Raw genomic sequence first — 57,671 nt, forward strand, 5'->3', positions numbered from 1 at the left:
TGGTGGGCGATACCAGATTCGAACTGATGACCCCCTCCTTGTAAGGGAGATGCTCTACCAACTGAGCTAATCGCCCGTCGTGATGGAGTCGCATTATAGGGATAGTTCAAGATGAGTCAACGCTTTTTCTAGGGAAAAATATCGTTCGTCTCAAAATTAAACAAACGTGAAATAATTATCATCACTTAGGGTACGGTTTAAGCAGATATGCTGACTTTTCTCAACAACATCCCGCTAACAGCATTGAGGAATTAAAGTGCAGTGATAAAATACCTCCCCACTTTATCACTTTAAATCACCAATAATGTTCATTGAAAAGTGAAATGTAATTAAGGCAATCCCCAATGCGTAAAATTAAAACCCGTTTTGCACCTAGCCCAACTGGCTATCTCCACGTTGGTGGTGCACGCACCGCACTTTATTCCTGGTTATTCAGCCGCCATAATAAAGGCGAATTTGTGTTGCGTATCGAAGATACTGACCTTGAACGCTCAACTCAGGAAGCCATTGATGCCATTATGGACGGTATGAACTGGTTAAATCTGAATTGGGATGAAGGCCCTTTTTATCAAACAAAACGTTTTGATCGTTACAACCAAGTCATTGATCAAATGTTAGAACAAGGATCTGCTTACTACTGCTATTGTTCTAAAGATCGTTTGGAAGAATTGCGCGAAACTCAGATGGCCAATGGCGAAAAACCCCGTTATGACGGTCATTGCCGTGATAGTCAATGTCAGCATAACCCAGATCAACCCCATGTTGTTCGTTTCCGCAATCCACAGGCAGGCTCTGTTATTTTTAACGATAGTATCCGTGGCCCAATTGAATTCAGTAACCAAGAACTTGATGATCTGATTATCCGCCGAACCGATGGCTCACCAACCTATAATTTCTGTGTGGTTATTGATGATTGGGATATGGAAATTACCCATGTAATTCGCGGTGAAGACCATATCAATAATACACCTCGTCAAATCAATATCCTGAAAGCTCTGGGAGCTCCAGTTCCAGAGTATGCGCACGTTTCAATGATTTTAGGCGATGATGGCAAAAAACTGTCCAAACGCCACGGAGCTGTCAGCGTTATGCAATACCGCGATGATGGCTACCTACCAGAAGCACTGTTGAATTATCTGGTTCGTCTAGGTTGGTCGCACGGAGATCAAGAGATTTTTAGTCTTGAAGAGATGACCGGGTTTTTCAGTCTTGATGCTATCAATAAATCTGCTAGTGCATTCAATACAGAAAAACTGCAATGGTTAAACCATCATTACATTAATACTCTCCCCCCAGAGAAAGTTGCCGTTCATCTGGCATGGCATATTGAGCAGCAAGGTATTGATACCCATAGTGGCCCACAACTGGTTGATCTGATTAAATTATTGGGTGAACGCTGCAAGACTCTGAAAGAAATGGCTGAATCTTGCCGCTACTTTTATGAAGATTTTGCAGAATTTGATGCAGATGCAGCAAAGAAACATTTGCGTCCAGTTGCCCGTCAACCTCTTGAAGTTGCTCATTCAAAGCTGGCTTCAATTACTCACTGGACAGTAGAAAATGTTCATCATGCTATTCAATCTACAGCCGATGAACTGGAAGTTGGTATGGGTAAAGTCGGTATGCCGCTGCGCGTGGCTGCCACCGGTGCCGGACAGTCTCCTGGTTTAGATGTAACTATTCATGCTATCGGGCAAACCCGCACTCTATCTCGCATTAATCAAGCTCTGGAGTTCATTGCTCAGCGTGAAACCCAACAGTAATTAATGCAACAAAGGCATCACTAACTCTATATACCCGTTATCTTTCAAGTTGCCTCTTTGTTGGCTGCACTCACCCCGGTCACATAGTTCTCTATGCTCCCGGGGATTCGCTCCCTTGCCGTCGCGATGCATCTTGAAATCCATAGGGTATAGTGATGTTTTTCTTTCCTAAAAAAGTTTTTATTGAACTGATCACTTTATCCATCGAATCATACTCCCTAAAATACTTTCTCTCTCACTGCAACCCATTGCCTAACCTTTATTTTATCGATGTATCACAAAACTGATGGCTTTTTCAACGCTTGCTCTGAGAATGATAAGTTAGCCGTTGACAGTATTTGCTGGGTTTCATATTATGCGCCCCGTTCCATTAATTTTGATAAGTATACAAAGCTCAGCTGGGAGAGCGCTTGCATGGCATGCAAGAGGTCAGCGGTTCGATCCCGCTTAGCTCCACCAAATTCTTTCATCAAAGTAAAGGATTTGGTACCGAAATTAGGAAAAAACCACAATCGTGGGGCTATAGCTCAGCTGGGAGAGCGCTTGCATGGCATGCAAGAGGTCAGCGGTTCGATCCCGCTTAGCTCCACCAAAATTATCAGGCCCTGAAAGCCATATGCTTTCAGGGCCTTTTGCTTATCACAGTTTATCTCTACCATTAATAACCCCTTACTTTGGCTGACCTTTCTTCAATGGTTTCACCAGTGAATCTAATCCTTCTATTTTTATTGCCAAAGTTATCTCCATCAGTGCACCTAATTTGCCTTGTGGAAATTCACCCTTACGGGAGAACCACAATAAGTACTCTTCTGGTAAGTCAATAAGTGCCCGACCTTTATATTTACCAAATGGCATAGAAGTATTAGCAATTTCTATCAAATTTTCTTTTTCCATAACTTACATGTATATAAGGGGAAATATGTGAAAGGAAAACTGCACCATTATGATGCAATATTCCACGATAAAACGTTATTCTTTTATAGCACCAAACCTGCAATAGCTGCGGATAGAAAACTAACAAGAGTTGAACCAAACAGGAGTTTCAAACCAAAGCGTGAAACCACATTACCCTGTTTCTCATCTAAGCCCTTAATCGCACCTGCAACAATCCCAATTGAAGAGAAATTAGCAAAGGAAACCAGGAATACCGACAAAATCCCCTGTGAACGCGGAGAAAGTTCTGTCACAATTGATTGCAAACTGTGCATAGCCACAAATTCGTTAGAAACCAATTTAGTTGCCATGATACTGCCGACCTGTAATGCTTCATCAGCTGGGATACCAACCACCCAAGCAAATGGATAAAACACATAACCCAACGTTTCCTGGAAATCCTTATCAAAAATCATGCTAAACAACGCGTTAATAGCCGCAATCAGAGCAATGAAACCAATCAACATCGCAGCGACAATCAATGCTACCTTAAAACCAGCTAAAATATATTCACCTAGCATTTCGAAGAAACTTTGACCTTCGTGAAGATTATTCATCTGAATATCTTCTTCACTGTCAACAGCATACGGGTTAATGAGTGACAAAATGATAAAAGTGCTAAACATATTAAGCACCAGTGCCGCCACAACATATTTAGGCTCCAAAATTGTCATGTAAGCACCAACTATCGACATAGAAACCGTTGACATTGCAGTCGCTGCCATTGTGTACATTCGACGCTCAGACATTTTGCCCAGTACATCTTTATAGGCAATAAAATTTTCAGACTGACCCAGTATCAAAGAACTGACCGCATTAAATGATTCTAATTTACCCATGCCGTTGACTTTAGACAGTAGAGTACCGATAACTCGGATGACGATTGGTAACACTTGGATATGCTGCAAAATACCAATCAATGCGGAAATAAAGATAATCGGACACAATACATTCAGAAAAAAGAATGCCAGTTTTGCATCCATCATGCCGCCAAAAATGAATTCAGTCCCTTCACCCGCAAATTTCAGTAATTGCTCAAACAAACCAGCAAATCCCATAACAAATTCCTGACCAACACCAGAATTCAGGAAAAACCACGCCAGAACAAGCTCAATAACAAGCAACTGAATAATATAGCGAGGACGAATCCCTTTACGGTTACTACTCGCCAGAATAGCAAGACCACCAATAACAACCAGAGCTAAAAGAAAATGCAGGATCTGAGACATATCATACTCCAAACATGAGAAAGCTAGTTTATAAATGCATTCTATGTAATAAGAGTCAACAAAATGTGATAAATATCACGCAAAATTGAAATAATTCGTATCTTAAGCCTTTGTTTAGTAGGGTTGATCACATTTTTAGCTGAATCGTATAAACCAGATTTAAAAACACCTCATCGCACATTACGAATTATTGAGAAACCTCACAATAATTCGTATGCAAACAAAAAATTATTCACCCAATAAACGGATCATTTCCTCTTCATCAATGACCGCAATATTTAGCTCATTAGCCTTAGCTAATTTTGAACCCGCAGCTTCACCAGCGATCACCAAATCTGTTTTTTTAGAAACACTACCGGTAACTTTTGCCCCGAGCGCAACAAGTTTATCTTTGGCTTCATCTCTGGATAGCTGATGCAATGAACCAGTAAGTACAATTGTTTTACCTGCAAATGGGCTGTTAATCTTCTCAGCCCTTGTCACGACAACCGGTTCCCAGTTAATTCCTATATTATCAATCAGATCATCAATAACTTTTTGATTATGAGGTTCATTGAAGAAGTGGACTACATGCTTCGCCACCACTTCACCAACATCTTGAACTTCTTTCAACGTTTCTTCATCAGCAATACGTAATTTATTCAGATCACCAAAATAAGCGGCCAGGTTAGCTGCGGTCGCTTCCCCAACTTCACGGATACCCAAAGCATAAAGAAAACGGGCAAATGTAGTTTTCTTTGCTTTTTCCAATGCTTCTACCACATTTTGAGCAGATTTCGGCCCCATGCGATCAAGCCCGGTTAATTTACCCGCCGTAAGCCTGAAAAGATCTGCTGGGGTTTCGACATATTCTTTATCCACCAGTTGGTCAATAATTTTTTCTCCCATACCGTCGACATCCATCGCACGCCGGGAAACAAAGTGTCTAAGCGCTTCTTTACGCTGAGCACCACAGACTAAACCACCAGTACAACGTGCTACAGCTTCCCCTTCAATCTTCTCAATATCTGCCCCACATACTGGACAATGTTCAGGGAACATCACTTCATCACTGTCCTGCAACCTTCTGTCCCCCACAACACCGACAACCTGTGGAATAACATCACCTGCACGACGGATAATAACAGTATCGCCAATACGCAAACCTAAACGTTCAATCTCATCCGCATTATGTAATGTTGCATTACTAACCGTCACTCCAGAAACCTGCACAGGTTCTAAACGCGCTACCGGTGTAATTGCACCAGTACGACCAACTTGAAACTCAATATCGCGAACAATCGTCATTTGTTCCTGAGCCGGAAATTTGAATGCCGTTGCCCAACGTGGCGCACGAGCGACAAAGCCCAGCGTTTCCTGTAATTTCAGCGAATCCACTTTAATAACAACACCATCAATATCAAATCCCAACGTTGAGCGCCGACTTTCAATATTTTTGTAAAAATCAATAACTTGTCTGCTATCAGTACAGATTTTAACTTTATCGCTGACCGGTAATCCCCACTTTTTAAACTGCATTAATCGCTCATAATGACTGGCTGGTAATTCTCCCCCTTCCAAAACACCAACACCATAACAGAGGAAAACCAGTGGGCGTTTAGCGGTAATGCGAGGATCAAGCTGACGTAGAGAGCCAGCCGCAGCATTACGTGGGTTAGCAAATATTTTTGCACCTGTGCGACGGGCCTCTTCATTCAGCTTCTCAAACCCTTTTTGTGGCATAAAAACTTCACCACGGACTTCAATACGAGTAGGAATATTTTCTCCAATCAAACGCAACGGAACCGCGTTAATCGTTCGTACATTCGATGTAATGTTTTCTCCCGTTGTTCCATCGCCACGGGTCGCCGCTCGCACCAGTTCACCATTTTCATACAACAGACTAACAGCCAAACCATCCAGTTTTAGTTCACAGCAAACGACTAAATCCTGAGTATCCTTCAAGCGATCACGAACCCGCTTATCAAACGCCAAATAACTCTCCTCATCGAACACGTTATCCAATGACAGCATAGGAATTTCATGGCGGACTTGCTCAAAAGCAGTCAGAGGAGCGGCACCAATCCGCTGGGTCGGTGAGTCAGATGTAATCAGTTCAGGATGTTGTTCTTCAAGAGCCTTCAGTTCCTGCATTAACCGATCATATTCTGCATCAGGGATCTCTGGCGTATCCATGACGTGATACAGATATTCATGATGGCGCAATGTTTTTCTGAGATTTTCTATTTGTTGAGCAGTTGATTTCATAACTTATAGCCAGCGATAAAAAGCCCCCGGCTGGCGGGGGCTTGAATGTTCGATAAGTTGATTATACCTGAGCATCGAGTGTGCTGCGAATACGAGCCTTATATAATTCGATTTTTTGCGGAGTTAACATTTTACGTTCATCATCAAGCACCACTCCTCCAACATCGGAAGCAATGCGCTGGGCCGCCTGCAACATCAGCTTAAAATTCTGATTCGATTCTCCGTAAGAGGGTACCATCATAAACATAGAAACCCCTGGAGTGGTAAAATCAATCATCGCTTCAGGATTAAATGAACCTGGCTTCACCATATTAGCAAGACTAAATAACACCGGACCACTGCCTGATGGATTTAAGTGACGATGAAAAATCTGCATTTCGCCAAACTGGAAACCAGATTGCAAAATGCTTTGCAACAGGAGTTCACCATTTAATACCTGGCCTTGATGTGCTGACACGTGAAGAACCAAAACAATTTCTTTCAATTTGTTCTGCGCTTCTTCTGTGTTACTTCCCTCTTTTGCCACTTCCTGAGACTTTTCTTCCGCCACAGGGGTATTTTTCTCAAACTCATCCAATTCTTCTGATTCAAACAGTCCAAGCTGCGGTTCCTGCTCTTCTGGTACTGTTTTCCTAGTTGTCGCTTCAGACTGACGCCCAACCAGTAGCGGATCATTACTCTCTTCAGGAACCACAGCATCAATTGACTGACGGCGCTCAATCACCGGTTCAGCTTTATGTTCCTGATAGGGTTTCACTTGCTTATGGGCGTAAGGCTTTTGTTGATTGTCGAACACTTCATCTTCGCTGTCATCGACAAAATTATTCTGACGATCATGTTTATGACGTTTAACTGGGCGATCACGAAAAAGCGAAGAACGCTCTTTACGGCTGGTCCACAACCCATGTAACAGCAAAGCTATTATTGCCATCGCACCAACAATGATTAATATCAGACGCAAATCCTGCATCATTGCTATCTCTGTTGTTTAAATTAATATGCCACCACGGCAGAACATTTTCTGTATTAACTCTATTTGTCAAATAACACAAGTGCAAGCTTATACACACTTTTCTTCTCAGAAACATGCCTGACAAGCATTTTTTGCGTTTTTTTTGTACAGAATTAGGCTAGTCAGTCGAAAATCCTGCCTATATGATAGCGTTTCAATCATATAGAAGAGAATAGGAAGTATGCTTAATTTGACAAAACCGCCCAAAAATTTGAGCGGCTTTCAATATTTGATGAAAGGTTGCAGATTAATTACCCGACGAGGCATCAAAAGATTCGTTCTATTGCCCTTGCTAGCAAATATTTTGTTACTTGGTGGCTCATTCTGGTGGCTCTACCAGAAACTCGGAAACTGGATCCACTGGATATTGGACAAAGTACCAGATTGGATGCAATGGCTGAGTTATATTTTATGGCCGCTGGCAGTGATTTCCATTCTGCTAATTTTTACTTATTTCTTCAGCATGATAGCAAATTTTATCGCCGCACCATTTAATGGCTTACTGGCAGAAAAGCTGGAAGCGGATTTAACCGGGATCCCGGCACCAGATACAGGAGTTATAGACCTGGTAAAAGATGTTCCGCGTACCCTAAAACGGGAATTAGCAAAACTGCTCTATTATATCCCACGCGCTCTGCTATTATTGCTTCTCTATTTTATTCCTGCTATTGGGCAAATTGTCGCACCTGTTATCTGGTTTATTTTCAGTGCCTGGATGTTGTCGATTCAATATTGTGATTATCCATTCGATAACCACAAAGTCAGTTTTCCCACAATGCGTAAGGCCCTCAGCCAAAATAAAGTAGATAATCTGCAATTTGGTGCCATGGTGAGTATTTTAACAATGATCCCTATTGTCAACTTGGTGGTTATGCCAATCGCAGTATGCGCTGCCACTGCGATGTGGGTAGATTGTTACCGCGATAAGCATGCAACTCATATTATGCAAAAATATTAATTTAAAGTTATTCTTTTAGACGATAAGAATATATTTAATCTATATTTCCATAAATTGGTTGCTGTCGTATTATTAACCGGATATCACCAAAGATATCACTAAAGGGAGTTGAAAAACGAGTATGAGTAAAATTTATGAAGATAATTCTTTAACTATTGGTCGTACCCCGTTAGTTCGCTTAAAACACTTTGGTAATGGACGTATTCTGGCAAAAGTGGAATCCCGTAACCCCAGCTTTAGTGTGAAGTGTCGTATCGGTTCTAACATGATTTGGGATGCTGAAAAGCGCGGTATCCTGCAACCAGGAAAAGAGCTGGTAGAACCAACGAGCGGCAATACAGGGATAGCTCTTGCTTACGTTGCTGCCGCTCGCGGCTACAAATTAACCCTGACTATGCCCGAAACCATGAGTATTGAGCGTCGTAAGCTACTGAAAGCACTGGGAGCAAATTTAGTGCTGACTGAAGGCGCTAAAGGTATGAAAGGTGCCATTGAGAAAGCTAATGAAATTCAGGCGAGCGATCCCGATCGCTATATCATTCTGCAACAGTTCAGTAATCCAGCAAACCCAGAAATTCACGAAAAAACCACTGGCCCAGAAATCTGGGAAGATACAGATGGTGAAGTAGACGTATTTGTTACTGGCGTCGGTACTGGTGGTACACTAACAGGTGTCGCCCGTTATCTCAAAAACACCAAAGGTAAAAATATTACCGCGGTTGCAGTAGAACCCGAAGACTCTCCAGTCATTAGTCAAACTTTGGCCGGTGAAGAAATAAAACCAGGCCCACATAAAATTCAAGGTATTGGCGCCGGTTTTATCCCGGACAACCTTGATCTAAAACTGGTTGATCGAGTTTTCAAAATCAGTAACGAAGAAGCTATCAAAACTGCCCGTGAAATCACGAAGAAAGAAGGTATTCTGGCTGGTATTTCTTCTGGTGCGACCGTTGCAGCTGCCGTGAAGCTTTCTCAGGAACCAGAATATCAAGATAAAAATATCGTTGTCGTTCTGGCTTCATCAGGTGAACGTTATTTGAGCAGCGTACTGTTTGCTGACTTATCCGATGAATAAAAGTATCTGAGTAAATTACTTAGTTTTATTGATAAAAAAGCACCTAAATGGTGCTTTTTCTGTGTAGTAGATCAAATTTTTACACTTTGCTAGATGATTTCTTACAATGGGTTTAGTATTTAACCAATAATAATTATTTCGATGCTCGAAATTAATTAACAGAAGTAGTAGTTTCGGTTAAGGAGTTCTACGATCTATCTTTACTTCAAACTACCAATCAGAAGCATCGGAAAAAACAATCTTTTGATAATGAATACCCAAGTTAAGATTTACCTACTACACATAGTCTTAGCTTAACAGCAGAAATCTAAGTTATTGAGGAAACGTTATGTTCCAGCAAGAAGTCACTATTACCGCGCCAAATGGCCTACACACCCGCCCCGCTGCACAGTTTGTTAAAGAAGCAAAAAGCTTCACCTCCGACATTACGCTGACTTCCGGCGGTAAAACTGCCAGTGCAAAGAGCCTGTTTAAACTGCAAACTCTAGGACTGACTCAAGGTACCGTTGTGACCATTTCTGCTGAAGGTGAAGATGAGCAAAAAGCAATTGAACACCTGGTTAAATTGATGGCAGAACTGGAATAACAACCAGCTAACCACAAAGCCAGCCAAGATTCAGACGCTATGAATAAACCGATATTTACTTAGCCGTCTTCCATCCCCGGATAAACCTTTATCTGGGGATATCAGTTTAAATGCATGCCCTAAAACAGCAAACCACTGGCTGGCTCTTCTAAAAAATAATTATTAGTAGTTAGGTAACATTATGATTTCAGGCATTTTAGTATCACCAGGCATCGCTTTCGGTAAGGCTCTATTACTGAAAGAAGACCCCATCATTATTAATCAAACAAAAATCAACCGAGAACAAGTCGAACAAGAAATCTCCCATTTCAAACAAGGTCGTGAAAAAGCCTCATCCCAATTAGAAATAATCAAGAACACAGCAGAAAAAAACCTTGGAGAAGAAAAAGCTGAAATCTTCGAAGGACACATCATGCTGCTGGAAGATGAAGAGCTTGAACAAGAAATTATTTCATTAATCAAAAATGAGTTCAAAACTGCGGATGCTGCGGTTTATTCCGTTATTGAAACGCAGGCTCATGCCCTCGAGGAACTGGATGACGAATACCTGAAAGAACGGGCAACAGATGTGCGAGATATCGGTAAACGCCTCCTGAAAAACATTCTAGGTATGCCTATTGTCGATCTTGGTTCAATTGCAGAAGAAGTCATTCTGGTTGCCAGTGACCTGACTCCCTCTGAAACTGCACAGCTCAATCTGGAAAAAGTGCTTGGTTTCATTACTGATTTTGGTGGCCGCACTTCCCACACATCAATCATGGCTCGCTCTCTCGAACTGCCAGCGATTGTAGGTACCACCCATGCAACAACAGAAATCCAGAATGGCGATTACCTAATCCTGGACGCGGTAAATAACCATATTTATGTTAATCCATCCGATACAGACATTGAACAGCTAAAAAAAACTAAAAATGAATATCTGACGGAAAAAGCTGAGCTTGCAAAACTGAAAGACCTGCCAGCCATTACACTTGATGGCCATCAGGTTGAAGTCTGCGCCAATATCGGCACCGTTCGGGATGTTGCCGGTGCTGAACGTAATGGTGCCGAAGGTGTCGGTTTATACCGCACAGAATTTTTATTTATGGATCGTGATTCACTGCCAACAGAGGAAGAACAATTCCAGGCTTATAAAGCCGTTGCTGAGGCAATGGGCAGTCAAGCAGTTATCATACGCACGATGGATATCGGCGGTGATAAAGATCTCCCCTATATGAACCTACCGAAAGAAGAGAACCCCTTCCTCGGTTGGCGTGCAATTCGCATTTGCCTTGATCGAAAAGAGATCTTACATTCTCAGTTACGTGCTATTTTACGTGCATCTGCTTTCGGTAAATTACGTATTATGTTTCCAATGATTATTTCTGTAGAAGAAGTACAGGAGCTGAAAGCAGAACTTGAATTACTGAAAGGTCAATTACGTGAAGAAGGCAAAAAATTCGATGAAGCAATTGAAGTGGGTGTGATGATAGAAACACCAGCCTCAGCGGTTATTGCTCGTCACCTGGCAAAAGAAGTTGACTTTTTCAGTATTGGGACAAACGATTTAACTCAGTATACTCTCGCTGTAGACCGCGGTAACGAGTTGATTTCTCATCTTTATAACCCGATGCTACCAGCAGTATTGAGCCTGATTAAGCAAACCATTGATGCTTCACACGCTGAAGGTAAATGGACGGGGATGTGTGGTGAGCTTGCAGGTGATGAACGTGCTACACTATTGTTATTAGGTATGGGGCTAGATGAGTTCAGTATGAGTGCGATTTCTATTCCTGGCATCAAAAAAATCATTCGTAATACTCGTTACGAAGATGCAAAGGCACTGGCTGAGCAGGCCCTTTCTCAGCCGACTGCTCGGGGATTGATGGAGTTAGTTGATACCTTCATCAAAGAAAAAACACTTTGCTGATAATATTCGGTTAAGACGCCGCGGTCCAGTATAAACAATTAGGAGAAGATTCATGGGTCTGTTTGATAAACTGAAATCTCTGGTTTCAGATGATAAAAAAAACAGCGGCACTATTGAAATAATCGCGCCTTTGTCTGGTGAGATTGTCAATATTGAAGATGTTCCAGATGTTGTTTTCGCCGAGAAAATTGTCGGTGATGGTATCGCTATAAAACCTGCTGGCAATAAGATAGTTGCACCAGTTGATGGAACTATTGGTAAAATCTTTGAAACCAACCATGCGTTTTCTATCGAATCGGACAGCGGTATTGAGCTATTTGTCCACTTTGGTATAGATACGGTTGAGCTTAAAGGTGAAGGCTTTAAGCGCATTGCTGAAGAAGGCCAGCGTGTGCAGAAAGGAGATTTAGTTTTGGAATTTGATCTTAAACTCCTCGAAGAAAGGGCGAAATCAACTCTAACACCTGTTGTTATTTCCAACATGGATGAAATTAAAGAATTATCCAAACTGAATGGCTCTGTCACTGTTGGAGAAACCCCCATCATGCGGATTAAAAAGTAGCAATACTTTTATTCAATATAAAAATACCATGTTCATCTTAAAAAACAGCCGACAACTGCGGCTGTTTTTTCACCCCGTTATTTAACTTATCCAACCTTCCCATTTGATAATCAGGTAATGTGGGCAGCGTTTACCTTCTTGGAGATATTACTTTTTCCTCTACTTATTCTAATCTTTTGATATCTGCCAACATAACAGAGCTCATGCTGCCTACTGTGTTCTTCTTTTCAGTCCATGATATAAATTCAGAATGACACTGACGGATATTTTAATCAGATTAATTAAATACCCCGGTAGAAAGATATCTGTCACCGCGATCACAGATAATTGTAACAATTACAGCGCCCGGATTCTGTGCTGCTACTTTTAATGCGCCAGCGATAGCACCACCAGAACTAACCCCACAAAAAATTCCTTCTTTCTGAGCTAATAGACACATGGTATCTTCAGCTTCCTTCTGATTAATATCCAGCACCTGATCCACCAGCTCCTTCTGAAAAATACCCGGCAGATAGGCTGGCGACCAACGACGAATACCTGGGATATGGCTATTTTCAGCTGGTTGTAATCCAATAACTTGCACACTATCAGACTGACTTTTCAAATAACGACTAACACCGGTAATGGTCCCCGTTGTTCCCATACTGGAAACAAAATGTGTAATACGCCCTCCTGTCTGTTGCCAAATTTCTGGTCCTGTAGTGGTAAAATGTGCTAACGGATTATCCGGGTTATTGAATTGATCAAGAACCTTACCTTCACCATTGCGCTCCATTTGTTGCGCTAAATCACGTGCACCTTCCATGCCCAATTCTTTACTCACCAAAATCAGCTCTGCGCCATAAGCGCGCATAGAAGCCTGACGTTCAAGACTCATATTGTCAGGCATCAATAATTTAAGCTGATAACCTTTTACCGCCGAGATCATTGCCAACGCAATACCTGTATTTCCACTAGTTGCTTCAATTAATACGTCACCAGGAGAAATTTCACCTCGTAATTCAGCCTGCTGAATCATTGACAGTGCTGCTCTGTCTTTTATTGAACCAGCTGGGTTATTACCTTCAAGTTTTATCCATATTTCCACCCCCAACTGATCGGTCATTCGTTGTAATTTTACCAGCGGGGTATTACCTATAAAGTGTTCCAAGCTTGCCACAGCTATTACCTAATTTTTATTTAATAGAAAATCGAAATAACCATATTCAGAAATATATCACAAGACTTTAAATAAAAAATGCTCATCTCTTGGCAGTAAAGAGATGAGCAAATGGTACCAACCAAAATTTAAATTATTATCAAGCGGTCTGGGCTAAACTAAGGGCTTGCAGTTGTTTATCACCAGCATATAAACGTGCTCCAGTACCACCAATAAAATAACGGCTTCCCCTCGCCGGTACTGAGGCTTCATCAAACCAAATAATAGCAACTGGCTCCTGATGCCAACCCAGAGGCTGAACAGAAAGCTGCCAAAAATGCCCACGAGGGCTGACCTCAGTCACCTGTACAGGCAATGGGCTAGATGGTGTAGGCTGCGGATTCATCATGACTTCCCACGGACGCAGGAAGACATCAACTCCCCCCTGATGGATTGGTGTCACATTGAGGGGCAAGTGTTGCCCACCAATCAAAAGCTGGGAACCTTTAATTTCACCACGAAAATGGTTAACCTCCCCCAAGAACTCCATGACGAAACGACTTGCCGGATAACGCCATACCTCTTGTGGCGTACCTACTTGTTCAATATTACCTTGGCTCATGACGACAACCCGATCAGCTACTTCCATCGCTTCTTCCTGATCATGAGTTACAAAAACGCTGGTAAATTTCAATTCTTCATGGAGCCGACGCAACCAACGACGCAATTCCATTCTTACCTGAGCATCCAATGCACCAAATGGCTCATCCAGTAACAAAATTTGTGGTTCAACAGCCAGTGCCCTTGCCAGTGCTACCCGCTGCTTTTGTCCACCAGAAAGCTGCGACGGATAACGTTCAGCAAGATGAGTCAATTGCACCATTTCCAATAACTTCATCACATTACGACGAATAGAAACCGTATCAGGACGCTTGCGTCGCGGAAGTACTGTCAATCCGAAGGCAACGTTATCAAATACGGTCATATGCCGAAACAACACATAATGCTGAAATACAAATCCAACCTGCCGTTCTTTAGCATGCATTTGGCTAACATCCTGTCCGTGAAAACTCAGTTTTCCCGCAGTCTGTTGCTCCAGACCAGCAATAATCCTTAGCAAAGTTGTTTTACCGGAGCCTGACGGACCAAGCAGAGCAACCATTTCCCCGGAAAAAATATTCAGAGTGATATCGCTCAGAACCTGAGTGCGACCAAAATATTTACTGATATTGTTAATTTCAATACTCATATCCGCTTCTGCCTTAACCATGCTGACGGTCTAACCGCCATTGCAAAGCACTTTTAACAACCAATGTGATGATTGCCATCAACGCCAACAATGCCGCTGCGGTAAATGCCCCGACGGTATTGTAATCTTGATGCAATAATTCAACCTGCAACGGCAATGTGTAAGTTTCACCACGAATAGCACCAGATACCACTGAAACAGCACCAAATTCACCAATCGCCCGGGCATTGGTCAAAACCACACCATATAACAACGCCCAACGGATATTTGGTAACGTTACCCGCCAAAACATTTTCCAACCAGATGCTCCCAGCAATACTGCTGCCTCATCTTCCTGACTCCCTTGACTAAGCATCATTGGCACCAGTTCTCGAACAACAAACGGGCAAGTAACAAATACTGTCACCAACACCATTCCCGGCCAGGAAAACATCAATTGGATATCATAGGTTTCCAGTACACTCCCTGCCCAACCATTCGAACCATAAAATAATAAGTAGAGCAAACCAGCCACCACCGGCGAGACAGCAAATGGAATATCAATTAATGTCAGCAAACATTGCCGTCCAGGAAATTGAAAACGTGTTACCAACCAGGCAATCATTACACCAAAAATCAGGTTTACCGGAACCGTGATTAATGCAATCAATATCGTCAACCAAATGGCATGCAACATATCAGGATCTAAAAGATTCTGAGTGACAACACCAATTCCTTTAGAAAAGGCTGTCATAAAGATCCACATAATTGGTATCACTAACAGTAAGATTGAAAACAACACTCCTGTTGCAATAAGTGCCCATTTTCCCCAATTCACAGGAGGTCGTTGCGCCGCATAAGATTGAGATAATTCGACCATTAATGCCCTCCAATCCGCTTACCAAAGCGGCTTTGTAAGGTATTAATGCTAAACAGTAATATCAAGGATACAGCCAATATGACTGATGCAATGGCACTCGCAGCTGGATAATCAAACTCCTGTAAGCGGATAAAGATCATCAACGATACCACTTCTGTCTGCCATGCGATGTTACCTGCAATAAAGATCACTGCACCAAATTCTCCCAAACTGCGGGTAAAAGAGAGCGCTGCTCCCGCAATTAAAGCTGGAGATAGTTCCGGTAATATTACTCGCCAGAAAGTCTGCCAACGGCTTGCTCCCAACGTCTGAGCAGCTTCTTCATACTCTGGCCCTAACTCTTCAAGTACTGGCTGAATCGTTCGCACCACAAATGGCAAACTTGTGAATGCCATCGCTACTGCAATCCCCAGCCAGGTATTCACTACTTGCACATCAAAATGCCCAAGCAGTGAACCATACCAACCGGTAGCAGAGAACAGAGTTGCTAATGTCAAACCAGCTACCGCAGTAGGTAATGCAAAAGGGAGATCCATCAAGCCATCAAGTAAGCTACGACCGGGGAAACGATAGCGCGTGAGTACCCACGCCATCAGCATACCAAATACCGCATTAAACAAGCTGGCCGCCGCCGCCGCTAATAATGTGACTTTATAAGCTGCCACCACTTGAGGATTAGCTATAACCTGCCAATACTGGCCCCAAGTCATACTGGAAAGCTGCACAATCAATGCACTCAAGGGCAATAATAAGATCAGGCAGGTATAGAACAAACTGCTACCTAAACTCAGCCCAAAACCAGGCAATACCCGCTTACTAGAAACCGTAAACATTACTTATTCCCTTCTGCCAGCAATTGATCCAGGGTACCGCCAGTATTAAAGTGAATTTTCATCGCCTGAGGCCAACCACCGAACTGTTCTTCCAACCGGAACAATTTGGTTTCTGGAAAGAGAGCTTTCTGCCGCTCCATCACTTTCTTATCACTGACACGATAATTAAAACTGGTGATGATTTGTTGTGCCTGTGAGCTATAAAGATAATTCAAATAAGCTTTAGCCACTTCCTCAGTGCCATTTTTCATAACATTCTTATCAACCCAAGCCACAGGAAATTCCGCCAGAATATCTACCGACGGGACGATCACTTCATATTTGTCATCACCATATTGTTTACGGATGTTATTTACTTCAGATTCAAAACTTATCAGCACATCACCCAAATCACGCTCAATAAATGAAGTCGTTGCACCACGACCTCCAATATCAAACACAATGACATTTTTCAGGAAACGCTTCATCCACTCACGGGTTTTCCCCTGATCACCGTGATTCTTTTGTTGCATCGCTCCCCAGGCAGCCAGATAGGTATAACGGCCATTACCGGAAGTTTTAGGGTTTGGGAAAACTAATTTGACATCCTTACGTACTAAGTCGCTCCAATCATGAATATTTTGGGGATTACCTTTACGTACCAAAAACGCCATCGTGGAATAGTAAGGTGAACCGTTATTTGGCAGACGGTTTTGCCAGTCAGCAGGGATTAAACCACCACGATCATGCAAAATTTGTACATCTGTCACTTGATTGTAAGTCACTACATCAGCTCGCAAACCTTGAATAATTGCCAGTGCTTGTTTGGAAGAGCCTGCGTGGGATTGTTTAATTAGCAATTTGTCTTGTGGATGCAGTTCATTCCACTGTTTTTCAAATTCAGGATTAAGTGCAGAAAATAGCTCACGCGCAACGTCATAAGAGCTATTTAATAGCTCTACAGCAAAGACATTACTGCTGCTCAATAAAGTTACTGCTACCAGTCCGTTTAGTATTTTATTTTTTGCTGAATACTTTTTCATTGCTCACCTTAGTGCCTATCCCAGCAGGGGTTATTGGTGCAGGAAAACAAAATAGCCTAATGAAAGGTTCTTAACCTGTTATCTCACTCAAAACACACCAGTGACTAATGTATCCAGTTTATTTATAACAGGGTAGATAACTATCGCTGTTTAATATACCGAATTGCAATTAGAAAGCATGAAACGCAATAAGCTGGCAGAAACAGTAAGGTTTTTAAATGAAAAATGCGGGCCTGCTACGGCTCCGCATAACATAATATGAGGAAATAACGATACTCCAATCAATAATGGCTTTTTATCGCTTCCAGACTATACGTTCCACTTTCCAGTTTTTCAGCACATCATCAGAAGGAATCAAGCCTTCAGGGCCATCCCAGTTACCTGTAAACAGATAACTGACATTTTTGCTCTGCGGAGATTCGCAGATGATCGCTTTCTTCTCTGATTCACTCACCGTATTTCGACAAGCACCAAATGCTTTGTTATAAAGTGCCGAGAACGGAGTACCAACCTTTGTTCCCCAGACGGTTTTAACATCTTCATCTAACACATCAATACGACTAACTTTTCCATCTGTCTGACCAAAAAGCTCTATTTTCAATTGATTGCCGTCCATTGCTTGAAATACCGTCATCAACTGACCATTTTTAGTCGCCATACCACTACGTAAATGGTACTTCCCATGCAGCCCTTTATCTATCGCATCTCTATTAATTACTGTCAGTGCATTTATTTCTCCAACTCCTTGGTCTGAGATTTGTAGCGAATTACCAAACCAACTAAAAGGCGATAAACCCGACCATGAAAAACCAGATGAACCCGCACAACCGGCCAATAACAATGAACTACCTATTATGACAAAACGTAATCCTGACAACATGTTAGCGAAAGAAAACTCCTGCATAACTGACCCCTTTTGACTAAATACAAAGATGGCTACTGAGACATCCCTCCTGATTGTTAGTTTCAGAAAACACAAAAAGTTTATAAATGTTACTAACAATGAGTGAATATTATATTGATTAAATATCACTTCGCGGTATCCTACTTTTCCCAAGAAAAAACCATCTTTATTACAAGGTCAATATGATGAAAAAAACATTTGTAACCACCGCCTTAATTGCTCTATTCAGTACGCCATTAATGGCTCAAACCTCACATATGCAATCTGGTGGTTTTTCTGGCCCAAATGTTGAGCAACTTCAAACCCAGACAGCACCACAAGGTGGTTTTATCGATAACAATGTAAAAATATCGACCACTGAACAAGTGAAAAATATGTGGGATGACAGTTGGGTTGTGCTGGAGGGAAATATCGAATCCCGTATCCGTGGTGATCATTTCATATTCCGTGATAACACAGGAGTCATTGAAGTCGAAATTGATCATAAATACTGGAATGGCCAAACAATAACACCTCAGGATAAAGTCCGCCTTGAAGGTGAAGTCGATAAAGAATGGAGCTCCACGACAGTTGATGTAAAAAAAGTGACTAAATTGCACTAATGATTTGTGGCTGAATGGTACTAATAGTACTCATTCAGCCACATGACTCAACTCAATATTCCTGATCAATAATCAAACGCTTACTGAAAATAACACTTTCCTGATGGCGATCTTCATATTCCAGCTTTTCACACATATAGAGAATGGCATCATTATCCTCAGGAACAATAAACATTATTTTTGGACAACCACGGGCCATCAGCTTCTTTTCCAATCGGGAAACTAATGCATTTGCAATTCCTCGCCCCCGAAATTCAGGATGAACCCCCAAATAATAAGCCGAACCCCGGTGACCATCATAACCACCCATAACAGTCCCAACCACTTCACCAGCCACTTCTGCGACTAAAAACAGGTCAGGATCATGAGTCAATTTACGCTCAATATCCACTTCAGGATCAACACCAGGATTAAGTAAATCGCAGCGTTCCCATAAGGTGATCACTTCTTCAAAATCATCTTGTCGAAATACCCGAATTTCCATCCTTAACCAACCTGTTTTTATTGAAATAACAATTTTCTCATTATCTCCGCTTTAACCCCGGAATCAATACGAAAATGCCTTCTCTGTCACCAATAGATATAATATGGTATGTCATCGCATTACAATGAGAAAAGAGTAATGAACACACCAAACATTAATCAAATTAAATCTTTTTTCCTTTCATTACAGGAAAAAATTTGCCAGCAATTGGAACAAGCAGATGGCACAGCAAAATTTACCGAGCAGAGCTGGCAACGCAGAGAAGGCGGTGGTGGTCGCAGTCGAATTATGCAAGAAGGCACAGTATTCGAGCAAGCAGGCGCTAATTTTTCCCATATATCAGGAACCAGACTTCCCGTATCAGCAACAGCCCATCGCTCTGAATTAGCAGGTCGCAGTTATCAAGCAATGGGGATCTCTGTGGTTATTCATCCTTTAAATCCATATATACCAACCAGCCATGCTAACGTCCGGTTCTTTATTGCAGAAAAAGAAGGTGAATCTCCAGTATGGTGGTTCGGTGGAGGTTTTGATTTAACTCCCTATTATGGTTTTGAAGAAGATGTTATTCACTGGCACACTACCGCCAGAAATATATGCCAACCATATGGCGAAGATATTTACCCAAAATATAAAAAATGGTGTGATGATTATTTCTATATTAAACATCGTAATGAAGCTCGTGGGATTGGCGGTTTATTTTATGATGACTTAAATACCCCTAATTTTGAACATTGTTTTAACTTTACTCAAGATATAGGTAAAGGTTTTCTTCATGCCTATCTACCTATTGTAGAAAAAAGGAAAACCCTATTATGGGGTGAACGTGAACGAAAATTTCAATTATATCGCCGTGGTCGCTACGTAGAATTCAACTTAGTTTGGGACAGAGGAACTCTATTTGGATTACAAAGTGGTGGACGAACAGAATCTATATTAATGTCTATGCCACCCTTGGTACGCTGGGAATATGATTATCACCCTGAACCAGGATCTGCAGAAGCTTCTTTATATACTGACTTTCTACCAGTAAAAAGCTGGATATGATTTTTTATAATGTTAGGAATATTGCATACAATTATTCCTAACTACTTATATTTTTAATACGACCAATACAAAAATCCCTTACGCAAATAACATAACATTTTATTAACAACCCTTTAACATAAAAGAAGCATATAGCTCTGATGACTATCAGCTGGAAACGTGTTTAATATGAAACCGTACTTAAAGAGTACCTCTTATTAAAAATCTAATAATTTATTCCAGGAGATATTTATGCAAATACAAAACAATAACTACAAGGGTTTAATACCACCGTACATTCTTCAAAATATTTATAATAATAATAGCGAGAGTGAAAAACAGAAGGTATTAATGACATTAAATCATACCAATAGTTTAATGTTGAATAGTGTTATTGAAACAATAGAACCATCTGATAAAGATGACAAAGTTGTCCGTACAACTATACATCGCTCTATTTACGATGCAGAAAATAAACGCAAGTTGCCAGGAAAGTTAGTACGAGATGAAGGCGATCCAGACAACGGAGATAAATCAGTTGATAATGCATATAAATATTTAGAAGCAACTCATAGTTTCTATAAAGAAGTTTTTAATCGCAACTCATTAGATGATAAAGGAATGAAATTGATTGCCACTGTGCATTATGGCGAAGAATATATGAATGCATTCTGGGGCAACGGGCAAATGGTATTTGGCGATGGAGATGGAAAACTTTTCAATGACTTCACAACATCTATTGATGTTATCGGCCATGAATTATCTCATGGTGTTATTGAAAAAACAGCAAACTTGGTCTATTTCTTCCAGTCTGGATCATTGAATGAATCAATAGCGGATGTTTTTGGCACATTAGTAAAACAACATTACTTGAAACAAAAAGTTGACGAAGCAGATTGGATTATAGGCAGTGGGTTACTGGGCAAAGATGTTAAAGGTGTAGGGATTCGCTCAATGAAAAACCCCGGCAGTGCATATGATGATAAGGATCTCGGTAAAGATCCACAGCCTGGTCATATGGATGATTATAAAGACCTGCCGATTTTTAGAGACAATGGTGGTGTTCATATCAATTCAGGTATTCCTAATAAAGCCTTCTATAATCTGGCAATAAAATTAGGTGGATATGCCTGGGAGAAAGCAGGAAAAATATGGTACAACACATTGTTGGATAAAGATCTTGCACGTGATGCTAACTTCTCATCCTTCGCTAAATTAACAATTAAACATGCTCGTGAGTTATTTGATGAGGATGTTGAAAAAGCAACGATTGATAGCTGGAAAGAAGTGGGTGTTAAAGTAGAAGAAGATAAGGGCGACAAGGACAAAACTAAAGATAAAACCAAGGATAAAACTGAAGATTAATCTATAACATATCGCTGGTTAACGCCAGCGATATTTTATTATTTGTAATACCTGACTAGTAAAAAATATATCTAATAGAAGATGCCAAAATTGTTAACGACAAATTTCACGCTATACTAAAGAAATGTGAAAAATAACCGTAAAAAACTGGTATATCATGAATAATAAAACTCTCAAACTCACAACTGATAGTAAAATCACAATTTCCCTACAAGGAGGATTTGCCTCTGCACCTGGCCTTAACCAAGATAAGATTGTGAATTTAAATTCATTGTCTCCGCACCAACAGCAATTATTTCGTCAAGCCATAGAACAAGATTTTTCTGATTCCATGCCGCCATCACCATATCCTGATCAACATTATTATCTGATCAGTATCGCCAATGGAAATGAAGAATACCACTTCACTCTTCCAGAGTTAGATGCACCAGAAATAATTACCCAGATATGGGATGCTCACAAAAAGGGTGGTTAATACCACCCTTTCCTTTTTGAATTAACGTTTTTTTAGGTGAGCCATCAGACGCTTACGTTTACGCATCTGATTTGGTGTCAACGTATTACGTTTGTCTGCATACGGGTTTGCCCCTTCTTTAAACTGAATTCGAATAGGCGTCCCCATCACGTTCAGGGAACGACGGAAATAGTTCATCAGATAACGCTTATAAGAATCAGACAAATCAGTGACCTGATTACCATGGATCACTACGATTGGAGGATTATAACCACCAGCATGCGCATATTTCATTTTTACCCTGCGGCCACGGATCATTGGCGGCTGATGATCTTCTTCAGCCATACGCATAATGCGGGTTAATAATGAGGTATTTACACGGCGAGTCGCGCAGTCATAAGCCTCAAGAATCGAGTCAAACAAGTTCCCCACACCGCTGCCATGCAAAGCAGAGATAAAATGTACTCTAGCGAAATCAACAAAACCAAGACGATAATCAAGCATCTCTTTCACTTGCTCTTTATCTTCTTGTGACATGCCATCCCATTTATTGACCGCAATAACTAACGAGCGCCCGCTGTTAAGTATGAAACCCAGCAACGATAAATCCTGATCAGAGATGCCTTCACGCGCATCAATCACCAGTAACACAACGTTAGCATCCTCAATCGCCTGAAGCGTTTTGATCACTGAGAATTTTTCAACTGTTGCAGTAACCTTACCCCGCTTACGCACACCCGCGGTATCAATCAAGACATATTCGCGGCCATCGCGTTCCATTGGAATATAAATGCTGTCACGGGTGGTACCCGGCATGTCATAAACCACAACCCTCTCTTCACCTAAGATACGGTTAGTCAACGTAGATTTCCCTACGTTTGGCTTGCCGACAATGGCTAATTTTAATGGCAGAGTGGATGGATCAAAATCATCTTCCTCTTCTTCTACCATCTCCGACTCATTCTGTTCCTGTTCAGCCCAATATGCTGCATTCGCTTGTTCTTCGGTCAGCACAACCTCTTCTTCCTCACCCTTACCGGAAAAAGGCAACAACACTCGTTCGATAAGCTGGGTAACACCACGACCATGAGAAGCAGCAATAGAATATATATCACCTAACCCAAGCGAATAAAATTCAGCAATAGATGTATCAATATCAATACCATCGGTTTTATTTGCAACCAAAAAAGTCGCTTTTTCACGGCTACGCAAATGTTTTGCTATAGCATGGTCTGCTGGCATTAATCCAGCACGGGCATCTACCATAAATAGAACAATATCGGCTTCTTCAATCGCCATCAAAGATTGTGCTGCCATATGTGTTTCAACACCATCTTCGGTACCATCGATACCTCCGGTATCAATTATGATAAATTCCTGCCCTTCGACCTCAGCTCGACCATATTTGCGGTCGCGGGTCAGACCTGGAAAATCCGCTACCAGCGCATCTCTTGTACGGGTTAAACGGTTAAATAATGTGGATTTACCCACATTTGGGCGCCCTACCAGAGCGACGACAGGTATCATTTGTTGATGCCTCATGACTTAAATTTGAAATCAGTATTTTGCTGCTTATAGTTAACGCAACAAAATACTAAAAAGACGAAACGGCCCCTGTTCTTTCCAGGAGCCGTGGAACAATAACAACTCTTTATCTTATTTTCGATAAATAGATAGTAAAAATACTCAACGGGTAAACAGATAAACTGAGCCGTTTTTCGCCTGTACCATCAGTTTATCGCTGGCAACAACCGGACGACTCATTAAGCCTGAGCTATCAACTTTATGCTGGGCAACAAACTTACCATCATCCATATTCAACCAGTGCAAATAACCATCACTATCACCAACAACTAAATAGCCATTATACATTTCAGGCGCAGTCAGATTACGGTGCTGTAATTTTGTCTGAGTCCACAGCGTCACACCATCACTTTGACGCAGACTCATAACACGATCGTTTTGATCAACCATGTAAAGCTTATCACCAGAAACAACTATTTCGTTCACTGAACCCAAATCGCGTTTCCAGAGAATTTGACCTGAACGCATATCAAGCGCCACCAGATTACCATTATATGCTACTGCATATATCACACCCTCAGAAATAACGGGCGTCATATCAACATCATTAAGACGGCCAATTTCTGTAGAGCTGGTTACCTGAGAAATACGTTGTTGCCAAATTAATTGCCCCTGAGCAATCAGGACAGCACTGATACGGCCATTATCTCCCCCCACAATTGCCGCACCATAAGCCACAGCAGGAGCCGATTCACCACGCAATGATAATGATGGCGTGTCCATATTAACGGACCACTGAATTTTACCATCTGACTCATTCAATGCCTGCAACATACCGTTGCTGGTATGAATCAGCACCAAGCCATCACTTACAACCGGGCGCGATAATGCCTCACCGGCAACTTCAGACTCCCAGGCAACCTGGCCATCTGCCGCATTTAGTGCAATCACTTTCGCACGTTCAGTACCTACATATAAATAATCCCCGGAAACCGTCAGACCACCAGAGAGCAACGCAGGTATACGCGAAGAGAGAAAACCTGCTTTTTCAGCTAGATTTACCGACCATATCTCTTTGCCACTATCAATATTCAGTGCCTTAACGATACCATTACGATCAGCAACATAGACAACAGAACCTTGCCAGGTTGGTGTCAAATGAGAGTAATAACGACCTACACCATCACCTACGGATTTATCCCAGACAACACGTGGGTTAAATTGATTTTCAACCTGTGGTAACGGTGACATCGTTACCGTATCCTGCTCACTTGAACAACCTGCTAACAGAATGGAAGTAACCAGACCAACCAAGAGTGTTTTACGCAGCTGCATTGAAAGAATCCCCTTAGCTGGATAAGTTATTCAATTTAAGATTTAACATCGATTTGATCGCCTGAGGTGAATTCGCTACCAAACCTTTGGTATAGGCGGCACGAGCACCAGCAATATCACCTTTTTTCAACAGTGCATCACCACGGATATCCTCTGCTACTGCAACCCATCCAGAACCTTTCACCTGTTCTAGTGTTTTCAGTGCAACATCCGCTTTATCTTCTGCTAATTGAACCCTAGCTAAACGAATGTTAACCAAAGCCTGCAAATCTTCACTTTTTGCCTGCCCAACCGCTGTAGACAAAAACTGCTCCGCTTTAGCTAACTCATTCTTTTCAACAGCAAGCTTAGCCAGTTGCATATAAGCCATTACGCCATAGCTGTTATTTGTTTCACTGGCAAATTTCTCAACAGCGGTATTGTTCTCTTTTTTACCAGACAATAATCCACTATTTACCTGTTCAAAAGCTTCCGCACTTGCTTGCAACTGATTTGTCTGATGGGATTGCCAGTAACGCCAACCGATCAGCGCGCCAGCCCCCAATACCAACCCGAAAACCAACGCCTTACCATTATTGGCAAAAAAGCGGCGGATCGCGTCAACTTGTTCATTTTCATTAGTATAGACTTCCACAGAGTCTCTCCTTAGCCTAACAGTTCAGCCAAACGAGCTGCAATTTCGCCTTGCGACAACGTTTGTTGTTCGCCTGTACGTAAATCTTTAATGGCTACTTGACCAGAGCGTACTTCATCCTCACCAAGGATCAACGCAATTTTAGCGCCGTGTTTATCTGCACGCCCTAGTTGCTTCTTAAAATTACCTCCGCCGTGGTTCATCATCAGGCGCAATTGAGGCAACATATCACGTACCTGTTCAGCCAAAATCAATGCAGCCTGTTGACTTCCTTCACCAAAAGAAGCCAGATAAACATCAGCAACTGACAGCTCCGCCATAAATTCCGGGTTAATTTCCTGTACCAACAGAACTAAACGCTCCATTCCCATGGCAAAACCCACTGCCGGAGTTGAACGACCCCCCAACTGCTCAACCAGCCCATCGTACCGGCCACCAGCACAGACAGTCCCCTGGGCCCCAAGAGCCGTTGTCACCCATTCAAATACCGTGCGGTTATAATAATCCAGGCCGCGAACTAAACGCTGATTAATCCGGTACTTGATACCAACCGCATCAAGAAGTGCGCACAGGCTATTAAAATGTTCTTTTGATTCGGCATCAAGATAATCAAACAGTTCCGGTGCATCATTAAGAAGTTGCTGAACTTCAGAATTTTTCGAATCCAAAACACGCAATGGATTGCTGTACATACGGCGCTGGCAATCTTCATCCAGCTTATCTTTATGTTGCTCAAGAAAAGCAACCAGTGCTTCGCGGTAGCTGGCACGCGCCTCCAATGAACCAATAGAGTTCAGCTCAAGCGTTACATGCTCAGAAATACCAAGCTCACGCCACCAGCGGGCGGTCATTAAAATCAGTTCGGCATCAATATCAGGCCCCTGAAGACCAAATACTTCAGCACCTAATTGGTAAAATTGACGATAACGGCCTTTTTGGGGGCGCTCATAGCGAAACATTGGCCCGATATACCATACACGCTGTTCCTGATTGTACAGCAGACCATGTTCAATACCCGCACGCACGCAGCCCGCGGTATTTTCAGGACGTAGGGTCAAACTTTCACCATTGCGATCATCAAAGGTATACATTTCCTTTTCAACCACATCAGTCACTTCCCCGATAGCACGTTTAAATAACGGGGTCTGCTCTACAATCGGTGTACGGATCTCACTATAACCATAGCCCGCAAGCACTCGTTTCAAAGTGCTTTCAATACGCTGCCAGATAGCAGTATCTGCTGGCAAGTAGTCATTCATACCACGGATAGCTTGGATATTTTTTGCCACGTTTTATCTCTGTTAATAATTCAAAAATGATGTTGATTATAAAAGCGAATACTGACGAGGTTCAATTGGCAAACCAAACAGCACTAGCTCACGATAACTATGCGCTAGTGTCAGGTTTATTATTTATCTAATTGACTTATGTCAATACGCTTATTTTCATCCAGCATTGATGCCTTAGCACGGATCTTAGCCTCAAGCTGATCGATCATATCAGCATTATTGAGGCGCTCTTTCTGCCGAACCCCATCTTCATAAAAACCGCTTTTCGTCTTAGCACCGGTAACGCCCAAAGTGGAAACTTCCGCCTCACCCGGCCCATTAACGACACAACCAATGATTGAAACATCCATTGGTGTCAATAAATCTTCCAGACGCTGTTCCAAAGCATTAACTGTACCGATAACATCGAATTCCTGACGAGAACAGGTTGGACAAGCAATAAAATTAATGCCACGGGAACGAATACGCAGCGCCTTCAGAATGTCAAAACCGACTTTAACTTCCTCCACCGGATCGGCGGCTAGTGAAATACGCAGGGTATCACCGATACCTTCTGACAGCAGAATCCCCAAACCAATGGCTGATTTTACAGAACCCGCACGAGCGCCACCCGCTTCTGTAATACCAAGATGTAATGGCTGATCGATCTTCTGAGCCAGCAAACGATAAGCCCCAACCGCCAGAAATACATCCGACGCTTTTACGCTGATTTTGAACTGTTCAAAATTAAGTCTGTCGAGAATATCTACATGACGCATAGCCGATTCCACCAAGGCTTCTGGTGTTGGCTCACCATATTTTTCCTGAATATCCTTTTCCAATGATCCGCCATTCACACCAATACGGATTGGGATACTTTTATCACGGGCAGAAGCCACAACCTCACGGATACGTGCCTCATTACCAATATTACCCGGATTAATACGCAGACAATCAACACCATACTCAGCAACTTTAAGTGCAATACGGTAATCAAAATGAATATCTGCAACCAAAGGAACATTAACTTGCTGCTTAATCAGCTTAAATGCTTCTGCAGCATCCATCGTTGGTACTGATACTCGGACAATATCAACCCCAACACGTTCCAGCGACTTAATCTGTTTAACCGTTGCTTCCACATCTGTAGTACGTGTGTTTGTCATTGACTGCACCGCAATTGGTGCATCATCCCCGACTGGCACATTCCCTACATAAATACGCGTAGATTTGCGTCTTTTTATCGGCGATTCATTATGCATACTAGTGTTTCTCCCATACTTCCATGTGCTTACTTATGAAATAACAATTAATGCTGTACCACCAAGGCATTTACTGTGTTTCTGGTACTTTAAAACGCGCAATACGACCTGCTTTAATAAAGCTGCTCAAATCAACAGGCTTCCCTTGGAACTGCACATCCACTGCCGCCGGGGCACCAATAGTTAATTTATAAGGTAGTGAACCAGAAAGATTCAGACTATCGCCCTTCCTTTTAGTTCCGCTAAACAACGTTTTCCCATTAGCATCAACAACCTGCAACCAACAGGATGCTTTAAAATTCATCACCAATTTATCACTACCAGCCGCTACCGCTGATCGATTTTCCACAACATCGGGTATTTGCGCTGTACTCTGATTAATTGGATTGGTTGGTAATGGGACCGTCTGTGGCTGAGTTTCAGTTGTTTCCACTGACTGCTTTTGAGTTGATATTACAGGTTGAGTCGCTTCCCCACTATTATTCGCTTGCGCTGTATTTTCTGTTGAGACAACTGGCACGTGCGGCTCACTGGTCTGCAATTGTGTTGTTTGCTTGTGATTTCCCGCAGATAAATCCACCGCGTTAGTATCCTGCTGAGCAATCTGCACCGTAGACTGATCAGCCATTGAAATTAATTCCTTCTGCTGAGCTGTATGGTTTTGCCACCACCATGCTCCTGTCAAACTGATCACCACTAAAATAATTAGCCACGTAATCCGCATTAACCAATTGTCACGCTTTTTACGTTTCTTACCCAATGAAAAACTCTGCATTGGCGAAACTTTTGCTGTTTTCGCCGGAGTATGCTTATCCAGAATTGCTAACATTTCTTCTTCTGGAATTTGTACCAACTTAGCATAAGAGCGCACATAACCACGTAGAAAAGTCGGTGCCATATTGGCCGGTATATTGTCCTCTTCAATATCGCGAATAGTGGAAAGTTTCAGACACAGGCGATCAGCCACAGTCTGCTGAGTTAGCCCGTGTTGTTCGCGGGCCTGACGCAGGAGATGACCTGCTGTTAAGTGAGCTTGTTCTGGAGTCGTTTCAGTATTCATTAGCAAGAAGATGCAGCACTGTTCAGGTTGTGAAAAACTTCGCGCCGGCTTCTTGCAATAATTTTTACATTATACAACAGCCTGCGCGGCGAAATAGATTTGCTATTTTACTAGCGGCAAATCATTGATAACAAATACGCCTGTCAGCATTACTCCCGGCAAACAAAGTTTTAACTTCTTCATACTGCCCCTGTTCACAGAGAAAAGCGCTGTAATAATGCAATACCGTATCATTTCCTGACGCATACTGCATTGCTATTTTGTAACGCTGACGAGCAGCTTCTGGCTGGCCGGAATATTGCTCATATAACGCCATACCCAATTGGGCCTGATAATGGTCAGGCTCTACCAGTAATACTTTATCAAAGTGATATCTGGCAGCCGATAAGTTACCTTCGGCCAGATAAGCCATTCCCAATTGAATCCGAGTTTCTGCTGCCACTATTCGCGGTTTATTTCCGTTTGCTGGTTGACTGGAACAACCTACCAATAATGCAGCAGCAACAATCATTCCCGATAACATCCTTATCATACTATCCCCATTGTTCAAGGATTCGCAATTGTAACAATCATTTCGGTTACTGTATTTACAAGACCTGCCTGAATTCAGACTGTTCTTAACTGAATAGGTTCACCTGCCTGACGTTTTTTCAATGTACGTTTTGTACGATCAATAACATCACCGGCAAGCTGACCACATGCTGCATCGATATCATCGCCACGGGTCTTACGGACAATCGTTGTGAAGCCATATCCCATCAGTACCTTGGCAAAACGGTCGATGCGGCTGTTAGAACTGCGACCATATGGCGCACCCGGAAATGGGTTCCACGGAATCAAATTGATCTTACTCGGTGTATCTTTTAGGCATTCAGCCAATTGGTGTGCCTGTTCCACGCTGTCATTAATATGATCCAACATGACATATTCCACTGTCACCCGCCCTTGATTGGCATTGGATTTAGCTAAATAACGGCGTACACCAGCAAGGAATTGCTCAATATTATATTTACGATTGATAGGGACAATATCATCACGAACATCATCTGTCGGTGCATGCAGGGAAATTGCCAAAGCAACATCAATCATATCGCCAAGTTTATCCAACGCAGGCACCACTCCTGATGTAGACAGAGTCACGCGGCGTTTAGACAGACCAAAACCAAAATCATCCATCATGATTTCCATTGCAGGAACCACATTATTCAGGTTAAGCAGAGGCTCTCCCATTCCCATCATAACGACATTAGTAATCGGGCGACGACCGCTAGATTTCAATGAGCCAATAATTTTTGCTGCACGCCAAACCTGCCCGATGATTTCAGAAACCCGCAAATTACGGTTAAACCCTTGCTGAGCAGTAGAACAAAATTTACATTCTAATGCACAGCCTACCTGAGAAGAGACACACAACGTCGCCCGGTCATCTTCCGGGATATAAACCGTTTCAACTTGTTGATCGCCAACACTGATAGCCCATTTAATCGTGCCATCGGCTGAACGTTGTTCTTCTGCAACTTCAGGCGCACGAATCTCAGCAACCTGCTGTAATTTTGCCCGCAGGGTTTTGTTAATATCCGTCATCTGCTCAAAGTCGTCATAGCAGTAGTGATATATCCACTTCATCACTTGATCGGCACGGAAGGGTTTTTCCCCCATATCAACAAAGAACTGACGCATTTGCTTGCGATCCAGATCAAGTAAGTTAATTTTATCGTTTTTCTTTTCTGGAGTTTCAGACACGACGGAAGCAGCAACTTGTGCCACAGTATTTGGTTGGGACATTTTTTATATCGCCTCGTTGTTACACTTTCGGCTCTGCGCTGATGAATTCAACGCGAAGTTTCAATTCGGGTATCACTATCAATTTAGTATAGTGACAAATAATAAACGCCCCGTTGAATTAACAACGGGGCGCCGCATTGTACAAACTTTAATGCGATGATGCTACGGGTAACTGTAAATCAGTTAACGCGGGCAAATTTCATCTTCAGTGAAGAAATACGCAATTTCACGGTTGGCAGATTCAACAGCATCGGAACCGTGCACTGCGTTTTCAGTAAAACTGTCTGCATAATCAGCACGCAGAGTACCGGCCAATGCATTATCAGGATTGGTTGCACCCATCAAGTCACGGTGACGTTGTACTGCATTCTCGCCTTCCAATACCTGAACCACAATTGGGCCAGAAGTCATAAATTCCACCAGACCATCAAAGAAAGGACGACCTTTGTGCTCTGCATAGAAACCTTCAGCCTGTTCACGGGTTAAGTGCAACATTTTGGCGGCAATGATTTTAAACCCGGCGCTTTCAAAACGGGCATAAATAGACCCGATAGCATTTTTCTTCACAGCGTTAGGCTTAATAATAGAAAAAGTACGTTCAACCGTCATGGATAACCTCTTGGCTCTTCTTTCAGCAACAGATAATTTTAATTTTTTATTCCCGATAAAAGTTAATCGGTTAATACTCATCCCGCAACTCTAGCAGGGATAAAAGCGGCGTTGATTATAGGGGTACGAAAGACGGTTGCCTACAGAAAACATAACAATCTATTAAATTTTCCTTAGCGAAAATTACCATTTTTTCGTACAAATCACACTTTTAACTGAATCGTTTACTTCAAGGTAAAATTAACAGAATCTATCTGCCCTCCCAAATCCAAAACACTAAGCTGATATTTTCCCGGCTGGGTCAATGTCTGTACCAGCGCCTGATTATTTTCAGTGATCATAATTTGTTCTCCATTCAGGAACCACCATTGCTGACCACTTCCCCCCTGAGTCGTAATACGTAAATCAAGACTGCTAATACCGGGAAGCCGTTTCAATACATCACCGTTATGAATACCAACAATTAACAAGGGCGCCTGATCTAATTTCAGCGGTGGGCATTGCGGATTAATGGGTGGCAAACGTCGCGCTCGACGCTCCTCCTCAGGCAACCATGACTCGAGAGTAATCGGCCATAAAGCGATATTTTTAGGCTCAGCGTTAAAACAATCAGGAGCGACACGCAACCCTTTTTTATCCACCCATACCTGTTCATTAATGCCCGAAATACCTTCCTGCCCCACAGCAGGCAATGTAGGAGGAACCGTATGATCAAGTATCCAACTCAAACGGCGTTGACGGCAATTACTGTCTCCCTGAGGCAGACTCTGCCCACCTGGCCAACAAATTATTGCCTGACTAACACTTGCCGGGCGTGGATCAGAAGGAATCCATTTAGCGCCATTATGCATATTCGCCAACAACAAGTTATTGATCTGAGTCATTATCGGAATCGCAGTGGCATAACCGAATTGCCCCACAACCGGCGTTCCGTCCGGCCTGCCAACCCAAACACCTATGGTATAACGGGCATTTAAACCAATAGCCCAAGCGTCGCGATAGCCATAGCTGGTACCGGTTTTCCAGGCCAATGGCACTTGTGCCGGTAAAACATCGTCAGGTTGTGGGCGTCCTTCTCCGGCCATGATCCGCCTGACTATCCATGCTGCCCCCGGGGAAAAAAGTTGTCTGTCACGCAATTTCTGCTGCGGTGTAAATCTCAAAGGAGAAGCTTTCCCCTGACGGGCAAACGCGGTGTAAGCCGCCACCAATTGATCCATCCGGGTTGCCGTTCCACCCAGAATCAATGATAAATTAGGCTCGCTACCGGGAGGAAAACGTAATACAGTTCCCACATTACGCATATTAGCGGTAAACCGCTTAGCACCATATGCTTCAAGCAGTTGAACCGCAGGTAAATTCAACGAGCGGACCAATGCTTCACTGGCACTGACCGGACCATTAAAACCACTGTCGAAATTTCCTGGACGGTAATAATCAAAGCGACGAGGCACGTCCTGTAAAAGTGACTCCCCATGAATTAGCCCATCATCCAACGCCATGGCATACAAGAATGGTTTCAGGGTTGATCCTGGCGAACGCCATGAACTTATCATATCAACATGACCAAAACGGTTGTCATCCCGGAAATCCAGAGAACCGATATAAGCTTTCACTGCCATATCCGTGTGATCGACCACCAATACCCCGACTGAAGTTTTATCCGGTAATTGATACTTCCAATTTACCGCCATATCCTCAAGCTGACGTTGTAATCCCACATCAATAGTTGTCTTGATGATTTCCTGACGACGACCTTTAGCCATTCGTCTGGCAAAAAGCGGCGCAAGCTGTGGAACCTGTCGAGGTGCTAACCACAATGTTTCTTGCCGAATATCAGCCACTTTCTCAGCCGGCCAAACTTCATACTCGGCCAATCGTTGCAGCACCTTATCTCGGGCAGCCTGTGCTCGTTCTGGATAACGATCTGGTCTTAAACGACTGGGTGCCTGTGGCAATACAGCCAATAAAGCGGCTTCCCCGGAAGAAAGTTCAGATGGCGGTTTTCCCAGATAAGCCCAACTCGCCGCTCCAATTCCTTGCAACGTACCACCAAACGGGGCACGATTCAGATACATTTCAAGAATGTCATCTTTAGAGTAGTGCCACTCAAGCTGTAATGTACGCCCGATTTGTTTCAACTTCCCGCTCAAGGTACGTGAATGCGGATCAATCAACCGGGCAACCTGCATTGACAACGTACTCCCGCCCGACAAAATTTTACCTGCTCGTATATCTTGCCAAGCCGCCCTGACAAGAGAAATCGGGTTAATTCCTGGATGTTGATAGAACCAGCGATCTTCATAAGTCAGTAGTGCCTGAATATATTCCGGTGACACTTGATTCAGTGTTACCGGGTAGCGCCAAACCCCTTCATCATCGGCAAAACGCCAAAGCGGAGTACCATCCTCACTCACGACAATCCGTGCCATTTTGGCTTCACGCAATGGCAAAGGCCAAACTTTATCTGCCAGCCATAGACTCGCCGGGATCAGAAACAACAGCACAATCAGCCAAATAAGGTGATATGTTTTTTTCATCAATTTGGAATACCTGATAAGAAATCAGCCCTTACGCCTAAGCGTAAGGGCTGGATTTAGCGGACAACTTCCAGTTTTTCCGGGGTAGATCCCACTGCTCGCCAGTAAGGGACATACATAGATTCGACCTGAGGTGCCGGAATCGTGTAAACACCCGGTGTCACCGCACGAGCCAAATACAGCAACGTTACTGGCTGATAGGGATCAACGGCGACTGCTGCCACATACCGATCATCACGATATTCAGTATGACGAATAGTCGCCTGTTGCATATCACCAATCAATTCCTGGAGATTAGCGGCACTATCGCTCAAACTGGCACTGCTATTAGCCAGGTTCTGGTTTTCCACTTCTAAACCGGCAGGCAGCAAATCAACAACCAAAGCATCTGGTACTGATTTATCTGAGTTGACCACCAGCTTCACCACCACCATTTCACCACTTCTCAGACGATCAATAGAAACCGGATTACCGTTTAGATCCAGATAACTACGCTGGATGTTCAACACATTAGAATAGGGTTTCGGTGAATGCTGTGGATAACCGACAACATTCAAACGAGAATAGAGCGTATTGTTACCACTGTTACTAACATTAATCCCTTGCAGGATCTGCTCTGCATTCATCATCTGATTCCATGATCTACTGCTGCTTAACGGCGGCACTTGCTGATTAACCATCGCTTCCCATGGTTGTTCCGAAGTATTGATAAAGAAACGCCCTGCCAAATAGAGCGAATTACTCTCCTGAGTTGAAAAATAGTTACGGGATAGCAACTCATCAGACAGCGCCAGCAATTTCTCATCACGATCTTTTGGCAACATATTATTTTCGGTCAACAGAGCGACAATCAGGGCGCTGTCACGGATAGCACTACCGTAATCCCCCAATCCAAGATCATCATTACGGTTTTTATTGATTCCCAAACGAACCGCTTCATCTGCTCTGGTATTATCACCCATCAGCTTCAGTGCAACTCCCAATTGTACTAATGACAAACCATTTCCTGCCTGAAAACGGCGTTCATAAACTTGTCTTAGGGCGCCTAACGGAGCTTTCTGTTGACTAGCAAGCACCAAACCAGCATAAGCCTGAGCTGAGAACCGCATTGCTTCCTGATTCTGACTGTAGCGATAGTTAATGACATTCTTATCCTGTAAATAACGCAACAGACGGTTATTGGCAGAATTTAGTGCATCAGTCGGTACGCTATAGCCTCTCTGACTTGCTCGGAACAGAAAGTCTGTGGCATAAGCCGTTAACCAATATTCTTCATCACCGGCCCTATCCCACAAGGAAAATCCACCGTCGTGGCGCTGCATACTTAACAAGTGGATGATACCCTCATCAATACTCGCCCGGCGTTTATTGTCACTTTCCGTTTTGATACCCAGTTTTTTCAATTCTGCTTCATTTGAATAAAGCGATGGATAAAGCCCACTGATAGTCTGTTCAAGACAACCATACGGATAGGCGTACAGTTCACGGATATAGCGCGAAATCTGTAACGGCGGACGGCTGGTCAGTAACAACTGACCTTCAAGCGTTTCTGGCGCTAAACCCGATATTGCATCTAACGGCAACTGCCAATTTTCTCCCTGATGGATAACATCAGCAAACAACATGGTTTCCGCCGGTTGTGCCGGACGTACACCAATCTTCCAACTATTTTTATACTGTTCCAGATCTTCACCCGGCAAATTAAGGCCATCGACTGTTAGGAAAATTTCCCCCTGACCAAAACCACGATCCGCTGCAACCGGAATTTCAACTGTCACACGTTTACCTTTTTCCAAGGTTATTTCCTTGCTGGCAGCACCTTCTAATTTGATCAGACCATCAGTCGTAAAGTTTAAAGTCAGATCTTGCGTCTGTTCAGTCAAATTAGTTAGATCCAGCGATAGCAATGAATGATCACCACCAGCCATAAAGCGCGGTAATGCCATCTGTGTAATCACCGGTGCCGCAATGGTAATTTTGCTTTCACCATGACCGAACTCATCTTCACTCCACGCTTGAGCCATCAGCCTCAATTCACCATTGAAATCAGGAATTGGCAGAACGATCTCCCCTTCTCCTTTTTCATTCAACATTACGGGCTGTGCCTGTTCAGCGATAATATTGACTTCAGTCAGTGGCTTTCTGCCTCCGCGATCAAGTGCATCCTCATCACCATCACCGCCAAAACGCAGATTTGCCAGACGACCTTCACCTTCAATCAACTGACCATAAACATCATATTGATCAACGCTATAACGTTTACGGCCAAAGAAAGCATCATAGGGATCGGGAGTTTTAAAATTAGTGATATTCAATACGCCAGTATCAACCGCTGAAAGCAACACATTAACCTGTTTAGGCAATGGTTGCCCTGGCTGTGGTGTCGCTTGTATCTTGACTGTCAGATTCTGATTCGGACGCATTTTTTCTGGCGCAGATAACGTTAGATTTAATTTGCGGTTCTCATCTGCCAATGGCAGGTGTAACACACCAATAGCACGCTTTGGTGTCGCCTGACGGGATTTATCACCCGGACGTACAACCACCGCAGTCAAATAAAGATCATGACGACGCCACTCTTTATTGATCGGCACTTCCACATCCAAACCTTGTTCCGGCACATTAATTTCCTGCCACCAGAGCGGACCGTCACTAGATTCCACCAACAGATAACCTTTACCAGCCTGTGGTGCAACCATATGCAATTTTACTTTCTCGCCCACCTGATAGGCCGGTTTATCCAATGATAGTTTTACCTGATCCGGACGAACGGCGCCTGTACCCCCGGTATTATCTTGCCATGAGTAACCTGCCCAGAAATTAACGCTGGTCACCAGTTGATTTTCTGGATTAACAACCTCAATACGATACGAACCCCAATCAACCGGGAAGCTGATTTTTGCCGTCCCATCCTGAGCAATCTGGATATGTTCGTCTGCCATCACCAGATCTTTCTGGTCATAACCTGATTGCCAACCCTCGCCATCCGACCAACGCCAATAATAATCACGACGTTCATAAACCAGACGGGCAGTTAAATCTTTCGCCGCATATTTTTTACCATTGGCATCCGCATAGACCAACTCAAATTCAGCCAATGAATTTTCATCCACGTTATAACGACTTTGATCGCGACCAGTACGATAGTCATAAATTTGTTTCTGACTAAATAATGGACGAATACCAACCAGTTTTTCTGCAGGCCAGACAGCTTGCTCAACGCGACGTGTAACCGGGCGACCACCTGATTCAAGTAAGCTTGCCTGTACAATCACCTTTACCGGTGATGTGACTGAACTCCAATTTTCCGCCTTAACATCCAGTGCAGTTCCACCATCACTATCCAGAGTGAGATCAAACTCATCTAATGTACGGCTGAGATTTTCTTCATTGATAGCACCAAATTCATAGCCAGGTAGTTTTGCTACCGCATCACGGTCAGGACGCAGAAATAATTGCCCTTGCAAGCGATTATTAGCGGCAGGTGCGCCGTACAAGTAACGGCCTTTGATGGCAAAATCTACATTGTGGTTTTTCATCACCGGCCGCAAGTCACGGCTAATTTCCAGCGCCATACGCTCCGGCATAAAATCTTCTACATTAAACTTATAGTAACGAAGCTTGTTATCACCCAAATCAAAACGTAACGACCAGAGTCCGGTAGCCGCTGATTGAGGAATGGTGTAGTGATACTGATACAACCCATTTTCAGGTTGCCAGACAAAACTACGGGCTACCTGACCATCTGTTTTCAGCACATCGACTTTGACTGGCTGGCTTTTAATTGCACGGCCATCACCATCACGCAACAGACCATTTACAATCAATGTTTCACCGGGACGATAAAGATCACGAGGCCCAAAGACAAAAAACTGTTTGCTGTACCCTTGTGAACCAGCGATATCAAATTCAGACAGATCCAGAGCAGGTGACACCAAATCGATCATACTGGTTTGCCCATCACGAGTGGCAAGCAGCAATTTAGCTTTTGCACTTTTCTCCAGACTTGCGTGTCCATCACCGTCTGTCATTGTCTTTGACAATAACTGCCCTTTATCATCCAACAGACGTATTTCTACACCTTTCAAACTACTGCCTTGCTCCAGAGATTGGGTGAACACATCCATCTGATCCAGATAGCTATGCATAGAAACCCCAATGTCGCTTAGCGTGAACATGGTTGCCGGATTGGTATCAGTGTATTTACCCGCTTGTTGCATAACCGCCATATAAACACCATCTTGCTGTAACGCTTTGATGTTACTTAATGGCAATAGCAATTTTTCGCGGGTATTCAGGGTTGGATTGAGATCGAAACGACCGGTATAAACCAATTCCGCATCTTTAAGAATATCTTCAGATTCCCAGTCATTTAAGTTATTGCGATATTGCCACTGGGCAATAAAAGAAGGCAATGCAGTCTCTTTGATCCTGAAGAAATTAACATCAACGTGATTAACATTGAGAGCCAGTACAGGTAAACCTTCTGCGACCTTACTGGGTAGCAGAGACCCCTTACTAGCAAAACCGACAGAAGGAGAAATAGTTTCTGTTGTCAAGGTCTTTTCATAAGCTGCTTCAAGCTGACGCTCATTAATACCTTTAACGCCTTTATCTACGACCAGTTGCAACTTACGGGATGGAGGCAAATGACGTAGACGAAGTTCCATCATGTTATCTGACAGTTCCCAGGCACCATCAAGTTTGCCTTCTTTTACATCGACCAAATGGACATTCTGGGCAAAATTCTGATTTGGATCTAACGGAACCGAAAATGTCACCACCATTGCGCTGGCACCATCAAGCTGAAGCTCAGAAGCATCTAAAATTGTCACCTCTTTACTGGCATAACGTCTTGCCAATTCAGCCAATGATGCCGCATCTTTCTGTTTGACTAATTTAGGTGGGATATTTGATTGAGGAGATGCTTTCTCGCTTTGAAGCTCTGTGGACTGTGATTGCGTGGTTTTACTATTATCAGAATTGCCAGACTGGTCACAACCAGCAAGCACCAGCAAAGAAGCCAAAATCACCGCAAAATAACGCTTTTTTCTTTCTGGCTGTTGCCAGAATTGACCTTGATTCATGACCGTACCCCCTGTCTTATCCCAACCAATCGGTGATAGGATTTAATGAATAACTTTATCTTTATATAGCCTTCATCTTTCAAGTTGCTGCTTTCACTTACCCCGGTCACAGAGTTATCTATGCTCCCGGGGATTTGCTCTCTTACCGTCGCGATGCATCTTGAAATCTATTGGGTATAAATCAACACATAAATTTAACGCAAACAGATTAAGAAATATATGCACTACTTGAATATAGACAATATACAAATATTAAGTTCATATAATAACTTTTTTTTTACAAATTAAATATCGCAGAATGCGATAAATAAGTCTGAATTTATAGCTATAATCTATGATTAAGAACTCTATATATTTTGTAAATGAATAGGATTTCATTTCCATAAGCTGGCGTAAATAACCTTTATTAAGTTATATTTCTTTATAGCTTACGAAAAATAATAAAATATTAAACAAAATATTAACGGGAGTTAGATAATAAATGAATGATAATTACCACACAGTTATCGAAATAAAATAAGCAAATAAGCAAATAAGCAAATAAGCAAATAAGCAAATAAGCAAATAAGCAAATAAGCAAATAAGCAAATAAGCAAATAAGCAAATAAGCAAATAAGCAAATAAGCAAATAAGCAAATAAGAAAATAAGAAAATAAGAAAATAAGAAAATAAGAAAATAAGAAAATAAGAAAATAAGAAAATAAGAAAATAAAGATAGCATATATAATCAATAATAACCAGAATTAACAAAATTACAAAGTTAATATCCAACACAGAAAATATTAATATTCAGTATAATATATAGGTACATCATGCCACTTTATTACTAAAAGTGGCAATGATCACTTATACAAAGCCTTTGTTTTTTTAGTCGTTTTTTAGAAAATGCCGACAAAGCCCTCTATGAGAGAAAATACAATAGTAAATATCAATAAAATCAGTAATAGAAATATTCACTAATCGTTATTTATATACCGAATGAACTTCAAGATACTTGAGCCGCCAGACATAAAAACATTTAAATTCAACAACATAATCGTTTTTCAAACATGCACTTTGAAGTATCTTGGGTATAGACCAAATGATTTAGAAAGACAAAAACGCCAATTCTTAATATTACCCGACCAATAACACTTGTCCTGTTTTCAATCCCTTTGCATTTGGCAACCAAAGCCTTCCCCAACTACCCGTACAATGACACCCATAGACTTCTTTTATATTTTCTTTTATGAAAAACTCTCTAATCTTCAATAACTCTGTCGGTAATGCTCTCCTCAAATGGAACCCGCCTATTACTGCGAATACTTTATCCACACCTGTAATCATTTTAGCGTGATTAATTATTTCGCAAATACCCGAATGACCACAGCCAACAATAATAACCAGTCCGTGATCACTTTTCCAAATTAAAGCACTATCATCAAATATATAGTCATTGGACCAGGAGTTTTTTCTTACTAAGCCATAGGATTTTCGATGATTATTTGCTATTTCTCCTGAAAAAACAAATCGTTCACCTATATTCATATGAGATTTTGTCAAACGAAAAAAAACTTTCTTCTTGATTCTTTTATTAATTTTACCCGACATTTTTTTGAATTTTAAAACACTATTTTTAAACTTAACTCCATAATATCTCTCATTTAATGCATCAGGATGACATATTAATTTAGCATTATGAGGGAAATAATTAACACCACCGATATGGTCAGAATGACCATGAGAGATAACAATCTTAGATATATCATCAATAGATATTCCCATCCGGTTGGCATTCTCGATATAGCTGTCATCCGGGCCGGTGTCAAAAATTATCTTCTCTTCTCCATCCTCAAGTAAAAGGCTTAACCCAGGCTTAGCTATCAAATATGAATCAGATGTTTTATTTTCCAAGAGTACAGTTATTTTTAATGACATAGTATATCCATTAATTTTGTTGAAGTAATGATTCTATAAAACGATACGGGTAACAATAGCATTGATGTACATCAATAAAACAATGAAAAGCATTTATATCGTCATATTATTATAAGCAGATCACAAATTATCACTTATTTTCTATAAGTTAATTTTTCAACATAAAATGACTATCTCTCCATTATATTTATTGCCATGAAATATTAACGTGAAATTATTATACCTTGGTGTAAAACATATATTTACAGATAAAAACCATAATAATTAAAAGAAATAAAATTCATAGAATAATCATGGAAATAATTTAACAGAATAATACCAAATACAATATCCAAATATCTGGTGTTATTGTGCAATCATTAGTTTTAAATAAAACCCTTGGATTCACATAATAAGTACTTATCTGCTTTCCAGTAAGTATATATACTCAAGACACTTCAAAGTGTATGTTTGAAAAACGATTATGTTGTTGAATTTAAATGTTTTTACGTCTGACGGCTCAAGCATCTTGAAGTTCATTCGGTATATACCCGTTATCTTTCAAGTTACCTCTTTGTTGGCTGCACTCACTCACCCCGGTCACATAGTTATATCTATGCTCCCGGGGATTCGCTCCCTTGCCGTCGCGATGCATCTTGAAATCCATAGGGTATACAACAATATCTGTCTTCTTTAATTGTTCAATTAAGTTAGATTTCACATCTTGTAGATAAACACCATAAACCCTCCTTATTTTGCAAACAAAACATAATAAGAAAATAAAAAAATAAGAATAGACAAATTACCATCCAAAAAATAAGTATTTTTTGAATGGTCGTGCTATTACGGTAATATAGTCACTTATTCATTACTGGAATATTCCCTCGTAACCAACTACCTAGTTTACGCTGGTAAAATGGTTGCGTATGCTGAATTAAATAATGGCTAATGCCACGTTCTTTTTCATCAACCAAGCAAAAATCTATAGGTTCCTCCTCGGAAGTGTATTCACAGGCAATACTGCCAGCCTCATGAATTAATTGCTCAATTTCGTCTGCTGAGCCATTCATTTCCAATCCAATTAATAAATTAGGCTTTTCGTCCACATTTTTATCATGAGCCTGAACAATAAAAGCACGGCGGACTGGTTTACGCTGGCTAAATAAACTGACCAGAGCTTCAATGAGCTGTGAAGGATATTCATCCAGCTGGCTGAGTGTTATCGCACTACCACTTGGAACATTAATCTCAACCGAAACCAACTCACTTAATGAACTCATAAAAATCTCCAATCAGTTTTTTATATAAAATCAACTTATTTCGCTTTCGCCAACAACAAACTCGCAATTGAACGAACACCATAACCTGTTGCGCCAGCAGACCAATGTTCTACAGCAGATTTACGGTAAGTTGCCGAGCAATCAATATGAATCCAACCTTTTTGGTACCCTTCAACAAAGTGAGACAGGAAAGCCGCCGCAGTGCTGGCACCAGCCGTATGTGATGGCGCAGCAACATTGTTTAAGTCAGCAAAATTTGATGGCAGTTGACTACGATGGAATTCAGCTAACGGTAAACGCCAGAATAATTCATTCTCAGATTCAGAAGCAGCCAGCAAATCCGCCGCCAATTTATCATCAAAGCTGAATATAGAGTGATAATCATTACCCACAGCCATTTTCGCTGCACCTGTCAGGGTTGCTGCATCAATAATTAATTTGGCTTTCTCTTTGCTGGCATCAATCAAACCGTCAGCTAAAACCAGACGACCTTCCGCATCCGTGTTCATCACTTCAACCGATTTTCCATTACGATAACGGATAATATCACCTAATTTAAAGGCATTACCACTGACCATATTATCCGCAATGCAAAGGAACAATTTAATACGCTGTTTCAGACCACGACTGATTGCCAAAGCCAATGCTCCTGCCAGTGTTGCCGCTCCACCCATATCCGCTTTCATGGAATCCATAAATGAAGATTGTTTTAGGCTGTAGCCACCGGTATCAAATGTGATGCCTTTACCAACCAAACAGGCGAATACTGGCGCTTGCGGGTTGTCAGTTGGATTGTAATCCAACGCCAACAGAATCGGATCACGGGAAGAACCACGACCAACGGTATGAATACCCGCATAACCCTGTTCACGTAAATCTTCGCCTTTAGTAACACGATAACTTACCGCCTCATTCGCAATGCCACACAGCAAGTCAATAGCACGCTTCGCCAATTGTTCTGGCCCAAGTTCTTCCGCTGACATATTGATGGTGTCACGTACCCAATCAATAATTTTAATTCTATTTTCCAATTCTTGCTTTTCAGCTGCCGGCAATTGAGGCCATTCAATAGAGCGTTTACCTTTTGGCGAACGAAATCCCTGCCAGAATGCCCAACTTTTTTCTAAATCCCAGCCTTCACCAACCAAAGCTACATGACGAACTCCCTGTCCATCAATTTTACGCCCGGCCCGTTGAACAGCACCCAGTTTACCTTTACCAACCAGATGAATGGTCATCCCTTGATCACTCGAACTAATCAGTGCTTTTTCACCCCAGCAGGCGGCTGCTGGCTCATAACACAGTGTTATCGGCATAATTTGTTTGGTCATTCTTTTCTCACCTCTTAATTATTCACCGCTTAATAGCAGTGAGGATCTTATTCAGGCTCCCACCCAGATAATATTAATGTGGGTGAATGTGAAGTACATTACATAATTATTCGCCTGCCAGATATTAACCTTATAAAAAAACTGGCCAAAGCCAGTTTTTCATTAAAGTTCAGACTACCTTAAAACGATGACGGATAAATAACAAATTTATGCCATTTGTTATTCAAACTCATCTAACCAGACCAAAAGAATAGCTTCCAGAAGCTTTTCATTAGATTTTTCGGGAGCATCATCAAAATCATCTAATTCACAAATCCACTGATGCATATCAGTAAAGCGAACTGTTTTTGGATCCAGATCAGGAAACTTGTCATACAGTGCTTCTGCGATTTCACGACTGTCAGACCATTTTAGGCTCATTTATATTTCTCCTGCCAATCAGTGCTCACGGGCATGGTTAATCGTGTATTTTGGAATTTCTATTACTAAATCTTCATCAGAGACTCTGGCCTGACAACTCAGACGACTTTCCGGCTCCAGCCCCCACGCTTTATCCAACATGTCATCTTCCAGTTCAGAACTCTCTTCCAGTGAATCGAAACCTTCACGAACGATACAATGGCAAGTTGTGCAAGCACAGGATTTTTCGCAGGCATGCTCAATTTCAATCCCATTGCGCAATGCAACATCCAGAATAGATTCACCTTCTCTGGCTTCCAGTACTGCACCATCAGGGCAAAGATCGTTATGAGGTAAAAATACAATTTTCGGCATAATTAAATCTCATCCACAGAATGGCCCGCCAATGCGCGACGAATAGAGGTATCCATCCGACGCGCTGCGAATTCCTGCGTTTGCTTGTCCAGTTGTTTAATTGCGTTCTCTATAATTTGAGGATCACTTCCCTCAATGCTTTTTATAAGTGTTTCTACAGCAATATCAATCGCCGTCCGTTCTTGTTCATTCAGTAGATCAGCATCTTTTTCTAACGCACCGGTGACACTTTCCAGTACCCGTGCCGCTTCTACTTTTTGTTCTGCCAGTTTGCGCGCATTGATATCCTCCTGAGCATTTGCCATAGAGTCTTTTATCATGCGAGCTATCTCTTCATCAGATAAACCATAAGAAGGTTTCACCTGAATAGCCGCTTCCACACCAGTCGATTTCTCCAACGCGCTGACGCTCAGCAAACCATCAGCATCCACCTGGAAAGTCACCCGGATATGGGCACCACCAGCCGGGAATGGCGGAATACCACGCAGTGTAAAACGCGCCAGTGAACGACAATCGTTCACCAATTCCCTTTCCCCTTGCACCACATGAATACTCATTGCACTCTGACCGTCTTTGAAGGTCGTGAATTCCTGTGCTCTTGCTACTGGAATGGTGGTATTGCGTGGGATGACTTTTTCAACCAAGCCGCCCATGGTTTCTAGTCCAAGTGAAAGCGGGATCACATCCAGTAACAGCATGTCGCTGTCTGGTTTATTACCGACCAAAATATCTGCCTGAATCGAAGCACCGATAGCCACAACTTTATCAGGATCAATTGAAGTCAATGGTTCACGGCCAAAAAGCTCCCCAACCATACGACGAACCAGTGGTACGCGGGTTGAACCACCCACCATAACCACCTGTAAAACCTCATCCGCAGCAACCTCTGCATCTTTTAATGCCCGGCGACTTGCCAGCAAAGTACGTTTTACCAATGGGGTAATCAGCGCTTCAAATTCAGAACGGGTGATTTCTCCCCGCCAACCGGCAACATTTATTTCTGCAATATCAGCATCACTTAAAGTAATTTTTACCTGCGTGGCAGCATCCAATAGCTGACGCTGTAGACTGTGATCATCACGACTGCTGATACCTGCCTGTTCACGAAACCAGTCAACCAGCATTAAATCGAAATCATCCCCGCCAAGCGCAGTATCACCACCGGTTGCCAGCACTTCAAATACGCCACGGCTCAGTCGGAGGACAGAAACGTCAAATGTACCACCACCTAAATCATAAACAGCAATCACACCTTCCTGACCAGAATCCAATCCGTAAGCAATCGCCGCGGCAGTCGGTTCGTTAAGCAAGCGCAGAACATGCAATCCAGCTAAACGCGCTGCGTCTTTTGTGCCCTGACGCTGGGCATCATCAAAATAGGCTGGGACCGTGATCACAACACCATCAAGCTTACCCTCCAGTGTTTCTTCTGCACGTTGTGTCAACAGTTTAAGAATCTCAGAAGAAACCTGAATAGGATCGACTAAACCTATTGCCGTATTGATTAATGGCAGCCCGTTTTCACTTGCCTGAAATTGATAAGGAAGATTGGGATAACGTTGCTGAATATCAGCCAGAGAGCGCCCCATCATGCGCTTCACGGAACTGATGGTATTAGCAGGATCTCGCGCAGCCTGTTGACGAGCTAACCAACCAATTTCAGTCCCATGTTTATGATAGTGAACAACCGAAGGAAGCAGGTAACGATCTTCACTATCCATCAGGGTTTCCGCTTGCCCACTACGAACAGTTGCAACTAATGAATGCGTTGTACCTAAATCAATGCCAGCAGCCAAACGACGTTGATGTGGTACAGCAGATAAACCCGGCTCGCTGATTTGTAATAAAGCCATATACGCCTTCCTTAAAAGTCGTCCAGTAAACGTTCTTCCAGTTGTTCAACTTGCTGCTGTAATTTATCCAGAAAACGCAATTTACGAACGGCATCGGCTGCTTGTTCCCACTGCTGTTCATTCAATTGCTGCTCCATTTGCTGACCACGGGTTTTAATCATCCCGTTCAGACGTGCAGCAAAATCTGCCAATGCCATTTCTGCATCTGCTTTATTTTCAATAAACTCTAACTCTTCCCGCAACATAAGCTGTTCCATCAGGAAAGCGTTGTCATTCATGGTATGTTGCTCGTTGGCTAAATCAAAACCCTGTAGAGAGAGTATATATTCAGCACGTTTCAGTGGGTGTTTAAGCGTTTGATAACCATCATTGATAGTCGCTGCCTGCTGCAACGCCAGCGTTTTTTCGCGCTCTGGTTGACTGGCAAAGCGATCAGGATGAAACTGACGCTGCAATTCCTGATAACAGTTTGTCAGTTGTTCACGGTCAATAGCATAACGAGCCGGCAGCCCGAATAGAGTGAAATAGTCCATAATCTAAACTTATTCTCTGGATTTAGCCGAAAAACGGAATTAAACGTTAAAACTTTCTCCACAACCACATTCGCTGGAAACATTCGGGTTGTTGAATTTAAAGCCTTCATTAAGGCCCTCTTTAACAAAATCCAGTTCTGTACCGTCAAGATAGACCATGCTTTTACCATCCACGATAACTTTGACACCCTTATCTTCAAACACAGTGTCGTCTTCGTTAATCACGTCGGCAAATTCAAGCAAATATGCCATACCTGAGCAGCCTGACGTTCTGACACCAAGGCGTAAGCCAACACCTTTTCCACGGTTACTCAGGAATGACGAAACGCGTTGTGCAGCACTTTCTGTAAGGGAAATTGACATACAACAACCTCACTTTTCAAAACCAGCAAAGGCGGATACTGGATGGTATAAACAGCCAGTATCCACCAAATTCATATTCTATTTTCTTATTCTCAAGGGCAATTATTTGCCCTGGCGTTTACTTTTGTAATCCGCAATGGCTGCTTTAATTGCATCTTCTGCCAGAATAGAACAGTGAATTTTCACTGGTGGCAGCTCTAATTCATCTGCAATTTCAGTATTTCTAATCGCTTCTGCCTGCTCCAGAGATTTGCCCTTCATCCACTCAGTGACTAAAGAGCTGGAAGCAATTGCAGAACCGCAACCATAAGTTTTGAAACGCGCATCTTCAATAATGCCTTCATTATTGACCTTGATTTGTAGTTTCATAACGTCACCACACGCCGGAGCACCGACCATGCCGCTGCCAACCGTTGGATCTTCATTATCGAAGGAACCAACGTTACGTGGGTTTTCATAGTGATCAATTACTTTTTCGCTGTAAGCCATAGTTGTTACCCCCAAAGCCGTCTAATTAGTGATGAGACCATTCGATACTGTTAAGATCTACACCTTGTTTGAACATTTCCCACAGTGGAGAAAGCTCACGCAAGCGGCCAATAGATTTGTGAATCAGTTCAATGGCGTAGTCGATCTCTTCTTCCGTGGTAAAGCGCCCTAAAGAGAAACGGATAGAGCTGTGGGCCAGTTCGTCATTCATACCCAACGCACGCAATACGTAGGAGGGCTCCAAACTTGCAGAAGTACATGCGGAACCCGAAGAAACCGCCAGATCTTTTAATGACATCATCAGTGATTCACCTTCAACATAGTTGAAGCTGACATTCAGAATGTGTGGCGCACCGTGCTCCAAATCACCGTTAAGGAAAACTTCTTCGATATCTTTGATACCATTCCACAGGCGCAAACGCAGACCACGCAGACGTTGAGATTCGCTTTCCATCTCTTGTTTAGCAATGCGATAGGCTTCACCCATACCGACAATTTGGTGAACGGGTAAAGTGCCAGAACGCATACCACGTTCATGACCACCACCATGTTGCTGAGCTTCAATACGAATGCGTGGTTTGCGGCGAACGTACAGTGCACCAATTCCCATCGGCCCATAAATTTTATGCGCCGAGAAAGACATCAGGTCGACTTTCAGTTTAGTTAGATCGATAGGGAGCTTACCTACGCTCTGAGTGGCATCAACATGGAAAATGATGCTGCGGCTGCGACACATTTCGCCAATAGCAGCGATGTCCTGTACCACACCAATTTCATTGTTAACGTGCATGATAGAAATCAAAATAGTGTCATCACGCATCGCAGCTTCCAGATCTTTTAAATCAATCAGCCCATTGCTTTGAGGCGCCAGATAAGTGACTTCAAATCCTTCACGCTCTAGCTGACGGCAAGTATCCAGAACCGCTTTATGTTCAGTTTTGCTGGTGATGATATGCTTGCCTTTTTTCTGATAAAAATTAGCCGCACCTTTAATAGCTAGATTATCTGATTCAGTTGCGCCGGAAGTGAAAACAATTTCACGCGGATCAGCGCCCACTAAATCAGCAATCTGATTACGGGCAATATCAACCGCTTCTTCAGCCTGCCAGCCAAAACGGTGAGAACGGGAAGCCGGGTTACCAAATACCCCGTCCATGGTCAGATATTGCATCATTTTTTCAGCAACACGCGTATCAACCGGTGTCGTTGCTGAGTAGTCTAAATAAATGGGTAATTTCATTGCTTACATGCTCCCTACTTCTAATACTTCAATTCATCACAAGTTCTGCTTATGCGCGCAGATTGACATTAATTGTTTCTTGTGCTCTGCCATTAGGCGTACGGCGTTTATCGTTATCTTGACGATCAGCAACATCTAACACTTCTTGATTATTAACTAATTCTTTTAAACTGATACTACTCAGGAAGCTGGTAATACGATCACTCAAATCGCGCCACAAAGCATGTGTCAAACAACGATCACCACCCTGACACCCTTCTTTACCCTGGCAACGGGTAGCATCTACTGATTCATCAACAGCGAAAATAACTTCGGAAACAACAATTTTACCCGCATCTCTGCCAAGTAAATAACCACCACCCGGACCACGGACGCTTGAAACCAAACCATTTTTACGCAAGCGAGAAAATAATTGTTCAAGGTAGGAGAGGGAAATACCCTGACGTTCAGAAATGTCGGCCAAGGGCACCGGACCTTCTTGTGAGTGTAACGCCACATCAAGCATGGCAGTTACTGCATAACGCCCTTTAGATGTCAATCTCATAAATGAATTACCCCGTGGTGAAATATGAATGAAATTGTGTCATTCCTGAGTATTTTAGTCAACTATTTAACCTAGTAATTCACTCAACTATTTTTCGCCCATTTTTCAACCGAGGTCAGTATGCCACGCAGAATATTCAGCTCTTGCGCCTCAGGCCGAGCACGAGTAAAAAGCCGTCTTAATTTATTCATTATTTGACCAGGATGAGCTTTCCTGATGAAACCAGAATCATGCAATACATGCTCAAGGTGATGATAAAAACGTTCCATATCATCGGCTAATGGATATTCAGTCTCGTCTGCTTCCGGCTCAACTTTATCCTGACGCGCGAGATAGGCCATACGGATTTCATAACTTACGAGCTGAACCGCCATTGCCAGATTTAATGAACTGTATTCTGGATTAGTCGGGATATTCAGATGAAAATGGCACTTCTGCAATTCTTCATTAGTGAGTCCCACACGCTCACGCCCAAAAACAATGGCAACAGGCGCATGTTCAGCTGCTTGAACGCTACGCTCACCACATTCACGAGGTTCAACCATCGGCCATGAAAGGGTTCTTGAACGAGCACTGGTACCAATGACCAGTTCACAACCCGCCAACGCTTTATCCAGACTATCAACAATAGTCGCATTACCAATAACATCGCTGGCACCAGCAGAGAGAGCAATTGCATGAGAATCTGGCTGAACTAGTGGATTAACCAGATAAAGATTGGTTAATCCCATTGTTTTCATTGCCCGGGCAGTTGAACCCATATTCCCTGTATGGGAAGTTTCAACCAGGATAATGCGGATATTTTCTAACATGACAACTTCTGGACTAGTTATAAGAGCCAAATATCTTAACACAGCATTAGTCATTTTTCAGAACTACTGCTATACTGCGCGCCGATTAATTATCCGTTCTTTAACATCCTGGTGGAAAATATCCCATGCATCCGATGCTGACCATCGCCATACGCGCCGCGCGTAAGGCCGGCAACTTGATTGCCAAGAATTATGAAACTCCTGATGCGGTTGAAGCGAGTCAAAAAGGCAATAATGACTTTGTGACCAACGTTGACAAAGCTGCTGAAACGTTAATTATCGACGTTATTCGCAAATCTTATCCTAAGCACACGATTATTACTGAAGAAAGTGGAGAACTGGCAGGCGAAGACGATGATATTCAATGGGTAATTGATCCACTGGATGGCACTACTAACTTTATCAGGCGTCTCCCCCACTTCGCGGTTTCTATTGCAGTGCGCATTAAAGGTCGCACTGAAGTTGCTGTTGTTTATGATCCAATGCGTAATGAGCTGTTCACCGCCACCCGTGGTCAAGGCGCTCAGTTGAATGGTTACCGTCTGCGTGGTACCAATGCCCGCGATTTAGATGGCACTATTTTGGCAACAGGTTTTCCATTCAAAACAAAACAGCATTCCACTGTTTTCATTAATACTTTGGGCAAATTATTTATTCGTTGCGCCGATTTCCGCCGTACAGGTTCAGCCGCGCTGGATCTGGCTTACGTTGCGGCTGGCCGGGTTGATGGTTACTTTGAAATTGGCCTGAAGCCGTGGGATTTTATGGGTGGTGAACTGTTAGTTCGTGAATCTGGCGGTATCATTACTGATTTCGTTGGCGGCCATAATTACATTCATTCCGGTAATCTTGTTGCGGGTAATCCACGCGTTGTCAAAGATATTTTGGCCGAAATGCGTGATGAATTATCAGAAGCATTGAAACGTTAATTCAAAGCCAATATTTAAAGCAGGAATTGCAGGCGATATCCTTTGAGCCTGCAATTCCATTTGACAACAAAAAAGTCATCAATGAACTTTTTTGTTGTCGTTTTAAACCTAAATTACTCCGCTAACCAATAAACGGCTTCATAAGGCTGTAGCTGTCTGTTTTTTGCAGGTAGCTGGTGTTCAGGATAATTCCCCATTAACTTAACCCATGAGCAATGGGATAAAGAAGCATCCAGTGACCACTCCTGCCCCTCCGCGCTGAGATTGGCGATAACCAGCAACGTTTGATTTTCCCAACGACGAATATAACACCAAAGAGAAGGATGAGATGGCAATAAGTCTTCATAGCTGCCATAAGTCAGTACAGGATATTCCTTACGCAACTTTATTAAGCGTGCATAACAATGAAAAACTGAATCATCATCCTGCATAGCGTTTTCAGCATTTACTTCCTGGTAATCACTATTTAGCGCGAGCCACGGTTCCCCCTGAGTAAATCCTGCATTATGAGTTGCATTCCACTGCATCGGCGTTCGCCCATTATCACGAGATTTCTTCGCTAAGACCGATAAGATTTTTTCTTTATCATCGCCCAGCTCAATCTTCTCCTGATAAATATTTAAACTTTCTATATCCCGATAATCTTCAATTTGAGAAAAATTAGGGTTAGTCATCCCCAATTCTTCCCCTTGATAGATGTAAGGAGTTCCTTGCATACCATGCAACACCATTGCCAACATTTTAGCAGATGGAACCCGTAATGCCCCTTCACCACCAAAACGTGAAACAATACGCGGCTGATCGTGATTACACCAGAACAATGCATTCCACGCCCGTTCATACATCCCTTGCTGCCATTTAGCAAAAATTTTCTTCAGCTCAATAAAATCAGGTGGTGCTGTCACCCATTTTTCACCATTGGGGTAATCGACTTTCAGGTGATGAAAAGCAAAAACCATCGATAATTCTTCACCACCTAACGAGGAATAACGCTGACAATTTTCCAGGGAAGTAGAAGACATTTCCCCAACAGTCATCACCCCCGCAGGTTGGAATGCTTCTCTATTTATTTCCTGCAAAAATTCATGAATACGCGGACCATCAGTATAGAATTGGCGCCCATCTCCTTCAGTTGCCTCAGGAAAGTCCTGCTGCTTAGAGACCAAATTGATCACATCCAGACGGAATCCATCAACGCCCAAATCAGCCCAAAATTCACAAATCTTTTTAAGTTCAGCTCGTACTGGTTCATGCTCCCAATTTAGATCCGCCTGCTCAGTGGCAAACAGGTGTAAATAATACTGTTTGCTTTCCGCGTGCCATTCCCAGGCATTCCCTCCAAATTTTGACACCCAATTATTAGGCGGTGTCCCCGGCACCCCATCCCGCCAGATGTAATATTGCCGGTAAGGGCTATTAATATCTTGTGCTTGTTTGAACCAAGGGTGTTGAGTCGATGTATGGTTGAAAACAATATCCACGATAATACGAATATCACGTTGATGTGCTTCATCGACCAAACGCTTAAAATCATCCATTGATCCATAAGCTGGATCAATCGAATAATAATCAGCGACATCATAACCATTATCTACCTGTGGTGAGAGGTAAAAAGGAGTCACCCAAATAGCGTCTACTCCCAGTTTTTTCAAATAATCAAGCCGGTAAGTGATGCCGTTAAGATCGCCAGTTCCACTACCAGTAGTATCCTGGAAACTTTTAGGATATATCTGATAGATGACACCTTGTAACCACCATGGAATTATTTTGTCCATCAAAAACACCTTATCAATATATTTCCTGAATTAAAGTTACTTTTATACCCTTCATCCTTCAAGTTGCCTCTTTGTTGGCTGCACTCACTCACCCCGGTCATAGAGTTATCTATACCCTTCATCTTTCAAGCTGCTGCTTTGTTAGCTGCGTTCACTTACCCCAGTCACATCGTTATCTATGCTCCTGGGGATGCGTTCTCTTGCCGCCGCGGTCCATCTTGAAATCTATTGGGTATATATCTGTTAATCAGGTGAAGATTTAACAGAATTATTCAACAGCTAACACATTACTCATATTCTTCTTCCGATAAACAATCGTCGTCAATACCAGCGGAATAATGACAGCCACGAGTATAGCTAATGCGTAAATTGCCCAGAATTGCGGTTTAATCGAAAGAATACCTGGCAGACCACCGACACCAATACCATTTGCTAATACACCACTCAATCCACAAATTAATCCAGCGAAACCAGAACCAATCATGGCACAAAGCATAGGAAATCGGTATTTGATATTAATACCATACATAGCAGGCTCAGTGACGCCCAAATATGCTGAGATCGCTGCCGGTACAGATAACTCACGTTCATGATGCTTTTTACTGACCAAAATAATGCCAACAACCGCTGAACCTTGAGCAATATTAGATAATGCAATAATAGGCCAAATCGGCGTTCCACCTATACTTTGCACCATCTGCATATCTATCGCTAATGTGGTTTGATGAATACCCGTGATAACCAACGGCGCATAAAAAAATCCGAATAAAGCCGCGCCTATAGGAGCAAAACTTCCTGTCATCAACGTCTTAACAACCCAAGCGACACCGTCTCCAAGTAACCGACCAAACGGCCCAATAAGGCTATGCGCTAAAAAGGTTGCTAAGATCAACGAAACAACAGGAACAATCACCAAATAGAGATAACTAGGAACCACCCGTTTTAACTGAATTTCAATCCACCCTAAAGTAATACCTGCCAATAGTGACGGAATAACTTGTGCTTGATAACCAACTTTATCAATCGTAAACAAGCCAAAATTCCATATATCAGGAATATGTTGCCCTAATTGATAAGCATTCATTAGTTGAGGAGACACCAATGTTATTCCTAATATAATTCCTAATATCGGTGTCCCACCCATTGTCCTGACGGCTGACCAACAAATACCTACTGGCAAATAGAAGAAAATAGCCTCACCTAACAGCCATAAAAAATCATATATTGTTTTCCAGATAGGATATATTTGGGCTAAAGATTTACCTTCACTGAAAGGAATATCACCAATAATATTACGGAAGCCCAAAATAAGCCCACCGCTAATTAATGCCGGTAGCAAAGGAAAAAATATTTCTGCAAACTGAGAAATAATACGCTCTTGCCATTTCATATTTTTTTTCTTAGCCTGCTTTTTCTCAACCTGCTGTATATCTTTTTGACTTAATTCAGATTGACCAAGATAGCTGTTTAAAACCTGATAATAATCACCAACATTAGTACCTATCACTACCTGAAACTGCCCTGCATTGGTAAAACACCCTTTAACCATCGGCAGATTTTTTATTTTATCTGTCATCGCCTTATCGGGTTCAACCAATACAAACCTCAATCGAGTAATACAATGAGTCACATTGGCTATATTTTCACAACCACCGATTAATGTAATTAGTTTTTCTATATCTTTAGAATTTATTTTATTTTTCATCATAGCCAATCATTATAAGTTAGTATCAATCACTAATTAGCATGCTTAGTAAAGTAATTTCATCCTAATATCATTCAGTAATGCTTGTCATGGGAACGTTCCCAAAAATGCGCTAAAGATCACACTGAAACTACAATATTCTTACTTTTAAGCCAATTTACTGGGAATGATTACCTGCTGTTTTGGGTATTGTTGATTTATCTGAGCCATCAATTGATTAGCCGCATACTTACCGGCTTCACTATAGCCCAAATCCACAGAAAGCGTGTTAGGGTATAAAAAATTCAGCAAAGGTGTACTGCCAATACTACCTATCTGTATATCTTCCCGGTTATTTTGCTGCAAATACTTATATGCTCCTAACGCCAGGCTGTCTGTTGCACAGATTAAAGCCGTCGTTTCCTTTATTAGTACTTTGTCTACATGCTGAAATCCACTCTGATAACTTAAATCACATTGAACTGACAGTGGGCGTAACTCTTTCTGTTCACAGCAACTTAAATAGGATTGATGACGACGAAACCCTGTCGTGGTATCACAATCACGTACCCCAAGAAAACTAATATCTCTGTGACCACGCTGGTAAAGCTCATTCATTAGTAAGCGAACAGCACCTGCATCGTCATAACATATGGAAGAAAAATCAGCATATTCACGTGCAAATACCACTATTCTGTCACGCCAGGGAAACAAGAATTCTTCTGATAATCCTGTAAAACCAAACAAAATAACACCATCCGCATTACGTAACGCCAGCTGACGTAGATGTTCCTGTAAAAGCTGCGGATTAAAATTACTTTCCATAATAATAGGATCATAACCATGCTGATAAAATAGGGGTAACATCGTACTTATAGACAGATTTTCCGAAAATGATCCTAACCGTGACACAATTAAGGCGATAATTTTGTCACTTTTCACCCGCATCGCTCTCGCAGATTTAGAGGGAATAAAGTTATTTTGGTGAATAATCGCTTCGACTCTTTCACGTACCTGTGAACTTACGCTATTTTCATTGTTTAATACACGCGATACAGTTGATTTACTCACATTAGCCAGACGTGCGATATCTTTTATTGTTAACTTGTTCGACATGATATCTCATAAAAATATTATTAAAGCTATGCCAGTTTCTTACAAAAAATCCCATAAGAAACTGAACCTATGTTGTTAATAATTATGAGCTTTAACCTGTGGCCGCAAGAAGATGGCAGGAAAAGCAACTAAAGCCATTACCCAGAAAATTCCACTGTGCAGATAATCATACATAAATCCTGCAATTACCGTCATGACAGCAATACCGCCTCCCATTGCTAACGCAGAATAAGTCGCCTGCAATCGAACGATTTCCCCTTCCTTTCTGGCACCGATAAAACGCATTGCCGCCAGATGGCAAACCGTGAATGTGCCACAATGCAGGATTTGCACAACAATCAACACTGGCAATGTAGTGAATGTTCCCATTAATCCCCAGCGAACAACTCCACATATACCGGAAAGCAGCAAAAGGCTACGAGCATTCCAACGGCGAAATAACTTATTACTCAGTGTAAAAATAACAACTTCAGCTATTACTCCTAACGACCAAAGATAACCGACTGTCGAGGCAGAATAACCCGCTTTCTCCCAATAAATTGCACTAAAACTGTAATATCCTGCGTGAGCGCCTTGCAACAAAGCCACACAGAGCAGGAATTGGCGTATCGATTTTTCAGACAACAGCTGTTTAAATGACACCATATCAACTTTGGTTGATTTTATGTTACTAGCAGGCATGATGGAGGGTTTCAGCAATGTTGCCAGTAGCGTTGATGAGGCACTGAACAGAATAGTGATAAGAATAACTTGATGTCCCCATACAGAGATAAATTCTCCGGTCAACGCAGAACTGATAATAAAAGCAATTGAACCCCAAACCCGTATTTTACCGTAATCAAAGGGAAATTGTTTTTGCCAGGTTCCTGCCAGCGCGTCACTTAATGGCATCATTGGCGAAAAAAACAGGTTGAAGCCAATCATGATAAATAAGAGCCATGCCCAGTGATTTCCCAATGTAAAACCGATAAGGAAAACCAAGGTCAATAGTGCCAATATACGCAGTGCAAGAATAAGAGCTGCCGGATTCTTCACCGTAGGGGCGATCAGTAAACTACCCACAAAACGAGAAACTAAACCCGTGCCCAATAAAATCCCTATCATATCAGGTGTTATGCCTTCCCCCTGAAGCCAAACTGCCCAGAAAGGCAAAAATATCCCATAAGAAAAGAAGTACGTGAAATAGTCTAACGCCAACCAACGTGTTGACTGAATAACCATTAATCCTCCTGGTTAATAATGCAAAAAACCTGCTCGACACTAACTTAAGCAAACAAGGTTAGCTGGAGCAGGTTTTAATAATTATTTATTAAAAAATCATAACTTACGCGTAAACCGGATATTTCGCGCAAATAGCCAGAACTTTTTGCTTAGTCGTTTCAATGATCGCTTCATCATTGATGTTGTCTAATACATCGCACATCCAACCTGCTAATTCCTGAGCTTCTACTTGTTTGAAACCACGGCGGGTAATTGCAGGAGTACCAATACGTACACCAGAAGTCACAAACGGACTCTTCGGATCATTGGGTACACTATTTTTGTTTACGGTAATGTTTGCACGACCCAACGCAGCATCAGCGTCTTTACCAGTGATATCTTTATCAACCAGATCCAGCAGGAATAAATGGTTCTCTGTACCACCGGAAACGACTTTATAGCCACGCGCCAGGAAGACCTCAACCATTGCTTTAGCATTATCAGCAACCTGGTGTTGATATGCTTTGAATTCTGGCTC

Annotated in this window: 49 protein-coding genes, 2 tRNA genes and 1 pseudogene (1 of these 52 cut by a window edge); 12 read left to right on the plus strand and 40 right to left on the minus strand. The window is 42.2% G+C overall.

Features of this window, described 5'->3' with window-relative positions:
• A tRNA-Val gene (locus tag BO26_RS20455) sits at positions 1-76 on the minus strand.
• 268 nt (positions 77-344) lie between these two features.
• Between BO26_RS20455 and gltX the strand changes: the two genes are divergently transcribed.
• Together gltX and BO26_RS20465 are read left to right on the plus strand one after the other, a co-directional pair.
• On the plus strand, positions 345-1,763 hold the full coding sequence (gene gltX / locus BO26_RS20460; RefSeq protein WP_036774702.1) for a glutamate--tRNA ligase: 1,419 nt from the start codon (positions 345-347) through the stop codon (positions 1,761-1,763).
• 516 nt (positions 1,764-2,279) lie between these two features.
• A tRNA-Ala gene (locus BO26_RS20465) sits at positions 2,280-2,355 on the plus strand.
• Between the two features lie 77 nt (positions 2,356-2,432).
• Here the strand turns inward: BO26_RS20465 and BO26_RS20470 are convergent.
• From BO26_RS20470 to zipA, 4 genes are all read right to left on the minus strand, one after another.
• A complete protein-coding gene (locus BO26_RS20470) occupies positions 2,433-2,657 on the minus strand; it encodes a DUF3820 family protein (protein ID WP_036774703.1) in 225 nt (74 codons plus the stop codon).
• An 83-nt stretch (positions 2,658-2,740) separates the two neighbouring features.
• Complete coding sequence (locus tag BO26_RS20475) at positions 2,741-3,925, minus strand: NupC/NupG family nucleoside CNT transporter (RefSeq protein WP_036774705.1); 1,185 nt, start codon at positions 3,923-3,925, stop codon at positions 2,741-2,743.
• Between the two features lie 228 nt (positions 3,926-4,153).
• Positions 4,154-6,172, minus strand: a complete 2,019-nt coding sequence (gene ligA, locus BO26_RS20480) for an NAD-dependent DNA ligase LigA (RefSeq protein ID WP_036774706.1) — start codon at positions 6,170-6,172, stop codon at positions 4,154-4,156.
• A gap of 61 nt (positions 6,173-6,233) precedes the next feature.
• Positions 6,234-7,145, minus strand: coding sequence for a cell division protein ZipA (gene zipA, locus BO26_RS20485; RefSeq protein WP_036774708.1), 912 nt, complete (start codon positions 7,143-7,145; stop codon positions 6,234-6,236).
• A 220-nt stretch (positions 7,146-7,365) separates the two neighbouring features.
• Between zipA and cysZ the strand changes: the two genes are divergently transcribed.
• The 5 genes from cysZ to crr all read left to right on the plus strand — a co-directional run bounded on the left by cysZ (position 7,366) and on the right by crr (position 12,274).
• Entirely contained in the window at positions 7,366-8,142 is a 777-nt protein-coding gene (gene cysZ, locus BO26_RS20490; protein WP_036774709.1) for a sulfate transporter CysZ, read from the plus strand.
• A gap of 121 nt (positions 8,143-8,263) precedes the next feature.
• Positions 8,264-9,217: a cysteine synthase A gene (gene cysK, locus BO26_RS20495; RefSeq protein WP_036774711.1), complete on the plus strand. Its 954-nt coding sequence runs from the start codon at positions 8,264-8,266 to the stop codon at positions 9,215-9,217.
• Between the two features lie 328 nt (positions 9,218-9,545).
• Complete coding sequence (ptsH, locus tag BO26_RS20500; protein ID WP_015833549.1) at positions 9,546-9,803, plus strand: phosphocarrier protein Hpr; 258 nt, start codon at positions 9,546-9,548, stop codon at positions 9,801-9,803.
• A gap of 181 nt (positions 9,804-9,984) precedes the next feature.
• Entirely contained in the window at positions 9,985-11,712 is a 1,728-nt protein-coding gene (gene ptsI, locus BO26_RS20505) for a phosphoenolpyruvate-protein phosphotransferase PtsI (RefSeq protein WP_036774712.1), read from the plus strand.
• A gap of 52 nt (positions 11,713-11,764) precedes the next feature.
• On the plus strand, positions 11,765-12,274 hold the full coding sequence (gene crr / locus BO26_RS20510) for a PTS glucose transporter subunit IIA (protein WP_036774714.1): 510 nt from the start codon (positions 11,765-11,767) through the stop codon (positions 12,272-12,274).
• Positions 12,275-12,551: 277 nt separating this feature from the next.
• Here crr and cysM read toward each other — a convergent pair whose 3' ends face one another.
• From cysM to BO26_RS20540, 6 genes are all read right to left on the minus strand, one after another.
• Positions 12,552-13,433 carry a cysteine synthase CysM gene (gene cysM, locus BO26_RS20515; protein WP_036774715.1) on the minus strand — a complete coding sequence of 294 codons (882 nt, stop codon included), beginning with the start codon at positions 13,431-13,433 and terminating at the stop codon, positions 12,552-12,554.
• A 139-nt stretch (positions 13,434-13,572) separates the two neighbouring features.
• Entirely contained in the window at positions 13,573-14,661 is a 1,089-nt protein-coding gene (gene cysA / locus BO26_RS20520; protein ID WP_036774768.1) for a sulfate/thiosulfate ABC transporter ATP-binding protein CysA, read from the minus strand.
• Between the two features lie 13 nt (positions 14,662-14,674).
• Complete coding sequence (cysW, locus tag BO26_RS20525; protein WP_036774716.1) at positions 14,675-15,520, minus strand: sulfate/thiosulfate ABC transporter permease CysW; 846 nt, start codon at positions 15,518-15,520, stop codon at positions 14,675-14,677.
• The gene (gene cysT, locus BO26_RS20530) at positions 15,520-16,353 is read right to left on the minus strand and encodes a sulfate/thiosulfate ABC transporter permease CysT (protein ID WP_036774717.1); all 834 of its coding nucleotides are present in this window, start codon (positions 16,351-16,353) and stop codon (positions 15,520-15,522) included. Before cysT ends, cysW begins: the two co-directional genes overlap by 1 nt.
• The gene (locus tag BO26_RS20535) at positions 16,353-17,375 is read right to left on the minus strand and encodes a sulfate ABC transporter substrate-binding protein (protein ID WP_036774718.1); all 1,023 of its coding nucleotides are present in this window, start codon (positions 17,373-17,375) and stop codon (positions 16,353-16,355) included. Before BO26_RS20535 ends, cysT begins: the two co-directional genes overlap by 1 nt.
• A gap of 295 nt (positions 17,376-17,670) precedes the next feature.
• The gene (locus BO26_RS20540; RefSeq protein WP_036774719.1) at positions 17,671-18,279 is read right to left on the minus strand and encodes an RpoE-regulated lipoprotein; all 609 of its coding nucleotides are present in this window, start codon (positions 18,277-18,279) and stop codon (positions 17,671-17,673) included.
• A 182-nt stretch (positions 18,280-18,461) separates the two neighbouring features.
• On the opposite strand from BO26_RS20540, the gene BO26_RS20545 reads away from it, so the two are divergent.
• Complete coding sequence (locus BO26_RS20545; protein ID WP_420864723.1) at positions 18,462-18,881, plus strand: YgiW/YdeI family stress tolerance OB fold protein; 420 nt, start codon at positions 18,462-18,464, stop codon at positions 18,879-18,881.
• Between the two features lie 52 nt (positions 18,882-18,933).
• Here BO26_RS20545 and BO26_RS20550 read toward each other — a convergent pair whose 3' ends face one another.
• Positions 18,934-19,365, minus strand: a complete 432-nt coding sequence (locus BO26_RS20550) for a GNAT family acetyltransferase (protein WP_036774721.1) — start codon at positions 19,363-19,365, stop codon at positions 18,934-18,936.
• Between the two features lie 138 nt (positions 19,366-19,503).
• Between BO26_RS20550 and hemF the strand changes: the two genes are divergently transcribed.
• The 3 genes from hemF to BO26_RS20565 all read left to right on the plus strand — a co-directional run bounded on the left by hemF (position 19,504) and on the right by BO26_RS20565 (position 22,231).
• A complete protein-coding gene (gene hemF, locus BO26_RS20555; RefSeq protein WP_036774723.1) occupies positions 19,504-20,412 on the plus strand; it encodes an oxygen-dependent coproporphyrinogen oxidase in 909 nt (302 codons plus the stop codon).
• 231 nt (positions 20,413-20,643) lie between these two features.
• Positions 20,644-21,756, plus strand: coding sequence for a metalloprotease PrtS (gene prtS, locus BO26_RS20560; protein ID WP_036774724.1), 1,113 nt, complete (start codon positions 20,644-20,646; stop codon positions 21,754-21,756).
• A gap of 157 nt (positions 21,757-21,913) precedes the next feature.
• Positions 21,914-22,231 (plus strand): protealysin inhibitor emfourin, encoded by a 318-nt coding sequence (locus BO26_RS20565; RefSeq protein ID WP_036774725.1) that lies wholly within the window; start codon positions 21,914-21,916, stop codon positions 22,229-22,231.
• A 21-nt stretch (positions 22,232-22,252) separates the two neighbouring features.
• Here BO26_RS20565 and der read toward each other — a convergent pair whose 3' ends face one another.
• From der to trmJ, 23 genes and pseudogenes are all read right to left on the minus strand, one after another.
• Positions 22,253-23,737, minus strand: a complete 1,485-nt coding sequence (der, locus tag BO26_RS20570) for a ribosome biogenesis GTPase Der (RefSeq protein ID WP_036774726.1) — start codon at positions 23,735-23,737, stop codon at positions 22,253-22,255.
• A 159-nt stretch (positions 23,738-23,896) separates the two neighbouring features.
• On the minus strand, positions 23,897-25,069 hold the full coding sequence (gene bamB, locus BO26_RS20575; RefSeq protein WP_036774727.1) for an outer membrane protein assembly factor BamB: 1,173 nt from the start codon (positions 25,067-25,069) through the stop codon (positions 23,897-23,899).
• 13 nt (positions 25,070-25,082) lie between these two features.
• Positions 25,083-25,703, minus strand: a complete 621-nt coding sequence (locus BO26_RS20580) for a YfgM family protein (RefSeq protein WP_036774729.1) — start codon at positions 25,701-25,703, stop codon at positions 25,083-25,085.
• Between the two features lie 11 nt (positions 25,704-25,714).
• The gene (hisS, locus tag BO26_RS20585; RefSeq protein ID WP_036774731.1) at positions 25,715-26,992 is read right to left on the minus strand and encodes a histidine--tRNA ligase; all 1,278 of its coding nucleotides are present in this window, start codon (positions 26,990-26,992) and stop codon (positions 25,715-25,717) included.
• 119 nt (positions 26,993-27,111) lie between these two features.
• Positions 27,112-28,233 carry a flavodoxin-dependent (E)-4-hydroxy-3-methylbut-2-enyl-diphosphate synthase gene (gene ispG / locus BO26_RS20590; RefSeq protein WP_036774733.1) on the minus strand — a complete coding sequence of 374 codons (1,122 nt, stop codon included), beginning with the start codon at positions 28,231-28,233 and terminating at the stop codon, positions 27,112-27,114.
• Positions 28,234-28,303: 70 nt separating this feature from the next.
• The gene (rodZ, locus tag BO26_RS20595) at positions 28,304-29,293 is read right to left on the minus strand and encodes a cytoskeleton protein RodZ (protein ID WP_036774734.1); all 990 of its coding nucleotides are present in this window, start codon (positions 29,291-29,293) and stop codon (positions 28,304-28,306) included.
• A gap of 121 nt (positions 29,294-29,414) precedes the next feature.
• Positions 29,415-29,825 (minus strand): tetratricopeptide repeat protein, encoded by a 411-nt coding sequence (locus tag BO26_RS20600; RefSeq protein WP_036774735.1) that lies wholly within the window; start codon positions 29,823-29,825, stop codon positions 29,415-29,417.
• A gap of 74 nt (positions 29,826-29,899) precedes the next feature.
• A complete protein-coding gene (rlmN, locus tag BO26_RS20605; RefSeq protein ID WP_036774736.1) occupies positions 29,900-31,078 on the minus strand; it encodes a dual-specificity RNA methyltransferase RlmN in 1,179 nt (392 codons plus the stop codon).
• Positions 31,079-31,261: 183 nt separating this feature from the next.
• Positions 31,262-31,687, minus strand: a complete 426-nt coding sequence (ndk, locus tag BO26_RS20610; protein WP_036774737.1) for a nucleoside-diphosphate kinase — start codon at positions 31,685-31,687, stop codon at positions 31,262-31,264.
• A 224-nt stretch (positions 31,688-31,911) separates the two neighbouring features.
• Positions 31,912-34,227 carry a peptidoglycan glycosyltransferase PbpC gene (gene pbpC / locus BO26_RS20615; RefSeq protein ID WP_036774738.1) on the minus strand — a complete coding sequence of 772 codons (2,316 nt, stop codon included), beginning with the start codon at positions 34,225-34,227 and terminating at the stop codon, positions 31,912-31,914.
• A gap of 56 nt (positions 34,228-34,283) precedes the next feature.
• Positions 34,284-39,314 (minus strand): alpha-2-macroglobulin family protein, encoded by a 5,031-nt coding sequence (locus tag BO26_RS20620; protein ID WP_036774740.1) that lies wholly within the window; start codon positions 39,312-39,314, stop codon positions 34,284-34,286.
• A gap of 1,116 nt (positions 39,315-40,430) precedes the next feature.
• Positions 40,431-41,231 (minus strand): MBL fold metallo-hydrolase, encoded by an 801-nt coding sequence (locus tag BO26_RS20630; protein ID WP_036774742.1) that lies wholly within the window; start codon positions 41,229-41,231, stop codon positions 40,431-40,433.
• 836 nt (positions 41,232-42,067) lie between these two features.
• Positions 42,068-42,460 (minus strand): annotated as a pseudogene (locus BO26_RS20640) (enhanced serine sensitivity protein SseB C-terminal domain-containing protein); the annotation flags it as partial.
• A gap of 65 nt (positions 42,461-42,525) precedes the next feature.
• On the minus strand, positions 42,526-43,821 hold the full coding sequence (pepB, locus tag BO26_RS20645) for an aminopeptidase PepB (protein WP_036774746.1): 1,296 nt from the start codon (positions 43,819-43,821) through the stop codon (positions 42,526-42,528).
• Between the two features lie 219 nt (positions 43,822-44,040).
• Complete coding sequence (gene iscX / locus BO26_RS20650; protein WP_036774747.1) at positions 44,041-44,241, minus strand: Fe-S cluster assembly protein IscX; 201 nt, start codon at positions 44,239-44,241, stop codon at positions 44,041-44,043.
• A gap of 18 nt (positions 44,242-44,259) precedes the next feature.
• Positions 44,260-44,595: an ISC system 2Fe-2S type ferredoxin gene (fdx, locus tag BO26_RS20655; RefSeq protein WP_015833512.1), complete on the minus strand. Its 336-nt coding sequence runs from the start codon at positions 44,593-44,595 to the stop codon at positions 44,260-44,262.
• Between the two features lie 2 nt (positions 44,596-44,597).
• Positions 44,598-46,448 (minus strand): Fe-S protein assembly chaperone HscA, encoded by a 1,851-nt coding sequence (gene hscA, locus BO26_RS20660; RefSeq protein WP_036774748.1) that lies wholly within the window; start codon positions 46,446-46,448, stop codon positions 44,598-44,600.
• Positions 46,449-46,459: 11 nt separating this feature from the next.
• Positions 46,460-46,981: a co-chaperone HscB gene (gene hscB / locus BO26_RS20665; protein WP_036774750.1), complete on the minus strand. Its 522-nt coding sequence runs from the start codon at positions 46,979-46,981 to the stop codon at positions 46,460-46,462.
• A gap of 39 nt (positions 46,982-47,020) precedes the next feature.
• The gene (iscA, locus tag BO26_RS20670; RefSeq protein ID WP_036774752.1) at positions 47,021-47,344 is read right to left on the minus strand and encodes an iron-sulfur cluster assembly protein IscA; all 324 of its coding nucleotides are present in this window, start codon (positions 47,342-47,344) and stop codon (positions 47,021-47,023) included.
• A gap of 102 nt (positions 47,345-47,446) precedes the next feature.
• Positions 47,447-47,833, minus strand: a complete 387-nt coding sequence (gene iscU, locus BO26_RS20675) for a Fe-S cluster assembly scaffold IscU (protein ID WP_036774753.1) — start codon at positions 47,831-47,833, stop codon at positions 47,447-47,449.
• A 25-nt stretch (positions 47,834-47,858) separates the two neighbouring features.
• Positions 47,859-49,073: an IscS subfamily cysteine desulfurase gene (locus BO26_RS20680; protein WP_036774755.1), complete on the minus strand. Its 1,215-nt coding sequence runs from the start codon at positions 49,071-49,073 to the stop codon at positions 47,859-47,861.
• A 49-nt stretch (positions 49,074-49,122) separates the two neighbouring features.
• Positions 49,123-49,617, minus strand: coding sequence for a Fe-S cluster assembly transcriptional regulator IscR (gene iscR / locus BO26_RS20685; protein ID WP_036774756.1), 495 nt, complete (start codon positions 49,615-49,617; stop codon positions 49,123-49,125).
• Positions 49,618-49,700: 83 nt separating this feature from the next.
• Positions 49,701-50,429 carry a tRNA (cytosine(32)/uridine(32)-2'-O)-methyltransferase TrmJ gene (gene trmJ, locus BO26_RS20690; protein WP_036774757.1) on the minus strand — a complete coding sequence of 243 codons (729 nt, stop codon included), beginning with the start codon at positions 50,427-50,429 and terminating at the stop codon, positions 49,701-49,703.
• Positions 50,430-50,554: 125 nt separating this feature from the next.
• Here trmJ and suhB point away from each other — a divergent pair, with 125 nt between their 5' ends.
• Positions 50,555-51,358: an inositol-1-monophosphatase gene (suhB, locus tag BO26_RS20695; protein WP_036774758.1), complete on the plus strand. Its 804-nt coding sequence runs from the start codon at positions 50,555-50,557 to the stop codon at positions 51,356-51,358.
• A 113-nt stretch (positions 51,359-51,471) separates the two neighbouring features.
• Here the strand turns inward: suhB and treC are convergent, their stop codons facing one another.
• The 5 genes from treC to glyA all read right to left on the minus strand — a co-directional run.
• A complete protein-coding gene (treC, locus tag BO26_RS20700; protein WP_036774760.1) occupies positions 51,472-53,133 on the minus strand; it encodes an alpha,alpha-phosphotrehalase in 1,662 nt (553 codons plus the stop codon).
• 268 nt (positions 53,134-53,401) lie between these two features.
• Complete coding sequence (gene treB, locus BO26_RS20705) at positions 53,402-54,841, minus strand: PTS trehalose transporter subunit IIBC (protein WP_110882829.1); 1,440 nt, start codon at positions 54,839-54,841, stop codon at positions 53,402-53,404.
• Positions 54,842-54,985: 144 nt separating this feature from the next.
• Complete coding sequence (gene treR / locus BO26_RS20710; RefSeq protein WP_036774762.1) at positions 54,986-55,933, minus strand: trehalose operon repressor TreR; 948 nt, start codon at positions 55,931-55,933, stop codon at positions 54,986-54,988.
• 75 nt (positions 55,934-56,008) lie between these two features.
• Complete coding sequence (locus BO26_RS20715) at positions 56,009-57,154, minus strand: 3-phenylpropionate MFS transporter (protein WP_036774763.1); 1,146 nt, start codon at positions 57,152-57,154, stop codon at positions 56,009-56,011.
• Between the two features lie 103 nt (positions 57,155-57,257).
• Positions 57,258-57,671, minus strand: partial view of a serine hydroxymethyltransferase gene (gene glyA / locus BO26_RS20720; RefSeq protein ID WP_036774764.1) — the final stretch only. It continues 840 nt past the right edge of the window; the window shows 414 of its 1,254 coding nt (coding positions 841-1,254); its start codon lies beyond the right edge, outside the window — the gene reads right to left on this strand; the stop codon is at positions 57,258-57,260.

The organism is Photorhabdus australis DSM 17609 (genome assembly GCF_000711895.1).
GTDB lineage: Bacteria > Pseudomonadota > Gammaproteobacteria > Enterobacterales > Enterobacteriaceae > Photorhabdus > Photorhabdus australis.

What these genes read in the sequence shown, in the direction of transcription:
- cysW (WP_036774716.1), bottom strand. Translation starts at nt 15,520, where the DNA reads ATGGTCGAATTATCTCAATCTTATGCGGCGCAACGACCTCCTGTGAAT.
- BO26_RS20550 (WP_036774721.1), bottom strand. Translation starts at nt 19,365, where the DNA reads ATGGAAATTCGGGTATTTCGACAAGATGATTTTGAAGAAGTGATCACC.
- ptsI (WP_036774712.1), top strand. Translation starts at nt 9,985, where the DNA reads ATGATTTCAGGCATTTTAGTATCACCAGGCATCGCTTTCGGTAAGGCT.
- ndk (WP_036774737.1), bottom strand. Translation starts at nt 31,687, where the DNA reads ATGACGGTTGAACGTACTTTTTCTATTATTAAGCCTAACGCTGTGAAG.
- rlmN (WP_036774736.1), bottom strand. Translation starts at nt 31,078, where the DNA reads ATGTCCCAACCAAATACTGTGGCACAAGTTGCTGCTTCCGTCGTGTCT.
- zipA (WP_036774708.1), bottom strand. Translation starts at nt 7,145, where the DNA reads ATGATGCAGGATTTGCGTCTGATATTAATCATTGTTGGTGCGATGGCA.
- BO26_RS20475 (WP_036774705.1), bottom strand. Translation starts at nt 3,925, where the DNA reads ATGTCTCAGATCCTGCATTTTCTTTTAGCTCTGGTTGTTATTGGTGGT.
- hemF (WP_036774723.1), top strand. Translation starts at nt 19,504, where the DNA reads ATGAACACACCAAACATTAATCAAATTAAATCTTTTTTCCTTTCATTA.
- pbpC (WP_036774738.1), bottom strand. Translation starts at nt 34,227, where the DNA reads ATGAAAAAAACATATCACCTTATTTGGCTGATTGTGCTGTTGTTTCTG.
- BO26_RS20535 (WP_036774718.1), bottom strand. Translation starts at nt 17,375, where the DNA reads ATGAAAAAGTATTCAGCAAAAAATAAAATACTAAACGGACTGGTAGCA.
- BO26_RS20545 (WP_420864723.1), top strand. Translation starts at nt 18,462, where the DNA reads ATGATGAAAAAAACATTTGTAACCACCGCCTTAATTGCTCTATTCAGT.
- treB (WP_110882829.1), bottom strand. Translation starts at nt 54,841, where the DNA reads ATGATGAAAAATAAAATAAATTCTAAAGATATAGAAAAACTAATTACA.
- ptsH (WP_015833549.1), top strand. Translation starts at nt 9,546, where the DNA reads ATGTTCCAGCAAGAAGTCACTATTACCGCGCCAAATGGCCTACACACC.
- hscA (WP_036774748.1), bottom strand. Translation starts at nt 46,448, where the DNA reads ATGGCTTTATTACAAATCAGCGAGCCGGGTTTATCTGCTGTACCACAT.
- iscA (WP_036774752.1), bottom strand. Translation starts at nt 47,344, where the DNA reads ATGTCAATTTCCCTTACAGAAAGTGCTGCACAACGCGTTTCGTCATTC.
- gltX (WP_036774702.1), top strand. Translation starts at nt 345, where the DNA reads ATGCGTAAAATTAAAACCCGTTTTGCACCTAGCCCAACTGGCTATCTC.
- BO26_RS20565 (WP_036774725.1), top strand. Translation starts at nt 21,914, where the DNA reads ATGAATAATAAAACTCTCAAACTCACAACTGATAGTAAAATCACAATT.
- trmJ (WP_036774757.1), bottom strand. Translation starts at nt 50,429, where the DNA reads ATGTTAGAAAATATCCGCATTATCCTGGTTGAAACTTCCCATACAGGG.
- treC (WP_036774760.1), bottom strand. Translation starts at nt 53,133, where the DNA reads ATGGACAAAATAATTCCATGGTGGTTACAAGGTGTCATCTATCAGATA.
- crr (WP_036774714.1), top strand. Translation starts at nt 11,765, where the DNA reads ATGGGTCTGTTTGATAAACTGAAATCTCTGGTTTCAGATGATAAAAAA.
- ispG (WP_036774733.1), bottom strand. Translation starts at nt 28,233, where the DNA reads ATGCATAATGAATCGCCGATAAAAAGACGCAAATCTACGCGTATTTAT.
- BO26_RS20540 (WP_036774719.1), bottom strand. Translation starts at nt 18,279, where the DNA reads ATGCAGGAGTTTTCTTTCGCTAACATGTTGTCAGGATTACGTTTTGTC.
- cysK (WP_036774711.1), top strand. Translation starts at nt 8,264, where the DNA reads ATGAGTAAAATTTATGAAGATAATTCTTTAACTATTGGTCGTACCCCG.
- iscU (WP_036774753.1), bottom strand. Translation starts at nt 47,833, where the DNA reads ATGGCTTACAGCGAAAAAGTAATTGATCACTATGAAAACCCACGTAAC.
- pepB (WP_036774746.1), bottom strand. Translation starts at nt 43,821, where the DNA reads ATGACCAAACAAATTATGCCGATAACACTGTGTTATGAGCCAGCAGCC.
- treR (WP_036774762.1), bottom strand. Translation starts at nt 55,933, where the DNA reads ATGTCGAACAAGTTAACAATAAAAGATATCGCACGTCTGGCTAATGTG.
- BO26_RS20470 (WP_036774703.1), bottom strand. Translation starts at nt 2,657, where the DNA reads ATGGAAAAAGAAAATTTGATAGAAATTGCTAATACTTCTATGCCATTT.
- rodZ (WP_036774734.1), bottom strand. Translation starts at nt 29,293, where the DNA reads ATGAATACTGAAACGACTCCAGAACAAGCTCACTTAACAGCAGGTCAT.
- iscX (WP_036774747.1), bottom strand. Translation starts at nt 44,241, where the DNA reads ATGAGCCTAAAATGGTCTGACAGTCGTGAAATCGCAGAAGCACTGTAT.
- suhB (WP_036774758.1), top strand. Translation starts at nt 50,555, where the DNA reads ATGCATCCGATGCTGACCATCGCCATACGCGCCGCGCGTAAGGCCGGC.
- BO26_RS20600 (WP_036774735.1), bottom strand. Translation starts at nt 29,825, where the DNA reads ATGATAAGGATGTTATCGGGAATGATTGTTGCTGCTGCATTATTGGTA.
- BO26_RS20620 (WP_036774740.1), bottom strand. Translation starts at nt 39,314, where the DNA reads ATGAATCAAGGTCAATTCTGGCAACAGCCAGAAAGAAAAAAGCGTTAT.
- bamB (WP_036774727.1), bottom strand. Translation starts at nt 25,069, where the DNA reads ATGCAGCTGCGTAAAACACTCTTGGTTGGTCTGGTTACTTCCATTCTG.
- cysA (WP_036774768.1), bottom strand. Translation starts at nt 14,661, where the DNA reads ATGAGTATTGAAATTAACAATATCAGTAAATATTTTGGTCGCACTCAG.
- hscB (WP_036774750.1), bottom strand. Translation starts at nt 46,981, where the DNA reads ATGGACTATTTCACTCTATTCGGGCTGCCGGCTCGTTATGCTATTGAC.
- ligA (WP_036774706.1), bottom strand. Translation starts at nt 6,172, where the DNA reads ATGAAATCAACTGCTCAACAAATAGAAAATCTCAGAAAAACATTGCGC.
- der (WP_036774726.1), bottom strand. Translation starts at nt 23,737, where the DNA reads ATGATACCTGTCGTCGCTCTGGTAGGGCGCCCAAATGTGGGTAAATCC.
- BO26_RS20630 (WP_036774742.1), bottom strand. Translation starts at nt 41,231, where the DNA reads ATGTCATTAAAAATAACTGTACTCTTGGAAAATAAAACATCTGATTCA.
- cysT (WP_036774717.1), bottom strand. Translation starts at nt 16,353, where the DNA reads ATGTTTACGGTTTCTAGTAAGCGGGTATTGCCTGGTTTTGGGCTGAGT.
- BO26_RS20715 (WP_036774763.1), bottom strand. Translation starts at nt 57,154, where the DNA reads ATGGTTATTCAGTCAACACGTTGGTTGGCGTTAGACTATTTCACGTAC.
- cysZ (WP_036774709.1), top strand. Translation starts at nt 7,366, where the DNA reads ATGCTTAATTTGACAAAACCGCCCAAAAATTTGAGCGGCTTTCAATAT.
- iscR (WP_036774756.1), bottom strand. Translation starts at nt 49,617, where the DNA reads ATGAGATTGACATCTAAAGGGCGTTATGCAGTAACTGCCATGCTTGAT.
- prtS (WP_036774724.1), top strand. Translation starts at nt 20,644, where the DNA reads ATGCAAATACAAAACAATAACTACAAGGGTTTAATACCACCGTACATT.
- fdx (WP_015833512.1), bottom strand. Translation starts at nt 44,595, where the DNA reads ATGCCGAAAATTGTATTTTTACCTCATAACGATCTTTGCCCTGATGGT.
- BO26_RS20680 (WP_036774755.1), bottom strand. Translation starts at nt 49,073, where the DNA reads ATGAAATTACCCATTTATTTAGACTACTCAGCAACGACACCGGTTGAT.